Raw genomic sequence first — 56,509 nt, forward strand, 5'->3', positions numbered from 1 at the left:
AGCCGCCCATGCCGACACCCCCATGGGTCAGGCCGCGACGGAACTCTACCGCAGCTTCGTCGAGGACGAGGACGGGCGCGGGCGCGACTTCTCGGCCATGCTGCCCCGGTTCGAGGCCCGCACGCGCGGCGACTGACCGCCGATCACATCCGCCGCTCGGCGCCGACCCGCCGAGCGGCAAAGCACTTATGGAAGAGCCCCACGGTGCGGATCATCTAAGACCCAGACCGCAAAGGAAAGGGACTCACATGATCCGCCTCCTCACCGCAGCCGCCGTTGCTGCGGCCCTGACCAGCCCGATGATGGCAACCGCCGCAGGCAACGGCCACGGCCCCGCCGCGCACCAGCCCAACGGCTGCCCGCCGGGTCTTGCAAAGAAAAGCCCGGCCTGCGTGCCGCCCGGCCAAACCAACTCCGGACGGGCCAACAAAACCGCGCCCCAGGACACGACCTTCATCTACGCTCCCGGCGACCGCATCACCCGGAACTACATCGTGCTGGACAACCCCGCGCACTACGGCCTGAACCCCGACGGCGCGTACTACCGGGTCGGCGATCAGGTCTACCAGATCGACCGCCACACAAAGGAAGTGCTGGACGTCATCGGCGCCATCGCCGCCCTTGCCAACTGATCGGGCCAACAGATCGGGCCAACTGACCCCAAAGGGCGCCCACTTCGGGCGCCCTTTCCGCACCATCACTGTGCAGGACCTTTAAATACAGATTTGATCCAAATCATATTCCAATTACTGTACCTGAGAGTAAGGTTTCTCCAATGACACCTTACATTCGGGGAAATGACATGACCAAGAACATGGGCCAAGCCGACCGCATCATCCGCGCCATCCTGGGCGTTGTCCTGCTGATCGTCGCCTTCACCGCCGTCACCGGCACACTAGCATGGATCGCCGGGATCATCGGCGTGGTGATGCTGGGCACCGCCGCCATGGGCTTTTGCCCGCCCTATGCCCTCCTCGGCATCAAGACCTGCAAGATGAAATAAGCTGACCCGAGCGGCGGCGCTCTGCCGCCGCTTTCCCGGCGACCGGGCACCCTAACGGAACGCAACCGTCCAGCCGGACGTTGTTTTTCCAAAGAAAGGTGTCTGACATGAACAAGCTTATTATCGGTGGCGCCGTGGCGATGGCCATGAGCACCACCTCCCTCTCTGCATCCCCCCTGCTGAACCCGTTCGCGGATCACGCAGCGCAACCGGCCCAGGTCTGGCTCGCGAAAAGCGACAAGGCGAATGGCAACGGGAACGGGAACGGGAACGGGAACGGCGGCCAGAAGATCCTGAAACGCGGCAACGGCAATGCCGGAAACGCCCATGCGGCAAAGGACAACCGTGGCAACGGCAACGCTGACAAAGGCAACTCTGGCAAAGGTAATTCTGGCAAGGGCAAACCCGACCACGCCGGCGGTGCGCAGAACGGCAACGCCAGCAAGGCGAACGCTCAGGCCGCCAACGAAAAACCGGGCAAGGGCAATGCCGCCACCCCGCCCGGACAGGCTCGCAAGACCTATACCGAGGCCGAACGCACCGAGACCGTGACCCGCCTGATGTCCACGCCCGCCCCGGACGGGCGCAACATGGTGGCCATCATCGGTGCCACGGCGCTGGCTCTGGCGGCTCCTGACCTCGTGGTCTCCGACGTCCCGACCGAAGAGCTGATTACGTACCGCAACTGCCCGCCGGGCCTTGCCAAGAAGGACCCGCCCTGCGTGCCGCCCGGTCTGGCGAAACAGGGTGTCACCTTCGACGAATGGGCCGCCTACGACGCCGACCGCTACGAAACCATCTGGCTGGATCGCCGCGCCGACTTCCTGCAGTCCGAGGTCGAGATCACCCCGAATCCCGACCTGCTGCTGCTCCGGTCAGACCAGATCCAGACGCTCTTCGACCTCGCCCCGCCTGCCGAAGGCTACCGCTACGGGCTGATCGACGGACTCCCGGTCCTGCTGGACGAAGAGGACTACGCCTCCCTGCAACTGGTGAACCAGCTGGCGCAGGTCGCTGATCTTGCAGGCATTCCCATTGCGCCCACCGCAGCCCTGACGCAGCCGGAACTGGTGCAACTGTACCGCCTTCCGACGCTTGAGGACGGTCAGAACTACGCGGTCGTGAACGGCCAGATCGTGCAGATGGACGACTCGAACTACGAGCTTCTGCAGATGATCCGCGTCGCCCGCGCGATCCTGTAAGCACATCCGCAAAACGCCAAAGGGACGCCAACCGGCGTCCCTTTCTCATTTTCTGACACGGGTCGCGGAAAGTTATTCCGCCGCCACCCGCTTTGCCTCCAGCATGGGTTTCAGGTAGCGCCCGGTGTGACTGCGCTCGACCTCCGCCACATGCTCCGGCGTGCCTTCCGCGACGATCTCGCCGCCGCCGTCGCCGCCCTCCGGGCCAATGTCAATCAGCCAGTCGGCGGTCTTGATGACGTCGAGGTTGTGCTCGATCACCACGACCGAGTTCCCCTGATCCACCAATTCGTGCAGCACCTCCAGCAGCTTGCGCACGTCCTCGAAATGCAGACCCGTGGTCGGTTCGTCGAGGATGTACAGCGTCCGCCCCGTGGACCGTTTCGCCAGTTCCTTCGACAGCTTCACCCGCTGCGCCTCGCCACCCGAAAGCGTCGTCGCCTGCTGGCCCACCTTGATGTAGCCCAGCCCCACGCGCATCAGGGCATCCATCTTGTCGCGGATGCTCGGCACCGCCTGAAAGAACCCCTGCGCGTCTTCGACCGTCATATCAAGAACGTCAGCGATGCTCTTGCCTTTGAACAGAATTTCCAGGGTCTCGCGGTTGTAGCGCTTGCCCTTGCAGGTCTCGCATGTGACGTAAACGTCGGGCAGAAAGTGCATCTCGATCTTGATAACACCATCGCCCTGACAGGCCTCACAGCGCCCGCCCTTGACGTTGAACGAGAACCGACCGGGCTTGTACCCGCGCGCCTTCGCCTCGGGCAGCCCGGCGAACCAGTCGCGGATCGGCGTGAACGCCCCGGTGTAGGTCGCCGGGTTCGAGCGCGGCGTGCGCCCGATGGGCCGCTGGTCGATGTCGATCACCTTGTCGAGATGCTCCAGCCCCTTGATCGTCTCGCAGGGCGCGGGCGTCTGGCGGGCACCGTTCAGCGCCATGGACGCGGTCTTGAACAGCGTCTCGATGGTCAGGGTCGATTTCCCGCCACCAGACACCCCCGTCACGCAGACGAACTTGCCCAGCGGAAACTCGGCCGTCACCTCCTTGAGGTTGTTGCCCGTGGCCTTCACCACCTTGATCTTCTTCTTGTTGCCCTTGCGGCGCTCCTGCGGCACCGCGATCTCGCGCGTGCCCGACAGGTATTGCCCGGTGATGCTGGCGGGGTCCGCCTGCACCTCGGCGGGCGTGCCATGGGCCACCACCTGCCCGCCATGCACACCGGCACCGGGGCCGATGTCGAACAGGTAATCCGCCTCACGGATCGCCTCTTCGTCGTGTTCGACGACCAGCACCGTGTTGCCCTGATCGCGCAGGTTCTTCAGCGTGTCCAGCAGGCGCGTGTTGTCCCGCTGGTGCAAACCGATGGACGGCTCGTCCAGCACGTACAGCACGCCCGTCAGCCCCGACCCGATCTGCGAGGCCAGCCTGATCCGCTGGCTCTCGCCACCCGACAGCGTCCCGGCATTGCGCGACAGCGTCAGGTACTCCAACCCCACGTTGTTCAGGAACCCGAGCCGTTCGCGGATTTCCTTCAGGATGGCCCGCGCGATCTCGTTCTTCTGCTTGGTCAGGTTGCCCGGCACCGTCTCGCACCAGTCAAAGGCCTGACGGATCGACATCTGCACCACCTGCCCCACGTGCAGCAGGTGCGCCTTGTCGGCGGAAGGCCCGATCTTCACCGCAAGCGCCTCTTCGCGCAGACGATAGCCGCCACAGGCCGCACAGGCGCGGTTGTTCTGGTAGCGCTCGAATTCCTCGCGGATCCAGCTGGAATCCGTCTCGCGGTAGCGGCGCTCCATGTTGGGGATCACCCCCTCGAACACCCGCTCCACCTGGTAGATGCGTCCGCCCTCGTCGTAGCGGAACTGGATCTCGTCCTCGCCCGAGCCATACAGGAACACCTGCTGCACATGCGCCGGAAGGTCCTTCCAGCGGGCGTTCTTGTCGAACTCGTAATGCTTGGCGAGCGATTCAATCGTTTGCAGAAAATACGGCGACTTCCCCTTGCGCCAGGGTGCCAGTGCACCGTCCTTGATCTTCAACGTCTGGTCCGGCACCACCAGCCGCTCGTCAAAGAACAGCTCGACGCCCAGACCGTCGCACTCCGGACAGGCCCCGAAAGGCGCGTTGAACGAGAACAGGCGCGGCTCGATCTCGGGGATGGTAAACCCGCTCACCGGGCAGGCGAAATTCTCGCTGAACGTGATGCGTTCGGGATCGCCCTCCTTCGGCGCGGTCTCGAGGATCGCAATCCCCTGCGCAAGGTCCAGCGCCGTGCGGAAGGAATCCGCCAGCCGCGTCTGCAAGCCGTCCTTCACCACCAGCCGGTCGACCACCACGTCGATGTCGTGGCGGAACTTCTTGTCCAGCGTCGGCGGCTCGTCCAGCTCGTAGAAGGTGCCGTCCACCTTCACCCGTTGAAAGCCCTGCTTGCGCAGCTCCAGCATTTCCTTGCGATACTCGCCCTTGCGGTCGCGCACGATTGGCGCGAGCAGGTAAGCGCGCGTGCCCTCCTCCATCGCCATGACACGGTCGACCATGTCCTGCACCTGCTGCGCCTCGATGGGCTGGCCGGTGGCGGGGCTGTACGGCGTCCCCACCCGCGCGAACAACAGGCGCAGGTAGTCGTAGATCTCGGTCACCGTGCCAACGGTAGAGCGCGGATTCTTCGACGTGGTCTTTTGCTCGATGGAAATCGCCGGGGACAGGCCACTGATATGGTCCACGTCCGGCTTTTCCATCATGTCGAGGAACTGCCGCGCATAGGCGCTCAGCGACTCGACATAGCGGCGCTGCCCCTCGGCATAGATCGTGTCGAACGCCAGCGAGGATTTGCCCGACCCCGACAGGCCGGTGATGACAACCAGTTGATCGCGCGGTATATCCACGTCGATGTTCTTCAGGTTGTGCTCGCGCGCGCCGCGCACTTCGATCATCTTCTGCTCAGGCATACTTATCCCCGGAAATCATGGCCCTATCGACCCGTCGCCACCGCAACAGCGCAAACATAGGTCAATTGCTGCGCTGCGCCAATGGCAAAACAGGAACGTTAAGCGAACATTCACCAATCTCCGTGCTGCGCCCCTTTACATTCCATTCACAGAATGTATATATGCTGCAAGCGCAAAAGGAGACGCGTACAATGTTCGCATTCATGCAAAAAGCCATGTCCACCGGCGGTATGTCTGCCGAAGAAGCCATCCAGAAACACACCGCCGGAGAGATCGTCGTCATCGACGTCCGCGATCCGTCGGAACTGGCATGGGGGTCCGCCAAGGGCGCCCTCAACATCCCCACCGCCGCGCTGATGATGCGGGCCGATCCCCGGTCGCCGGAATGCCTCGCCGAGCTGAAGGACGGCAAACCCATCGCGGTCTTCTGTGCCTCCGGCGCGCGCTCCTCCATGGCCAAGCAGATGCTGGAACGCATGGGCCATGCCGAGGTGCACAACATCGGCGGCTTTGCCCACTGGCAGCGCGCGGGCGGTGCCTGCAATTAAGGCGCCCGGCGTCACCACCTGCGGGAACGGATTTCCCCACGTGACACGTTAACCAATCCGTGGAACATCTGTCGGGATAGATTTTCTGATGGAGTGATTGCATGGACTTCCGGGTATTCCTCGGCGCGGCGGCCCTCGCCGCGTCTTCTACCGTGGCGCTGGCACAGGAGCGTCCCGATACTGTCATCGTGCTGGATGCCTCCGGTTCGATGTGGGGCCAGATCGACGGGGTGAACAAGATCACCATTGCCCGCGACGTGCTGGGCGACCTGCTGGCCGACATGCCCGACGACATGACCCTTGGCCTCACCACCTACGGCCACCGCCGCAAGGGCGACTGCGCCGACATCGAAACCCTCATCGCCCCGACCCCCGGCAGCCGCGACGCCATCCGTCAGGCCGTGGCCGGGCTGAACCCCAAGGGCAAGACCCCGCTGTCAAACGCCGTGATCGAGGCCGCCCGCGCCCTGCGCTCCTCGGAACAGGCAGCGACCGTGATCCTGATCTCCGACGGCCTGGAAACCTGCGACGCCGACCCCTGCGCCGTGGGCCGCGAACTCGAAGCCTCGGGCGTGAACTTCACCGCGCATGTGGTGGGATTCGACGTGGACAACGACGCCGTGGCCAAGGCGCAGCTTCAGTGCCTCGCCGATGCGACGGGCGGCAAGTACCTCGGCGCCAATGACGCGGGCCAGCTGAAGGACGCCCTGCAACAGGTCGCCACCGCCGCCCCCGCGCCCGCCGAGCCGCAACCGACCCCCGACCCCGCCGCGCCCCTGCGGCTGAGCTTCGCCGCCACCGAGCTGTTCGGCGAGGTCGCCCGCCCGGTGATGGTCCGCTGGACCGTGACCGATGCGGGCGGCGAGACCCTGCTGTCACAGGAAACCGACGGCGGCGAAGGCACCGACCTGCCCCCCGGCACGTATACCGTCACCGCCGAACGCCTCAGCGACGGCGCGCAGGAAACGCGTGAAATCACCCTCACCGATGCCGCCCAGACCGTCACCGTGACTTTTGCCGCGCCCCTGCCCCCCGCCACGCTGGAGGCCCCGACCACAGGCGCCGCCGGTGCTCCGGTCAACGTCACTTGGACCGGCCCGAACGGCGAAGGCGACTACCTCGACACCGCGACGCCCGACGCGCCCGGCCAGAAATACGAAACCTACGCCTACACCATGGACGGCAACCCCCTGGTCCTGCGCCTGCCCGCCCAGCCCGGCGACTACGTGATCCGCTACATCGAGGCCGGAACCTTCCAGGTCCTCGCCACGCAGGCGGTCACCGTTACCGCACAGGCCGAAGGGCTGACCGCGCCCGACACCGCCCCCATCGGCTCGACCATTCCGGTCGGCTGGCAAGGTGCGGGCTTTGCCGAAGACTACATCGACGTCTCCCGCCCCGGCTCGGAACCGCTGGACTACATCGGCTATTCCTACGTCAGCGACGGCAACCCGGTGAACCTGCGCCTGCCCACGACCCCCGGCACCTATGACATCCGCTACATCACCGGACAGGACAGCTCGGTCGCCTCGACCCGCACCATCACCGTGACAGATGTCCCGACGACCCTCTCCGCCACCGCGACCGTCAGCACCGGCGGCACTGTCGAGGTCACATGGACAGGTCCCAATAACCCCGGCGACTACCTGACCATCGCCACACCGGACGACGGTCCGCTCGGCTACACCACCTACGCCTACACCGAAGGTGGAAGCGTGCTGACCATGACCGCACCGGACACCCCCGGCAGCTACGAGATCCGCTACATCGGCGAAGGCCCCGACGCCCGGGTCCTGACCAGCGTGCCCCTGACGGTCAACTGACCACGATCGGCCCGGGGCGCGCAGCTTCCGGGCCGATCTCCTTTCTGTGCCGCGACGTCGGACATCCCGGCAACGCACGGTCCCACCGGCTTCCCCGGCGCAGGGCGACTCGGCCCGCCTTCACGGCGCGGGGCGCCTCGGTCCGCCTCTCCGGCGCGGGGCGCCCCGCGCGGCCGGACAGTCGCTCGACGCGCGTGCCATTACCGTTCCAGCGACCCGGCCCGCGCACCTTGCGCCGGATGCGCGACGACGACGGGATTGCTGTCCCGGTCGCGAAACACCTCGCAGCGGATCGCATAGACCGGATCGAGCGTCCCGCCCGTCAGGATCCTCTCGGGACTGTCCGTGGCATGAACCCTGCCGCCCTCGATCAGAACCAGCTGTTCGGCGAAGCGGCCCGCAAGGGTCAGGTCGTGCAGGGCGGCGATGACCAGCATCCCGCCCGAGAGGGTTTTCAGCAGCGACAGGACCTCAAGCTGATGATGCAGGTCCAGCGCGCTGGTGGGCTCATCGAGGATCAGCAGGCGCGGGTCGCGCAACAGGCGTTGGGCCAGCAGGACGCGCTGCTGCTGCCCGCCCGAAAGCCGGTCCATGCGTGCGTCCGAAAGCGGCGTCAGGTCCAGCATGGACAGCACCCGGCGCACCTCGGCGCGGTCGTGACCGGTGACGCGCCACCCCAGATGTTCACGCCGCCCCAAAAGGACACAGTCCGCCACGGACATGGCGGCGGAGACGGTGAAATCCTGCGGCAGAAAGGCGATCCGGCCCGCGTCCGGCCACGCGCCATCCAGCGTCTTTGTGCCGCCGTGCGAAACGACGCCCGCCAGCGCCTTGAGCAGCGTCGACTTCCCCGCGCCATTCGGCCCGATGATCCCGACGAAACCGGCGGCGGGCAGCACCAGCTCCGGGATCTCCAGCAGGGGACGCTTTCCGGCGCTCACGGTGAGGTCTTTCAGGATCAGGCTCATGTCCGCCCTTTCATCACGATGACCCCCAGCAACATCGGGATCCCCGCGAGCGCGGTGATGATGCCGACGGGGATGACCGCGCCCGGCGAGATCAGCTTGCCCGTGACAGAGGCCGCGACCAGCACCACCGCCCCCATGATCCCCGCCATCGGCAGGCCGAAACGGTGGTCCTCGCCCACCAGCGCACGCGCCACATGCGGCGCGATCAGCCCGACGAAACCGATCGTCCCGGTAAAGCTGACGGCCCCGGCGGTCAGCAGCGCCACCAGCAACAGCACGCGCCGACGCAGCGCCTCGACGTTCAGACCGAGGCTGACGGCGTTGCCGTCTCCCAGACGCAGGGCGGTCAGGTTCCAGACCTCGCGCAGGATCAGCGGAAGCGTCAGCACCAGCAGCGCCGACAGGACCTGCACGCTGGTCCATGTCGCCTTCAGCAGACTGCCGAAAAGCCAGAAAACGATCTGCTGCAGCACCTCCGGCGCCGCCATGAACTGCAGGGCCGATTGCAGCGACTGGAACAGGAACAGCACGGCGATCCCCGCCAGCACCAGCATCTCCGGCGACGCGCCGCGGTAGCGCGCCACGAGGTAAACCAGCCCCGCCGCGGTCAGGGTCGACGCGAACGCCGCCAGCGGAACGCCGATCCACATCGCCACCGGAAGGGCCGTCCCGAACAGGATCACAAGCGCCGCACCAAACCCGGCGGCGGCGGAAAACCCCAGCGTGAAGGGGCTGGCCAGCGGGTTGTTCAGGATCGTCTGCATCATCAGCCCGCAGATCCCCAGCGCAAAGCCCACCAGCCCCGCCATCATCGTCTGCGGCATCCTCAGGTGCCACAGGATCGTGGCAAGGCGGCGATCCGCGCCGCCCGGCCCCTCGCGCAACCCGTGCAGCACCTCCGACAGCGGCAGCCCGGCGGGGCCGGTCACGAGGTCCGCCACCATCAGCGCGCCCAGCAGGACGAGGGCGGCGCAAACCGCCGCCACCCGCGTCAGGTCGGCCCGGCCAGAGCCGGGTGCCTGGTCCAGGACAAGGCTCATTCGACCTGCATCACAAAGGTGCCCTCGGGCGTGATCGGCAGCCAGTCGGCGTAGAACTGCGCCAACTCGGCCTGCGGATCCACATCGGCAAAGGCCGCCGGGTGCAGCGCCTTTCCGAGGAAGCGGAAGTAGGCGAAATCCGACAGCGTGCGCGACCCGCCGTGATAGATGCCAAAGACCTTGCCCTGCGCCACGGTAGGCAGATCAGCCCATCCGGCGCGGCCCATGTAGGCGTGCATCCGTTCGTTGGCCAGCTTCGGATCCGCGCCGAACCCCAGCGGCACCGAGGCCGGTCGGTTCAGCCATTCCGATCCCGCCAGCAGGATCACGTCGGGCGCTTCCGCCAGCACGTATTCCGGCGACAGCGGTCCCCAGTTCTCGATCTGGCCATTGGCGATGTTGCGCCCCTTGAGACGGTCGATCACGCCCCCCCACATGCCGCTCGCGTAGGAATTGCCCACTTCGTCGGGGCCCTTCTGCGCCAGTTCGACGTAGACCTTCGGGTCTTCGGTCGATGCGGCGACACGCGCCGCCGTGTCCTCGGTCATCTCCTGGTACAGGGCCGCCAGCGCCTCGGCCCGCTCGCCCGCCCCCATGGCCTGCCCCAGCACGCGGGTCGAGGCGAGATGCGCCTCCAGCGTCTGCGCGTTGTAATCCAGCACCAGAACCGGCACACCCGCCGTGTCGAACTGCTGCACGCTTTCCCCCAGCGCGTCGTACTGCCAGCCCGCAAGGATCACGAGATCCGGACCCGTGGCCAGCGCCGCCTCGATCGAGAACGTGCTGCTCTCGGTATCGCCGACATCGGGCAGCTCGGCCAGTTGCGGGAAGGTCTGTGTATAGGCCGCCCACTGCCTTGGCCGCCACTCGGCCCAGGGACCGCGCGACAGGCCGACGATCCTGTCAACCGCGCCCTTTCCCGCCACGGCAAGGTAATCCTCGTAGTAAAAGCCGAGCAGCACGCGTTCGGCCGGTGCATCCAGCGTGACGGTGCGGTCGCGCAGATCGGTGATGGTGATCTCGGCGCGGGCCGCAGAGGTCAGGGCGATCACGCTGCAGCTCAGCGCAGCAAGGGTCAGGGTTTTCATGGTCTCTCCTCTGGTCATGAATGAAGCGGACGACGGGCGGATACATCGCCGGTCAGGTCTTGCAGCGCGCCCAGATCCAGCACGCGGACACGGGTCGGCAACGGCAGACGGATCACCCCCTGCCGCTCCAGCGCACGCATCTGCCGCGAAACGGTCTCAAGCGTCAGCCCGGACATCTGCCCCAGTTCGGCACGGCTGACCGGCAGGTGCATCTCGTCGGGGGCGCCTTGCCGACCGTGGAACCACGCCAGCATCGAGGCGATACGCTCGGACGCGGTCTTGCGGCCCAGCAGGATCTGCCAGCGATGCGCCTCTGCCAGTTGATCCTGAAACAGCCCCAGCAGGTTCACCCGCAGGCGCGGCACGGCATCGGCCAACCGGTCAAAGCCGTCCCGGTCGCAGGTCAGCAGCCGGGTCGTGCCGATGGCCGTCAGCCTGCCCCCCCGACAACGCGGCCCCAGCGGCGACAGGGTCTCCCCCGTGAAAGCAAGGGACAGCAGCCGCGTACCCCCCTCGGGGTCGCGCACATCCTCGCGCAGCGTGCCCTCCAGCAGCAGCGCCACGAAGGCCGCGTCATCCGCGTCGCGTGGCACGGGGTCACCGTCGCCGTACAGGTTTTCGCCAAAAGCTGCCTCCACGCGCCGCATATCGGCAGTCGTCAGGCCCCGGAACAGCGCCGGGCGGCTGAAGGGAAATACGGTCTGCAAAGATCGGGAACAGGGAGAGATCCCTGCCCGTTCGGGTGTCATCACGTTCATGGTGAACGGTCCTTGTCATCAAATTGAACAAGGGGCGCAGCGGCCCCGGCCTGTCGGATCAGGCCGGGATCGGAGGCGCGCGGACGCGATGGCGGTTCGGTGTCTGCTGAGCCGCAGCGGGCTGGCCTCCGGCAGAGGGCGGTGCCGTGGGCCAGCGCGGCAGGCGGATCAAGGCACCCGTCAGCGGCGGCAGGTCGGCGCCTGCCACGCTGACCTGCACGCAATGCGTCGGGTCGCGGTCCTCATGGTCGTCGACCGGAACCACGTCGCCCGCCTCGGTCAGCCAGACCTCCCGAGGACCATCCTCCATGCAAAGCACGATGCGCAGACCATCGGGCGCGGCGCTGCGCATGAAGCCATCCGGGACGGTCGCCGTCCCGAACAACGCCAGCAGCAGAAGCGCACGTATGATGAGGCCCGCACGGCTCATGTCAGTGGCCGAAGCGGTCCATGGCCGTCTGGCCCGCGCCTCTGGCCGGGACGATCACCTCCGCCGCCGATCCCGTGCCCGCGTCGAGCCAAATCAGCGGTGCAAGGATCATGTCACCCGGTCCGGCCCTATGCTCCGTTTGTGCAGTCAGCCCCGACAAGGCCGCACAGCCCATCCGCACGCCGCCCTCGGCGACAGTAGTGATTGCCACCGGCGGACAACCACGCACGGCATTCACTGGATGCCGCGCAGCGCCAGCCGCGAAAAGGATGCGTTTCATGGAAAATCTCCGATGTCCGAAGGCCCGACCCAGCGGCCGGGGGGCACGATGAGGGTCGTGTCAGACGGTCGGAGACGCCCTCGCAGCACGCGCGGCCTCGGCGGTCAGGCTGTGACGGACAGGCGGTTGCGGCGTCCAATCGGCGGGATCAAGCGACAGCTCCGCCAGGATCAGCGCGACTGCGGGTTCCGGCAGCACCATGGAGGCATGCAGGCGACACGCCTCGCAGTCCTTTTGCACGGATGTGCCATCCTCGTCGCCACAGATATCCTCTGCGGTCAGCCCAAAGGCCTGCGCGTAGACCTGCGCCGCCTGTTCATCAGGGCTGACGATACGATGCGCGAAACCCGAGGTCGCCAAGGCAACGACCAGAAGCACGACCAGCGCGCGCAGGGGAATGATCCGCATCAGGACTTTCATCGGGACAAAGCGATAACAGGCGACGAGATTTTCGCAAGTGTCCAAGCGCCGCAGGCTGCCCCCATGGCTTGCGCCGCTTCGGTCAACCGTGACCCGCCCCGTGCAAAGACTTGCGCGACCTTCCGGCAACATCCGGATGCGTCTACCTGTGACACGCCGGTCGGAAACAGCCCGCGTTCAGGCCGATCCGGCACCGGCCGACACCTGTCGCCAAAAACCCCTACCGATACAACAACGACTGCCCGTCCGCGAACAGATGCACCTTATCCGGCTCCGCCGTCAGCGACACAGCCTGCCCGCGCATCCCCGTGTGGATGCCCGGCAGCTTGGCAATCACCGGATGCGCACCGCCTTCAGGCTTGAAGTACAGCAGAGTCACCTCTCCCAGCGCCTCGGTGATGTCCACCGTGCCCGTGTAAACCGGAGCGCCGTCCGTCAGCATGAAATCCTCTGGCCGCACGCCCACGTTGACCTTGCGCCCGAGGTCCGCGTCGACGGTCGGGACAGAGGACACCACCTCGCCGCCCGCCAGCCGCACGCGCGTCTGCGCGCCCGTCGCCACCACCTCTCCCGGCAGCAGGTTCATCGACGGCGAGCCGATGAACTGCGCCACGAACTCGTTGCGCGGCCGCTCGTACAACTCCAGCGGCGCGCCCACCTGCGCGATGCCCTTGTTCGCCAGAACCACGATGCGGGTGGCGAGCGTCATCGCCTCCACCTGATCGTGCGTGACATAGATCATCGTCCGGTCGGGCATCGACTCCTTCAGCTGCGCGATCTCGATCCGGGTCGCGACGCGCAGCGCGGCGTCGAGGTTCGAGAGCGGCTCGTCGAACAGGTAGACCTTGGGGTCGCGCACGATGCTGCGCCCGATGGCCACCCGCTGCCGCTGCCCGCCCGACAGCGCCTTTGGCAGGCGATCCAGGTAGGGGTCGAGCTGCAGCATCTTCGCCGCCCGCGTCACCGCCGCGTCGATCTCGTCGGGCGACTTCTTGGCCAGCTTCAGGGCAAAGGCCATGTTCTCGCGCACCGTCATATGCGGATAAAGCGCGTAGGACTGGAACACCATGGCGATGCCGCGCTGCGCCGGGGGCACGTCGTTCACCACCTGCCCGTCGATCTCCAGCGTGCCGCCGGTGATCTTTTCCAGCCCCGCGATCATCCGCAGCAGGGTCGATTTCCCGCACCCCGACGGCCCGACAAAGACGATCAGTTCCCCCGCCTCGATGTCGAGGTTGATGTCCTTGAGGACATTCACCGCCCCCGCGTAGGTCTTTTCGACCCCTGTCAGCTTCAACCCTGCCATGGTCCCCTCCCTTATGCCTTCAGCGCCAGCGCGGGCTGCCACGGGCCCAGATGCAACCGCCCGTCCGGTCCGGTGCTGACGCTGCCCAGCTCCTCGCCGATATGGTGCCAGTCCCCTGCGGGCATGTCGATCGTGGCCGGATCCCCCGACAGGTTCACCGCGACAAAGACCACCTCGCCCTCGTGTTCACGCGTGAAATGCACGACCGAGCCGGTGGCCGTCACTTTGGAATGCGTGCCCTTCATCAGCGCCGGATGCGCATGACGGAAGGCAATCGCGCGGCGGTAATGATGCAGCAGCGCGCCCGGGTCGTTCTCTTGCTCCGACACCGCCAGCGGCAGATGCGCATGGCTGACCGGCAACCACGGCTTCTCGGCCGAGAAGCCCGCGTTCTGGTTGGACTTGTCCCAGGCCATCGGGGTCCGGCAGCCGTCGCGGCCCTTGAACTCGGGCCAGAACTCGATGCCGTAAGGGTCCTGCAATTCCTCGAAGGCCAGCTCTGCCTCGGGCAGGCCCAGCTCTTCGCCCTGGTAGATGCAGACCGACCCGCGCAGGCACATGATGAGCGTCGTCAGACCGCGACAGGCCGCAGGCGACAGCCCCCAACGCGACACGTGCCGCACGACGTCATGGTTCGAGAACGCCCAGCAGGCCCAGCCCTCGGGCGCCTTGTCGTCGACCATGGCCAGCACCTGCTCGACCCGCGCGGCGTCCGGCAGCTTGTTCGACAGGAACTCGAAGGAATAGCACATGTGGACGCGGTTATGGCCCTTGGTGTACTCGCCCATGATCTCCAGCCCGCGTTGCGCGTCGCCGACCTCGCCCACCGCCGTCGAGCCAGGGTATTCATCCAGCAGCGCCCGGAACCGTTCAAGGAACGCCAGGTTCTCCGGCTGGTTCTTGTCATACAGGTGCAGCTGGTGGTTGTACGGGTTGACCTTCGGCGCGATGGAATCGTCGCGCTCTTCCGGCGGCAGCGGCGGGTTGTTCCGCAACTGCTTGTCGTGGAAGTAGAAGTTGATCGTATCCAGCCGGAACCCGTCGACCCCACGATCCAGCCAGAAACGCACCACGTTCAACAGCGCGTCCTGCACCTCGGGGTTGTGCAGGTTCAGGTCTGGCTGCTCGACAAGGAAGTTGTGCTGGTAATACTGCTCGCGCCGCGCGTCCCACTGCCAGCCCGGCCCGCCAAAGATCGACAGCCAGTTCGTCGGCGGCGTGCCATCGGGCTTCGGATCGGCCCAGACGTACCAGTCGGCCTTGGGGTTGTCCTTCGACGCGCGGCTCTCGACGAACCACGGATGCTGGTCCGAGGTATGCGACAGCACGAGGTCGATCATCACCTTGATGCCGAACTGATGCGCCGTCGCGACCATCACATCGAAATCCGCGAGGCTCCCGAACATCGGGTCAACGTCGCAGTAATCGCTGACGTCATAGCCGAAATCCTTCATCGGCGAGGTGAAGAACGGCGAAATCCAGATCGCATCCACGCCGAGGCTTGCGATATGCGGCAGCCGTCCGGTGATGCCGTTGATGTCGCCGATGCCGTCGCCGTTGCTGTCCTGATAAGAGCGCGGGTAGATCTGGTAGATCACCGCGCCGCGCCACCAGTCCTTGTCGATGTGTTGCTCGGTCATTGTCGTTCTTTCCTGTTCATGGACACGTGTCCCGGCCCTCCGGCCCGGCGCACGCCGCGTTTTCCTGATCTCAACCTCAAGGGGTTACAGTGCCAACCCATTGATTCAGAATAGTTGCGGATTGCGGAACCAAATTGCCGGCTGACAATTTGCCCCCGCAATCCCGTTTCACTTCACCGACCCGGCCAACAGGCCCCGCACAAGGTAGCGTTGCATGGCAAAGAACACCGCCAAGGGCACGGCGATGCTGACAAAGGCCGCCGTGGCAAGGATTTCCCAGTTGCCCCCACGGGTGCCCAGCAGCTCGACGATCTGGTTTGTCATCACCGTGGTCTGCCCCGTGGCGTCGATCAGGAACACCTTGGCCACCAGCAGGTCGTTCCACGTCCACAGGAACTGGAAGATCGCAAAGGAGGCCAGCGCCGGGTACGACAGCGGCAGGATGATCTTGGTAAAGATCTGGAACTCCGTCGCGCCATCCACCCGCGCGTTCTCGATGATGTCGCGCGGCAGGCCCGCCATGTAGTTGCGCAGAAGGTAGATGGCGAGTGGCAGCCCGAAGCCGGTATGCGCCAGCCACGTCCCGAGGTAGCCCTTGCCGATGCCGATCTGCAAATGCAGCTTCAGCAGCGGGATCAGCGCCAGTTGCAGCGGCACCACCAGAAGCCCCACGACAAAGGCGATCAGCAGCGCCCGGCCCGGAAAATCCATCCACGCCAAGGCATAAGCGGCAAAGGCCGCCACCACGATGGGAATGATCGTCGCCGGGATCGTCACGGTCAGCGTGTTGAAAAACGCCTTCGCCATGCTGTCGGTGGAATTGCCCGAGAAGAGCACCTGTTCGTAGTTGGCGAGCGTGAACTCCGGCGGCACCTCGGCGGTGACAAAGACCCGCTGCCCACGCGACCCTTCCATCTGAACGGGCGCCTCCATGCGGTAATCGCCGTTCTCCTGCACGGTGATCCGCTCTCCGGCGCGGGTTTCGGCGGTCTCGCCAACCGCATAGGCCGACACATCGCGCGATGACGTGCCCCAGGTCGAGATCGGCGCGGGTTTGGCCCCCTCCTCCTCGAAGAGGTTCCCCTCGATGACCCAGAGATCGCCCTCCTGCACCTGCGTGTCCGGCGCGGCGGTGCGCAGCGTCAGGTTCTGCTCGGCGGCAAAGGGGGCCTTCCACCAGCCCGTCGTGGCGATCTGGTCCGCCGTCCGGAAGGACGACACGAACAGGCCCACGGTCGGGAACAGCCACAGCGCCACGATCAGAACGACCGAGATATTGACCGCCCAGCTCAGCGAGGACTTCGATCCTGCGATATTGTCCATGATACCCTCCCCAGGCTCAGCGCATCTCGCGGCGCGCCTGCACCACGTTCCAGACCAGGATCGGCGTCACCAGCACCATGATGATGATCGCCGAGGCCGATCCCACGCCCCAGTCACTGGCGCGGAACAGCTTGTCGAACATGTAGTTGGCCAGAACCTGCGTACCCCATTGGCCGTTGGTCATGGCGAAGACGATGTCGAAGACCTTGAGCACCACCAGCGTGATCGTCGTCCAGACCACCATGATGGTCGGGTAGATCTGCGGCACCTTGATCTTGAAGAAGATCTGGAACGGGTTCGCCCCGTCGACGATGGCCGCCTCGACGGTCTCCTCGGGGATGCCGCGCAGGGCCGCCGAGAGGATCACCATGGCAAAGCCGGTCTGGATCCAGATCAGCACCACCATGAGAAAGAAGTTGTTCCAGAAGGGCAGCGTCAGCCATTGCTGCGGCTCGGTGCCGCCGAACCAGACGTAAAGCGCGTTCAGCACGCCGATCTGCTCCGTGCCGGCCGGGCGGGCGTCATAGACCAGCTTCCAGATCACCGAGGCGCCCACGAACGAAATCGCCATGGGCATGAAGATCAGCGATTTCGCGATGTTGCCCCATTTCAGCCGGTCGGTCAGCTGGGCCACCAGCAACCCCAGCACCGTGGACATGGCCGGCACCACGATCAGCCAGAGCATGTTGTTGCGCATGGCCTCCCAGAACTTCGGCTCGGAGAACATCTGGGCATAGTTGGCCAGTCCGACAAAGGCACCGCCCTTGTCCCGGTCGGTCAGCGACAGGCGCAGCGTCTCGACCACCGGGTAAGCGAGATACAGCGACAGGGCAAAGAGCGCAGGAAAGAGGAACAGCCAGGGCCGCACCATGTTGGCGCGGTTGATGTTGCGCCCCGCGTTCGGCCCCTTGGCGGGGAACAACACGCGGTCGAGGAACTGGTTGGAAAAGTAGAAGTAGGCCACACAGGCCCCCACGCCGATCACGATGGTCAACAGACCCGCTATTGCCGGATGCATGGCCGCGTCCCCTCCCCGAGAATGTGCCTTGGGATGCGTATGGCCGCCGCCGTCGGGCCGTCCGGCCCCGTGTCAGCGGGGCGCACCGCGCGCCCCGGACCTGTTCCGGGGCCTCGGCGTCGAGGCCCCGAAGTCTGTCGCGAGGTCCCGGGACAAGCCCGGGACGCAAGGCTCTTACTTCAGCGCGTCCCAGGACGACTGGATCGCATCGCCGACCTCCTGCGCGGACTTGCCGCCCGCGTAGTCGACCATGCCGGTCCAGAAGGACCCCGCACCCACGCCGCCCGGCATGAGGTCCGACCCGTCAAAGCGGAAGGTCGTCGCGCCCAGCAGGATCTCGTTCATCTTGCGCAGGGTCGGGTCGCTGAAGGCATCCGCGTTCACACCCTTGTGCGGCGTGAGGAAGCCCTTCATCGCCATCCAGGTCTCGTGCGCCTCGGGGGTCTCCAGCCATGCAATCAGGTCATGCGCGGCGGGGCTGTCGTTGGTGATCGCCCAGAGCGTGCCCGCGCCCAGCACCGGCGAGCCGAGGTCCTTCTCGGCATAGGCCGGGAAGTAGAAGAAATCCGCATCCTCGCCCACCGAGGTGCCCTCGGGGAAGAAGGCCGGGATGAAGGACGCCTGGCGGTGCATGTAGCACTGCGGCGGCGCGGCAAAGAGGCCCTTGGGGCTGTCGCGGAAGTCGGTCGACGCCACCGCGCCCTTGCCGCCTGCGACGTATTGATCCTGGATGAACCAGCCGAATTCGTCGATCGCGGCCACGACCTTGGGATCGTTGAACTTCAGGTCGTTCTTGACCCATGCGTCATAGTCCTCGGGGGACTGGGTGCGCAGCATCATATCCTCGACCCAGTCGGTCGCGGGCCAGCCGGTCGCGCCGCCCGATCCCAGACCGATGCACCACGGCGTACCGCCATCCGCGACGATCTGGTCGGTCAGGGCCTTGAGCTCTTCCATGGTCTGCGGGATCTCGTAGCCGGCATCCTCGAAGTTCTCGGGCACGTACCAGACCAGCGATTTCAGGTCGACCTTGTAGAAGAAGCCATAGAGGTGATCCGCGCCATCCGCACCGGTGTAGGTGCCGAGGTCCACCCAGGACTGACCGGCGGCGTAGTTTTCCTTCACCCAGTCGGCGGTGCCCTCGGCCAGCGGCGTCAGGAAGCCGCGGCGCGCCATGTCGGCGGCCAGACCCGGCTGCGGGAAGACCGACACATTCGGCGCGCTGCCCGCCTCGGCGTCCACCACGATCTGCTGCTCGAAGCTGTCCGAACCCACGTAGGACACGTTGTGCCCCGAGGTTTCGGCGAACTTGGCCAGCACGGTCTCGACCATTTCCTGGTCGGCACCAAGCCACGGACCAAAGACCGTCAGGTCCTCTGCCTGCGCGGCCCCTGCCCCCAGCGCGACCAGCGCCACACCAGCATAAAGCGATTTCTTCATTCGTTGACCTCCCTGAAGCCCACCCCTCGGCGGACGTATCCCTGTCAATGGCGCATCGGGTGATTCCAAATCTCCCAAAGCGCTTTGAACGCCATCAACCTGAGGCAAAGCCTAGGGCGAGTCAACGTGGAGTCCAATCATTTGTTCAGAAATTCATGCTGCACCGCAGCTAGACCCAATGCTTCACAACACACGATACGACAGATCGAACCTTGACAAAGTCAAAGCGCTTTGAAGACATGGCGATATGAACCTTAAACAACTCTCCGAACACCTTGGGTTGTCCCAGACCACCGTCAGCCGCGCGTTGAACGGCTATCCCGAGGTGTCCGAAAAGACGCGCCTGCGGGTCCAGCAGGCGGCGCGACAACTCAACTACAGCCCCAACACCCGCGCCAAGAGCCTTGCGACGGGGCGGACCCATGCCATCGGTCACGTCCTGCCGATCTCGGCCAGCCACGAGATGGTGAACCCCGTGTTCGGCGACTTCATCGCCGGGGCCGGGGCGACCTATTCGGACCATGGCTACGAGATCGTCATCAGCCTGGTGAAGGATCAGGACGAGGCCGAAGCCTATCGCAGCCTGCATGCCCGTGGGTCGGTCGACGGAATCATCGTGCATGGCCCGCGCATGAGGGACCCGCGTATCCCGCTGCTGCGTGAACTTGGCCTGCCCTTCGTGGTCCATGGCCGCGCCTCGGATGAACCGGACCCCTACAGCTGGCTGGACATCAACAACCAGCGCGCCTTTGAACGGGCGACGGAGTTCCTGCTGGACCTCGGCCATCGCCGCATCGCGCTGGTGAACGGGCTTGAGTTCATGGATTTCGCCTACCGCCGCAGGCTTGGCTTTGAAAAGGCCCTGAGCGAGCGCGGCCTGCGCGCCGACCCGGCCCTGATGCGCTCCGAGGAGATGACGGAGATCTTCGGCTACCGTTCCGCGCGCGAGATGCTGGCCTCGGACCAGCCGCCCACGGCCTTCCTCGTGTCCTCGATGATTACGGCCATCGGCATCCGCCGCGCCATCCACGAGGCGGGCCTCGAGATGGGGCGCGACGTGTCGGTCATCACCCATGACGACGATCTGGGCTATCTCAAGAACGGCCATTCCGTGCCGATCTTCACCGCCACGCGGTCCTCCGTCCGGGTGGCGGGTGAACGCGCCGCCGCCATGCTGCTCGACTGTATCCGTGATCCCGGATGCGTCCCGAAAACCCAGCTGATGGAGGCCGAGCTGATCATCGGCGCCTCCACCGGCCCTGCCCTTTAGGACCCTCATGCGACACAAGCGATCCGATTTCCCCGAAGGCTTCCTTTTCGGGACCGCCACCTCGTCTTACCAGATCGAAGGCCACGCGCAGGGCGGCGCCGGCCGCAGCATCTGGGACGACTTCGCCGCGACGCCGGGCAATGTCGTGCGGGCCGAGAGCGGCGCGCGGGCCTGCGATCACTACACCCGCTACGAGGCCGACCTCGACCTTGTCGCGGCGGCGGGCTTCGACTGTTACCGCTTTTCGCTGAGCTGGGCGCGGGTGCTGCCCGAGGGGCGCGGCGCGGTGAACACCGAAGGGCTGGATTTCTACGACCGGCTGACCGACGCCATGCTGGAACGCGGATTGAAGCCTGCCGCAACATTATATCATTGGGAGCTGCCTTCGGCGCTTCAGGACATGGGCGGCTGGCGCAACCGCGATATCGCGTCGTGGTTCGCGGACTATTCGCAGGTCATCATGGAGCGCATCGGCGACCGCATGTGGTCGGTCGCCCCGATCAACGAGCCGTGGTGCGTCGCATGGCTGTCGCATTTCATGGGCCTGCATGCGCCGGGCGTGCGCGACATCCGCGCCGCCGCCCGCGCGATGCATCACGTGCTGCTGGCCCATGGCCGGGCGATCGAGGTGATGCGCGCATTGGGAATGGCGAACCTCGGCGCGGTGGTGAACATGGAATGGGCCATGCCCGCCGATGACACCCCCGAGGCCGCACAGGCCGCCGCCCGCTACGATGCGATCTACAACCGTTGGTTCCTGTCGGGCCTGTTCAAGGGCGCGTACCCGGCGCTGGCGCTGGAGGGGCTGGAGCCGCACATGCCAAAGGGCTGGCAGAACGATTTCCCGACCATCCAGGCGCCGCTGGATTGGTGCGGGCTGAACTACTACACGCGCAAGCTGTTGGCGGCGGATGCTGGGCCATGGCCCGCCGTGCGTGAGGTCGAGGGCCCGCTGCCCAAGACCCTGATGGATTGGGAAATCTTCCCCGAGGGGCTCTATCAGTTTCTCAAACGCACCGCGTCTGAATACACCGGCGATCTGCCGCTTTACGTGACCGAGAACGGCATGGCCTCGCGCGATGTCCTGCAGGACGGCCATGTCTACGACGAGGGTCGCGTGGCCTATATCGACAACCACCTCGAAGCGGTGCGGCGCGCGCAGGCAGAGGGCGTGCCGGTGGACGGCTACTTTGTCTGGTCGCTTCTGGACAATTACGAATGGGCGCTGGGGTATGAAAAGCGCTTCGGACTGGTGCATGTGGATTTCGACACGCTGGTGCGGACGCCGAAATCCTCCTACCATGCCCTGACCGCTGCCCTGAAAGCCTGAGGACCATGCAGAAGCCCGTTTCCATCTCCGTCGATATCGGCGGCACGAACACCCGCGTCGCGCTGTGCGAGGATGGCGAGGTGCTGACCGAGACGATCCAGCGTTACCGCAACGCCGAGCACCCGGCGCTGGAACCGATCCTCGACGCCTATCTGGCGAATTATCCCATGGTGGCCGCGATCTGCATCGACATGGCCGGCCCGGTGAAGGACGGCGTGGGCACGCTGACGAACCTCGACTGGACGATCGACGCGGGGGCCTTGTCGGCGCGCACCGGGGGCGCGCGGGTGGCGGTGCTGAACGATCTTCAGGCTCAGGGGCATTCCGTGGCGCACCTGTCCGCGGACAGCCTGCTGACGCTGCTGCCGGGCCAGCCCGCACCAGAGGCTTCGGTGCGGCTGGTGGTGAATGTCGGCACCGGGCTGAACGCCGTGCCGGTGCATACCTCGGGCGCGCTGACGCTGGTGCCCGCCGCAGAGGCCGGGCACATCACCTTGCAGGCGCGCGATGCGCTGGAACTGCGGTTGCTGGAGTGGCTCTGTGCCCGGATCCCATCGGCGGGGCTGGAGGAGGTGCTGTCGGGGCGCGGCCTGGAACACCTGCACGCCTTTGTCTGCGCCGATGAAGGCGCGGGAACACCGCTGGACGCCGCCGGGATCATGGCGGCCTTCACGGCGGGTGACGCACAGGCGGTCCGCGCCGCGCGGCTGTTCACCAGCTACCTCGGGCGCTATTGCGGCGACCTGTCGCTGACGAACCTGCCGTTCGGTGGCGTTTACCTGGTGGGCGGCGTGGCCAAACACCTTGGACCACACCTGATGAACCTGGGCTTTGCCGAAGCCTTCCGCGACAAGGGGCGCTTTGCGCAATTCATGGAACAATTCCCGGTACATCTGGTGACCGACGATTACGCCGCCCTGCGCGGCTGCGCGGCGCATCTGGCGGAACTGCAGCGCGCCGCCTGACGGGTTTCGCGGGCAATGCCCGCGACCCGCCGGGGGGCGTTGCCCCCGAACCCCCAAGGTATTTCAGTCAAGATGAAGGCAAGGAGCGCCGTGCCTGCTCTTCATCTTGATCCAAATATCCTCGGGGGGACGCTCCGCAGGAGCGTTGGGGGCAGAGCCCCCTGCCCGGCGCGACATTACATGCCGTCGTCATGTGTCTTGTCCTGCCCCACGAATCCGGTCATGAAGCGAGCATGACCCTGCGCGCCATTCTCCTCATGATCCTCTCCATGGCCCTGCTGGCCGGGTCGGATGCCTTCTACAAGCTGGCGACGCAAATCGCCCCGATCGGGCAAGTGATGACGCTGGTGTCGCTGGGGGGCACGGCGCTGTTCGTTGCCATGGCGGCGGTGATGGGTGTGCGGCTGGTCACGCGCGACGCGTTGCATCCGATGATCCTGCTGCGCAATGCCTTCGAGGTGATCGGTGCCATCGGGCTGGTGACGGGGATTGCGCATGTGTCGTTGCCGGTCTTTGCCGCGATCATCCAGACCGGGCCGCTGGTGGTGACGGTGGGTGCCGCGATCTTCCTCAAGGAAGAGATCGGCCCGCGCCGCTGGGCCGCCGTCGCCATCGGGCTGTTCGGGATGCTGCTGGTGATCCGGCCCTGGTCGGCCACCTTCACCGGGTGGGAGCTGTTTGCCGTCATGGGGATCGCGGGGCTGTCAGGGCGCGACCTGGTCACGCGGCTGTCGCCCTCGCATATCCCGGCGCTGGCGATTTCAACCTGGGGGTTCGGGATCACCATTCCGGCGGGGATGGTGCTTTGGCTGCTGGCCGAGACCCCGGCGGACTGGAGCGCGCCGACGCTGTGGTTTGTGCTGGGCGCGGTCGTGGTGACCACGACCGGATACCTCGCCATCACCACGGCGATGCGGCTTGCGCCTGCCTCCATCGTGGCCCCTTTCCGCTATACGCGGCTGATTTTTACCCCGGCGCTGGGGATGCTGATCTTTGGCGACCGGCCGGACCTGATGACCTATGTCGGCGCGGCGGTGATCTTTGCCGCCGGTCTCTATACCTTCGTGCGCGAGCGTGCCTTGGCCCGACAGGTCGCGCCCGTGGCCACAGGGGGCCTGCCCCCCGCGCGCGCCGCGAAATAATCGCGTTCAGAGGCCGGAGTTCGCCAAAGCCTGTTTGAAGTGCTGCACCCATTCATGGGACGTATCTTCGAGGCAATCGGCCACCGGCCAATGCGGCGAAGCTTCGATGCGGTGCAGCACGGTCCAGGCGAGTCCGTAGGCGGTTTCCCCTGAGGCCGGCAGGATCGCCACAAGCGCGCGGATCTCGTCAGCGGTCAGCGGTTCGGGATCGTCGTCCAGCTCTTTCAGGAGTTGCTCTGCCCGGACCAGGGCCTCGTAGGGCATGTCATCGAACAGCGCCGCGACCTCGTCACGCAATGCAACGCACACTTGTCTCATCAAACCCTCCTGCAACTACGTCGGCCCGGTGTGGCATCACCCTATGCCCTTCGGGCGGAATTGCCATGGCGTTAGCGCAACCTGTGTGCAACAGGCGCCGTTAGCGATAACACGACCGTTTACAAACCCATGCCGCGCGTGCAACACAGCCGCGAACGCCTTTTGACGCGTGCCAAAGGAGACCCCCATGAGCACCATCATCGACATCCACGCCCGCGAGATCCTCGACAGCCGCGGCAACCCCACCGTCGAAGTCGACGTCACCCTCGAAGACGGCACCTTTGGCCGCGCCGCCGTGCCCTCGGGTGCCTCGACCGGCGTGCACGAGGCCGTGGAAAAGCGCGACGGCGACAAGGCGCGCTACATGGGCAAGGGCGTGCTGGAGGCCGTGGCCTCGGTCAACGGCGAGATCGCCGAAACCATCGTCGGCTTTGACGCGCTGGAGCAGGTCGCCATCGACATGACGATGATCGAGCTCGACGGCACCGACAACAAGGGCCGCCTGGGCGCCAACGCCATCCTCGGCGTGTCGCTGGCCGTGGCCAAGGCCGCTGCCGATTTCTCGGGCCAGCCGCTGTTCCGCTACGTGGGCGGCACCTCGGCGCGCACCCTGCCCGTTCCGATGATGAACATCATCAACGGCGGCGAGCATGCCGACAACCCGATCGACATCCAGGAATTCATGATCATGCCGGTGAGCGCGGAGAACATCCGCGAGGCCGTGCGCATGGGTTCCGAAGTCTTCCACACGCTGAAGAAGGAGCTGTCCGCCGCTGGCCTGTCCACCGGCATCGGCGACGAGGGCGGCTTTGCCCCCAATATCGGCTCCTCCCGCCAAGCGCTGGATTTCATCCTGAACTCCATCGAGAAGGCCGGCTACAAGCCCGGCGACGACATCATGCTGGCGCTCGACGCGGCCTCGACCGAGTACTTCCGCGATGGCAAGTACGAGATGAAGGGCGAGGGCCTGTCGCTGACCCCGGCGGAAAACGTCGCCTACCTTGAGGCGCTGGTGAACGACTACCCGATCCTGTCGATCGAGGACGGCTGCGCCGAGGACGACTGGGAAGGCTGGAAGCTGCTGACCGACACGCTGGGCGACCGCGTGCAGCTGGTGGGTGACGATCTATTCGTGACCAACCCGGCGCGTCTGTCCATGGGCATCGAGCGCGGCTGCGCGAATTCCATGCTGGTGAAGGTCAACCAGATCGGCACCCTGACGGAGACGCTTCAGGCGGTGGAAATGGCGCATCGCGCGCGCATGACCAACGTCATGTCGCACCGCTCGGGCGAGACCGAGGACGCCACGATTGCCGACCTCGCCGTGGCCACCAACTGCGGCCAGATCAAGACCGGCTCGCTGGCGCGCTCGGACCGGCTTGCGAAGTACAACCAGCTGATCCGCATCGAGGAGATGCTTGAAGACACGGCGATCTATGCCGGGCGCTCCATCCTGCGCTGATAAACAAAATCCCTGTCAACCCTGGATTGACAAAACTATACGAAAGAGTCGCCCTGCGCGACTTGGCAGCAGAAACTCTTTCGGCGACTCTTGATGGGTTACAGGTGGGAATTGGCCTGTCGTTGACGCGACAGGCCATTTTCAGATTTAAGGATGATTTGGAATGTCGCGCGCTTCCTACGAGGACCGTTTGGAAGACATACGGAGAACTGAGTATGGTTCCCGTCTCGAGACATTCACGCGACACGCAGGCGTCCTGACCGGAGCCCTTGTTGTCTGGCTCGCCTTCGACCAGCCGGTCGCGATTGCCTGGGGCTTGCTGCATTCCCTCTTGCAGATCGTCTTTGCGCTGGTCCTGACCAACCGCATTCCGATGCCCGCGCGAGAACGCTACCGTGCTGCCATCGCGCTGTATACGCTGACGGGACTGAACTACGCCGCGTACCCGCTGCACCTGCTGGCCAGCGCCGCCCCCCTGCCGCTGATGATCGCCGCTGGCTGCGGTCTTTTCAGCCAAGGCATGTACATCCTGCAGCGGCGGCAGCTGGAATTCGGCATCGTGGTGATCGACGTGCTGCAAAGCACCGCCGTCACCATGATCTTCATCCTCGTGATGCTGCCACAGGTCTCGTCGCTCCGGGACAGTTTTGTCGTTTGCGCAGTTCCCTGCGTCCTGCTGACCTACCATCTGGTCGCCCTGTTCAGCGGCTTGCGCCAGCAACAACAGCTGCGCGAGACCCAGGCGCGCTACGCCGCCTCCCAGAAGGCCCGCGCCCTGAACCAGTTCGTCGGCGGCGTCGCGCATGACTTCAATAACCAGCTGACGGCGATCCTGGGCCACCTCGAACTTCATGATGTGCTGGACGATCCCGCGGAACGCCGCGACGCGCTCGACGAAAGCCGCCGTGCCGCGCGGCGCGCCGCACTGACCGTCCAGCAATTGCTGGCATCCTCCGGCCGGACGCGGCTGAACCCGCGCGCGGTGCCACTGGCGGACGTCCTGGCCAACCTGAAACTGGTGCTCGGGGACCTTCTGGGCCCGGGAATGCGCGTCACCGTGGTGCCCCCGCCCGACGCCGCGACGGCCTGGGTGGATGCCGACATGCTGGAAACCTGCCTGATCCAGCTGTGCCTGAACGCCCAGGACGCCACGCTGGGCCAGGGCAAAATCCGCCTGTGGGTCGAGGTCTCCGACGCTGTGCCTTCGCTGGATCCAGCCCCCGACGCGCAAGGCCCCTACGCCACACTGACGTGCGAAGACAACGGGCCCGGCGTCCCCAAGGAAGCGCTGCCGCTTCTGGCGGAACCCTTCTACACGACGAAAAACGCCCACGAGGGCGCGGGCCTTGGCCTCTCGGCGGTAGCGGGCTTTGCCCGGCAATCGGGCGGCGTGCTGTCGATCACCCAGGCACCGCTGGCAGGACTGCGCGTCGCCCTCATCCTGCCGGTCGAAAGGCCCGTCGCCCCGCCACCGCGTCCCAAGGTCACTCCGGCAGAAGGATCGTCAAGCCCCGAACCAACCCGGACCAGCACATCCAGACGACAGGCATCGCGTCGCTTCAGCGATCAGCTTTCCGGTTCCTGATAGACACCCTGCGCCTTCAGCGCATCCACCACTTCCTTCGGCATGTAGGTCTCGTCGTGCTTGGCGAGGATCTCGCTGGCCTCGAATACGCCGTTCACATACCGCCCGGTGCCAACCATGCCCTGGTTTTCCTTGAACAGATCCGGCAGCACCCCGGTAAAGACCACCGGCACAGTCGCCCCACCGTCGGTCACGGAAAAGCGCACCGTCTCGCCATCGCCCCGTACAAGCGTCCCCCCCTCGACCAAACCGCCGATCCGGAACACCTCGTTCGCGGCGGGCGGCTCCTCCATCACCTGGCTGGGCGAGCGAAAGAAATTGATCCCGTCGCGCATGGCATAGCCAATCAGGCCCGTCGATGCGATCAGGGCCACCGCCGCCAGCGCAACCACCTGGATACGCCGCTGCTTTTTCAGCGATTTCAAAGCCATCCCATTCCTCCCGCAACAGTCATGCAGAGCTATATATGCGATTCCACTTACCAAGGGGAGAGGTGCGGCGCTTTGACCATCGTCAAACGCCCTTCTCCTTCATCTTGATCCAAATACCCTCGGGGTCCGGGGCAGAGCCCCGGAACGGCCCCGGGGCTGCCGCAGGCAGGACCGGGGCTCACATGCGCGCGTCAGCGCACAATGTGCCAGATCACGGGAAGCACGGCGCCAGCATCAGACCGGCGGTTTCTTCCACGCCCAGCATCAGGTTGGCGTTCTGCAGCGCCTGACCCGAGGACCCCTTGCACAGGTTGTCCAGCGTCGCCACGACGATGGTCCGCCCCGAAATCCGGTCTGCCACCACGCCGATATGCACGAAGTTCGAGCCGCGCACGTGATGCGTCGAGGGCGTCTCGCCCATGGGCAGCACCTCGATGAAGGGTTCGTCGGCGTAGGCCGCCGCCAGCGTGTCGTGGACCGCCTGCGCCTCGCCCTTCACGTAGCCGGTGGCGAGGATGCCCCGGTTGAACGGGCCGAGGTGCGGCGTGAACTGGATCTTTACCTCGCGCCCGGCGATCCTGGAAAACTCCTGGTCGAACTCGCCCAGGTGCCGGTGCGTGCCGCCGACCGAATAGGCGTTGGTCCCCTCGGACAGTTCGGCATGCAGCAGGTTCTCCTTCAGCGACCGCCCGGCCCCGGAGACCCCGCATTGCAGGTCGAGGATGATGTCGTCGAGGTCGATCACGCCCTTGGCGATCAGCGGACGCAGGATGTACTGCCCCGTCGCCGCATTGCAGCCTGTGCCTGCCACCAGCCGCGCGCCCGCGATCTCGTCGCGGTAGAACTCGGTCAGGCCGTAGACGGCTTCCTTCTGCATCTCGACGGCGGCGTGGTCGTTGCCGTACCACTTCTTGTATTCCGCCGGATCGCGCAGCCGGAAATCCGCGCTGAGGTCGACGATCTTCACCGTGGTCGGCAGCTTGGAAATCACCTCCTGCGAGGTCTTGTGCGGCAGGGCGCAGAAACACAGGTCGATCTGGTCAAAGTCGATCTGCTCCCATGTCACCAGTTCCGGCAGGTCAAGGTGCCGCAGGTGCGGGAAGACCGCCGACAAGGGCTGACCCGCCTTGGAATTCGCGGCCAAAGCCTTGATTTCAAAAGACGGATGGGTGGCGATCAGCCGGATAAGCTCTGCGCCGGTATAGCCGGACGCACCAATGATGGCGATGGAATGGGTCATGGGACACCTATGTCGAGGAAAAGCAGAAAAGACGGCAGGGCAAACACAAGGGACGCGCCGCAAGCGGCACGTGTCGGTTTATCGTCGCAGCGAAAGGGCAAGAATGCCAGCCATGCAAAGTCTCCTTGTGCGCTTCAATATATCCCGCGCCGCGTGAAATCAATGGCCTCGGGTCCCCTGCCCGCTTGCGCGCCTTATGTGGACGCGCCATGGTCAAACCATGCCTGCACAGCCCACCGACAGCCCGGTTTCCTTTCTGCGCCTGTTCTGGCGCATGGGCGGCTGGCTGTCTCTGATCCCGTTGGTGATTACCCTTGGGCTGACGCTGGCCAGTCACCTGACGCTGGGTCTGGCGGACCGGTTCGACACCGAGGGACGCGAGACCGTCGGCACGGTGATCGACCGGGAGATCAGCATTTCGCGCGACAGCGACGGCGACGAGAGCCGGTCCTACCTGCTGACGATCCGCTTTGACACCAGCGCCGGGCGCGAGGTGGTCACACAGAAGAGCACCGGGTCGACCTTCTACCACGAACACGACATCGGGTCCGACCTGACCCTGTGGTATCTCGACTCCGATCCCGACCGGATCGAGCTGTCGCGCGGCGAGAACCGCACCGCATCCACGATCACCCAGCTTCTGGCGCTGGTCTTTGGGGTGCTTTGCCTCGTGGCGCTGTGGTTCCCCGCCCGCCGCGCGGTGGCGGCCCTGCGCGCGCGGATGTACGGCGCCGAGGAAACGGCCCGCGTGCTCGACATCCAGCGCAGCAATATCACGGTGAACAATCACCGCCTGTACCGTCTGAGTTGGCAGGAAAAGTCCGGGCGGCGTGGCCAATCCCTCGCCTACCGCCGCGAGATGCTGGAGCCGTGGCAGCCCGGCTCTGCGATCACCGTTTACCAGGGGATCAAGCGCGGCTGGTGGTCCGGTGACGTCGGCCTGCGCTGAACGCACGCCCCGCTTGCAATCGAGTTTCTCAACACACCTGCGAAAATTCAAAGAACCATATATTTGCTTCAACTTCTCCAGAAGATGAACGTCCAAGCAGATCTTTAAGATTTGAATGGAATCCTAGTCATCACCGGGGGCGAGACGAGGTGCGGCAGCAATGCCCCTCGGATCGAGGAGGATGACGCAGATGACAGTTTCCACCGGATCCAGTTCCAGCGGTTTCAAGGGCATGAACGTCGTGGATTTCGAGGCCGTCGGCCAGTCCGGCCCGGGCTCCGGTTCCGTCAAGAAATCCGGCCCCAGCGGCGACGAGATCTTTCGCGCCATCTACATCAGCCACACCCGCGTGCGCCTCGCCGACGAGCAACTCGACGCGATCATGAACGATCTCTACCGCCGCAATACCATCCAGAAGATTTCCGGGCTGCTGCTCTACAAATCGCGCAGCTTCTTCGAGGTGCTGGAGGGCCCGCAAGACATCATTCTCCCCGCGCTCGACCGGATCTTTCAGGACCGTCGCCACTTCAAGATGAAGGTGATGATGTACCAGCAAGTGAAGCAGCGCCGCTTCGAAGGCTGGTCCATGGGCTTCCGCCGCCTCGACGGGTCTGTGTCGCGTCAGCCCTGCTATTTCAACCTGACACGTCGCGATCTGGAACAGCGCTTCCCGCGCGGTGCCTCGCGCGAGATCCTGTTCTTCCTGCGTGGCTACCTGACCGCCCGCTTTCCCCCGGTCGAAGAGCCCGAGATCAACATCGAATGCAAGGTCAGCCAGAACCTGGGCCGCCTCGCGCCGCCGGTGGCGCACCGCAGCGCCGCGCGTCCGGCCCCAAGGCCCGCGGACCTCGGCGGGCCGGCTTACGGCAACCCGATGCTTACGCCTTTTCGAAACTGATCTGGCGCTTGAGGAAACTGGTGGCGTGGCGCGAGACCTTGGCCGGATCGCCCGTGGTCAGGAACTTCGACACCGTTCCGCGTCCCATCATGTCGGGATGGCGGGTCAGGTAGTCGGCAAGGCTTTCGGGGACCAGGTCCGCCTGGCTCAAAAGCTTGACCTCCGGCCCCAGCGCGTCTTGGAAGATGTCGAACATCAACGGGTAATGCGTGCAGCCGAGGATCGCCGCCTGCGGGTCGGGCATCTTGCGCTTCAGCGCGTCGACATGGCTACGCACCAGCGCTTCGGCCAGGATCATATCCCCCTCTTCGATCGCATCCACCAGACCGCCACAGGCCTGCGCCTCGACATCGACACCGATGGCACGGAAGGCCAGTTCCCGCTGGAACGCGCGCGAGCGCACCGTGGCGGGCGTGGCAAACAGGGCGACATGCTGCACGCTGACTTCGCGCGGCGGAGAGTTGTCGCCCCACTGGCGTTCGGTCAGCGCCTCGATCAGCGGAACGAAGACCCCCAGCACGCGCTTGTCACGGGGAATCCAGCTTTCCTGCATCCGCCGCAGCGCCGCCGCCGAGGCCGTGTTGCAGGCCAGAACCACAAGGTCACAGCCCTCGTCCCACAGCCGTTCGACAGCGGCGGTCGTCAGTTGGTAGATGTCCTCGGCATCACGCACGCCGTAGGGCGCATGGGCATTGTCGCCAAAGTAGACAAAGGGCACATCCGGCAGCCGTTTCACCGCCGCGTCCAGAACCGTCAGGCCGCCCAGGCCCGAATCGAACACCCCAACTGCCATCGCTCTCGCCCCTATGCCGCCCGGTTTTACTGCCGGGACCTGTGCTTCTCTTCGAACTCGAAGCCGTAGTCGTATGTCCGCATCGGCTCTGGCGACAACTCATAAGTGCTTCTGCGCAGGAAATCCATCATCGCGCGTGCGTCACCGGCGCGCGCGGCAAGCGCCTCGGCAGGGATCGGCTGCCCGATCACGACGCGCACCGGCGTATCGACCCGCTTGCGGAACTCCTTTATCAGAAGACCCATGCGCAGGTTGGTGTGCAGATGCGACGCCAGCTGGAACAGCCGCGAGGTATGACCATCGAAATAGATCGGCACCACGGTCGCGCCGCTCTTTGAAATCATCCTGGCCGTGAAGGTCCGCCAACCGGGATCCAGCGGCTGGCCAAAGGGCTTTGCCGCCGTCGCCACGGTGCCGCCCGGAAAGATGCCGATGCAGCCGCCCTGCCCCAGGTAACGCAGGCTTTCGCGGCGCGTCTCGAGGTTCAGCGCCACGGCCTCCTTCGTCTCGTCGAAGGAAATCGGCAGGATGATGCGGTTCAGCTCCTCCGCCTTGCGAAAGATGCGATGCGCGAGGATGCGGAAATCGCCCCGAACGACCGACAGGATATGCCCCAGCATCAACCCGTCGAGGATGCCGTAAGGGTGGTTGGCGATCACCACCAGCGGCCCGTCCTTCGGCAGGTTGTCCAGCGATCCGCCGACCACCTCCAGTTGCAAGCCATAGCGATCCACCATGACCTGCCAGAAATCGCGCCCGCCCGCGACCTCGTGCTCGTAGCCCGCCGCCCGCCGGATAAGCGACAGCCGGCCGGTGGCGTTTTCCATCAGGCGGATCAAGGCACGCCCGCCGCGCGACTGCGCCGAATGCGCGTAGGAGATATCCCGCGCCACGTCCCGCCGCTGCTCCATCATGCCAAACGCTCCCTGCTCTGTCGGCTCCCTAATCGGGTTCGCGCCTTCTGAACAGATCCTGTGACGGTTTAATGAAGGTATCGTGACGCGCCGGGCGGATCGGACGACACTGATAAACGGAGGCCGATCCTTGCACGCTCCAGCTTCTTTGGTTTCCCAAATACCTTGGGGGGTGTGGGGGGCAAAGCCCCCCGCCGTCGCGCGCAGCGCGACAAACTATAACCGGCTCTTGGGGGCAGCGCCCCCGCCGTCGCGCACAGCGCGACAGGCCATATTTAGGTCTGGGGGGCAAAGCCCCCCGGGCGGTCGTTCGAGCAACGCGCGGGCGACCTCGCGAGCGTGCGAAAGGCTACTCCGCCGCGGCCTTCAGCGGCGCACCACCAGCGCGCAAGACCGACAGTAATTCCTCGCGGCGCTTCTCGGCCTTCGCGGCATTCGCCAGCTTCACCGGACCAAAGCCCCGGATCGACAGTGGCAGCTCCGCCAGCGCCACCAGCGCGTCCATGACCTCGGGCGCGGCCTTCGGCAGCCATGCCGCCATATCCGCCTCGTATTGCGCGATCAGGGCGCGTTCCATGCGGCGCTCTTCGGTGCGGCCAAAGACGTCCAGTGCAGTCCCCCGCAGGCGTTTCATCCGCGCCAGCCAGCGAAAGCCCGTCAGCATCTTCGGCCCAAAGGTCTTTTTCATCGGACGCCCGTCCGCGCCCTCCTGGCTGATGAGCGGCGGTGCGAGGTGGAAGGTCATCTCGAAATCGCCGTCGAACACCGCCCGCGCCTTGGCCTCGGTCTCCAGATGCAGGCGGGCGACTTCGTATTCGTCCTTGTAGGCCAAGAGCTTGTGATAGCCCTTTGCCACGGCCTCCTTCAGGCGCGGATCGGGAATGTCGCGCAGCAGGCGACGGTACTTGGCGGCCAGCGCCTCGTCCTGGTACTTCACCAGATGGTCGGCGCGGAAGGCGATCTTTTCGTCCAGCGACTTGGGCTTCTCGACGACCGTCGACACCAGCAGCGCCGCTGCGTCCTTGGGGTGGGTGACGGCCCACCGCCCGATCTCGAAGGCGCGCAGGTTGCCCGCCACCGCCGCGCCGTTCAATTCGATGGCGTCGCGGATCGCCTCCAGCGACAGCGGCACCAGCCCCTGTTGCCAGGCCGCGCCGAGGATCATGACGTTAGAAAAGATCGAATCCCCAAGCGCAACCCGCGCCAGTTCGGAGGCATTGAAAAAGGCCACCCGGTCCTGCAGCCGCGCCTGAAGCGCGACCGTCAGACGGTCGCTGGGAAGCTGGAATTCCGTGTTCCGGGTGAATTCACCGGTGATGATTTCATGGCTGTTCACCACCGCCCCGGTACGTCCCGTGCGCGTCAGTCCCAGCGTCTTGGCCCCGGCAGAGACCACCAGATCGCCGCCGATCAGCGCATCGGCCTCGCCCGTCGCGACGCGCACCGCCGAAATGTCATCGGGTTTTTCCGCCAGCCGCAGGTGGATATGCACCGCGCCGCCCTTCTGCGCGAGGCCCGCCATCTCCATCATGGCCGCGCCCTTGCCGTCGATCTGCGCCGCCTGTGCCAGCACAGCGCCGATGGTCACGACGCCCGTACCGCCGACGCCGGTGACAACGATGTTCCATGTGCCCTGGATGGACGGCAATGCCGGGGCCGGCAAGTCTGGCAGGTCCAGGGTGCGTGTCTCGGCCTTCTTCACCCGCGCCCCTTCCAGCGTCACGAACGAGGGGCAAAACCCTTTCAGGCAAGAGAAATCCTTGTTGCAGGCCGATTGGTCGATCGCCCGCTTGCGGCCCAGTTCGGTTTCTTCGGGCACGATGGCGACGCAGTTCGACTGCACGCCACAATCGCCGCAGCCCTCGCAGACGTCGGTGTTGATAAAGACGCGGCGGTCCGGGTCGGGGAACTTGCCGCGTTTCCGCCTGCGGCGCTTCTCGGCGGCGCAGGTCTGGACGTACAGCAGCACCGAGACACCGGGATGCTGCGCCAGCCCCTTTTGCACGGTTTCCAGATCGGCGCGTTCGTGCATGGTGACGCCTTCGGGGAAGGCCGCGACCTCCTCCTTTTCATCCACCACCACGGCGACGCGCTCGACACCCATGGCCATGACCTCGGCGGCGATGCGCTGTGGTGTCAGGCCGCCTTCGTTCGACTGGCCGCCGGTCATGGCGACCGCGTCGTTGAAGAGGATCTTGTATGTCATGTTCGTGCCAGCAGCGAGCGCCGCGCGGATCGCTTGCACACCGCTGTGGTTGTAGGTTCCGTCGCCAAGGTTCTGAAAGACGTGCTCCCGCGTGGAGAACGGTGCCTCGCCGATCCAGTTCGCCCCTTCGGCCCCCATGTGGGTAAAGCCCTGTGTCGAGCGGTCCATCCATTGCACCATGTAGTGACAGCCGATCCCGGCATAGGCGCGCGACCCCTCGGGGACCTTTGTGGACGAGTTGTGCGGGCATCCGGCGCAGAACCACGGCGTGCGCTGCGCGATTTCCTCGGCATTGTCGGCGCGTGTGGCTTCCTCGATACGAGTCAGACCGGCCTTCACGCCCTCGGTGCCGCGCCCTTCCTCGACGAGGATCTCTCCCAGCTTGCGCGCAATCCACACCGGGTCCAGCGCGCCGCGCGTCGGGAACAGTTCCTCGCGGTGCATCGCGCCCGAGCCGCCCTTGTACCAGCCATAAACGCGCCGCCCGCGGCGGTCGTCAAAGATCGCCTCCTTGACCTGCACCTCGATCAGCTTGCGCTTTTCCTCGACGATCACGATCAGGTCGAGCCCTTCGGCCCAGTCGTGAAAGCCCTGCATGTCCAGCGGGAAGACCTGACCGACCTTGTAGGTGGTGATCCCCAGACGCTCGGCCTCTTGTTCATCAATGCCCAGCAAGGACATGGCGTGCAGCAGGTCGAGCCAATTCTTGCCCGCCGCGACAAAACCGACCTTGGCCCCCGGCTTGCCCCAGACGCGTTTGTCCATCCCGTTGGCACGGCTGAACGCCTCGGCGGCAAAGCGTTTGTAGTCGATCATGCGCGTTTCCTGCGCGTGGGGCGTATCCGCCAGCCGGATGTTCAGCCCGCCTTCGGGCATGACGAATTCCGGCTCGACCAATTGCACCCGGTCGATGCGGCCATCGACGACCGCCGTGGCCTCGACCGTGTCCTTCATGGTCTTGAGGCCGACCCAGACCCCGGCAAAGCGCGACAGCGCATAGCCATAAAGCCCATAGTCGATGATTTCCTGCACGCCCGCCGGGGAAACGACCGGCATGTAGGCATCCACCAGCGCCCATTCCGACTGGTGCAGCACGGTGGAGGACTCGCCTGTGTGGTCATCCCCCATGGCCATCAGCACGCCGCCGTGCTTCGACGTTCCGGCCATGTTGGCGTGGCGCATCGCGTCGCCGGAGCGGTCCACACCCGGTCCCTTGCCGTACCAAAGGCCAAAGACCCCGTCGAACTTGCCCTCGCCGCGCAATTCGGCCTGTTGCGCCCCCCAAAGCGCCGTGGCCGCGAGGTCCTCGTTCAGGCCTTCCTTGAACAGGATGTCGTTGGCTTTCAGCTGCTTCTCGGCGCGGTGCATCATCATGTCGACCGCCCCAAGCGGCGAGCCGCGATAGCCGGTACACAGCCCTGCCGTGTTCAACCCCGCCGCCCGGTCGCGCGCTTTCTGCGTCAGCATGAGGCGGACCAGCGCCTGCGTGCCGTTCAGCAGCACGGTGTCCTTGCTCAGATCGAAACGGTCGTTCAGGGTAATGCGATGCTTGCTCATGTCCTGCGCCTCCCAACGCGAAGATGTGGGCATTCTAGCAGCAGAATAGGTCAAAAACGCTGACCTTCATAGGCAAAATTTCGTTATATACCTGATGTTAAGTCAACTTGTTATTCAAATGACAGATTCTACCGTCTATGACAGCGCCAACAGTCGAAAGTGTTTGGTATGGATTGGGACAAGCTCAGAATATTTCACGCTGTGGCCGACGCCGGCAGCCTGACGCATGCCGGTGACGCGCTGCATCTGTCGCAATCCGCCGTCTCGCGGCAGATCCGCGCGCTGGAAGAGTCGCTGAACACCACCCTGTTCCACCGCCATGCGCGCGGGCTGATTCTCACCGAGCAGGGCGAACTGCTGTTTGACGCCACTTCGGCCATGAACAAGCGCATCGACAGCGCCACCGCCCGCATCCGTGACAGTGAGGAGGAAGTGTTCGGCGAGCTGCGCGTCACCACCACCCACGGGTTCGGCGCGCTCTGGCTGGCCCCGCGTCTGGCGAAGCTTTACGAGAAATATCCCGATCTGAAGATCGACCTGATGCTGGAAGAACGCGTGCTCGACCTGCCCATGCGCGAGGCTGACGTGGCCATTCGCATGAAGGAACCCAGCCAGGCCGACCTGATCCGCAAGCGGCTGATGGGCATCCGGATGCGCATGTATGCCTCGCCCGATTACCTGGCGGAGCATGGCGAGCCGACGAAGCTGGAGCAGTTGCACGATCACCGGCTGATCTGCCAGAAGCCGGGCGCGCCGCAGGTGCTGGCAGGTGAACAACTGGTGCAAAGCCTGTTTGCCCATGACGTGCAGACCAGCCTGACGGTGAACAACTACTTCGGCGTGTTGCAGGCCGTAATCGCGAACCTCGGGATCGGCGTCCTGCCCGACTACATCATCGAGGACTTCCCGACGATGGTCCGCGTCTTTCCGGAAATCGAAAGCGTCGAGGTGCCTGTTTTCTTGGCATACCCGGAAGAACTCCGGCAATCCAAGCGTGTGGCCGCGTTCCGCGATTTCGTCCAGGATGAAATTATCGCCCATCGCCGCCAGCGAAAAGCGATGGGAACGGACTAAGCACAACCCTGACCAGAGAATCACAGTGTGGTATGCACGTCACGCATAGCGGGAATGCTGCGTCTGCGACATGAATGCTCTTGATCGAGTCACATGCGGTGATTTAATCGGCAGGTGAAGGAGCGATGCATATGCAATGCACCTTCAACCTCCCTGTTGGACTACGGCCGAGCTTTTGCTCGGCCTTTTTTTTGGTCGCATGGCAAGGTTATCCACCCTCACCCCCTTTTAACCCGAGCGGGTCACACTACTGTCGCAGCATCTGTGCACCGACAGGTAAAGGAACCGTCAATGCCGTCACACCGCCTCGCACGCCCTGTCTGGGTCGCGGCCGGCAGCGTCGCGCTGGCATTGGGCGTAATCGGCATCGCGCTGCCGATCCTTCCCACGACTCCCTTCCTGCTGCTCGCGGGGCTCTGCTACGGCAAGGGGTCGCCGCGTCTGCGACTGTGGCTGGAAACACATCCTCGGTTTGGCCCGCCGATCCTCGCGTGGGAGCGGTCGGGCGCCATCGCGCGCCCGCACAAGCGCCTCGCCGTCACCATGATGGCCGCCGCCTTCGTGCTCAGCCTTGCCATGGGCCTGCCCGCCTATGCCTTGGCGCTTCAGGCCGCCTGCCTGATCGGGGCAGGCACCTTTGTCTGGACGCGGCCCGACGCCTGAAGCCAGACGCCGGAACGGAGCCTGACCAAAAAACCTGCGCGCCGCAGGCGCACCGTTGGATCACCGCTCCCACTCTTGCAGCGTCCCGTATTTCCGTTACGCTTCGCACGACTTTTCCCGACATCAGTTTTCCAATGGACCTTTCATGAGAACCACGCAACATCTCTCCTGTTCCTGCGGCAAGACCAACTGGTCGCTGTCCGCGCAGGCCCCGGGGCGCCACATCGTCTGCTATTGCAAGGACTGTCAGGCCTTCGCCCGCCACACAGGCCACCCCGAGATCCTCGCCCCGCACGGTGGCACCCATATCTGGCAGACCACGCCCGACGGGCTGCATTTCACCTCTGGCGCTGACCTGAACTGCCTGCGCCTGTCGCCCAGGGGATTGTTGCGCTGGTACGCCGCCTGCTGTGGTTCCCCCATCGCCAACACCCTGCCGAAACCCACGATCCCCTTCATCGGCGCGATTGTCCCGGCCCCCGCCGAATGCCTCGGCCCGCCAAAGGGCCGCGTGAACACCGACAGCACGCGCGGCGCGGTCAAGGAAAAGGGATTCGAAGCGGCAGGCGCCACCCTGATCGGCCGCGCCATTGGCGCCTTCTTTCGGCAAAAGACCCAAAGCCCCTTCTTCACCGAAGAGGGCACACCGATGCGCGACCCCAAGGTGCTGACCCTCGCCGAACGCAACGCCGCCAGCACCGGACCGGCCTGAACGCCCATGGCCCCCTTCCCCCTGCCGCGCCCTTGCCTTAAAGGGGGCGGCAAACGCGTCACCCAGGGGAAGACTCATGCAGGAACCGGCCATCACCGAAGAGCTCATCGCATCCCACGGCATCAAGCCCGATGAATACGCCGAGATCCTCCGCATCCTGAACCGCGAGCCGACCTTCACCGAGTTGGGCATCTTCTCGGCCATGTGGAACGAGCACTGTTCCTACAAGTCGTCGAAAATCCACCTGAAGAAGCTGCCGACCACCGGCCCGCAGGTCATCTGCGGCCCGGGCGAGAACGCGGGCGTGGTGGACATCGGTGACGGGCAGGCCGTGGTCTTCAAGATGGAAAGCCACAACCACCCCTCCTACATCGAACCCTATCAGGGCGCGGCCACCGGCGTGGGCGGCATCCTGCGCGACGTGTTTACCATGGGCGCGCGCCCCATCGCGGCGATGAACGCGCTGTCGTTTGGCGTGCCCGAGCATCCGAAGACCCGCCAGCTGGTTCATGGCGTCGTCGAGGGCGTCGGCGGCTACGGCAACGCGTTCGGCGTGCCGACCGTGGGCGGCGAGGTCCGCTTTCACTCTGCCTACAACGGCAACTGCCTGGTGAACGCCTTTGCCGCCGGTTTGGCGGACGCAGACAAGATCTTCTACTCGGCGGCCTCCGGCGTGGGCCGTCCGGTGGTGTATCTGGGTGCAAAGACGGGTCGTGACGGTGTCGGCGGCGCCACCATGGCCTCGGCCGAATTCGACGAGACCATCGAGGAAAAGCGCCCCACCGTGCAGGTCGGCGACCCCTTCACCGAGAAGCGCCTGATGGAGGCCTGCCTCGAGCTGATGCAGACCGGCGCGGTGATTTCCATTCAGGACATGGGGGCTGCGGGCCTCACATGCTCGGCGGTGGAAATGGGCGACAAGGGCGGCCTTGGCGTGCGCCTCGACCTGGAAAACGTCCCCCAGCGCGAAGCGAACATGACCGCCTACGAGATGATGCTCTCGGAATCGCAGGAGCGGATGTTGATGGTGCTCGACCCCGCGAAGGAGGCCGAGGCCAAGGCGGTCTTTGACAAGTGGGACCTCGATTTCGCCATCGTGGGCGAGACCATCGCCGAGGACCGCTTCCTCATCATGCACAACGGCGTCTGCATGGCCGACCTGCCGCTGTCCAAACTTTCGTCGTCGGCCCCGGAATACGACCGCCCGCATGTGGCCACCCCCGCCGCTGCCCCGCTGGCCGACGTGCCGCAAATCGACGGTATCGACGGGCTGAAGGCGCTGCTGGGCTCGCCCAACTACTGCTCGAAATCCTGGGTCTACGACCAGTACGACAGCCAGGTGATGGCCGACACCATGCGCACCCCGGGCTTTGGCGCGGGCGTGATCCGCGTGCATGGCACCGACAAGAAACTCGCCTTCACCTCGGACGTGACCCCGCGCTACGTAAAGGCGAACCCGGTCGAAGGCGGCAAGCAGGCGGTGGCCGAGGCCTATCGCAACCTGACCGCCGTGGGCGCGCTGCCCCTGGCCACCACCGACAACCTGAACTTCGGCAACCCCGAAAAGCCCGAGATCATGGGGCAGTTCGTGGGCGCGCTGGACGGCATCGGGCAGGCTTGTGCCGCGCTCGACATGCCGATCGTCTCCGGCAACGTGTCGCTTTATAACGAGACCGACGGCAAAGGCATCCTGCCGACGCCGACGATCGGTGCCGTGGGCCTGATCGCCGCTGACGAGGCCCCGATCCTCGACACCCCGCGCGAAGGCCATGTGGCCCTGCTGCTGGGCGGCGCGGGCACGCATCTGGGCCAGTCGGCCCTGCTGGCCGAGGTCTTCAACCGCGAAGACGGCGATGCACCGCATGTGGACCTCGCCGCCGAAAAGGCTGCCGGTGACTTCGTCCGCGCCAACCGCGACTGGATCAAGTCCTGCACCGACCTCGCCGATGGGGGCCTCGCACTGGCCGCCTTCGAGATGGCGCAGGCTGGCGGCGTTGGCATCATGCTCGACACCGTCGACACGGCGGAACTGTTTGGCGAGGATCAGGGCCGCTACCTGATCGCCTGCAACTTCGACCAGGCGGAGGCGCTGATGCTGGCCGCCGCGCAGGCCGATGTGACGCTGACCTCTGTCGGCAAGTTCGTGGGCGACACGGTGAAGTTCGGGTCGTCCGAGGCGCCGCTGGCTGACCTCGTTGCACTGAACAAATCGACCTTCGAACGCCTTTTCGGCTGATACCATCGCAATTTCCAAAAAACGCCCGCCCCTCCCGGCGGGCGTTTTCCTTTGCCCCGAAAGCATACGCAACGGGTCCTATCGTTGGCCGCGATTTTCCCTTGGAAAAATCGCCCTTCCCCATCGCCGAACCGCACCCCATATTCCCCCCATGCTGAAGTTCACGCCCCTCCTCCTCGCCATCCTCTACGCGCTCGCCATGTACCACTTCTCGGCCTGGCGCACCCGGCGCGAGCTGGACGCACGTTCCACTGAACTGGCCGACCCTACGCTGAAAACCCTCACGGACCGCATGGCCAAGGCGCTCGACCTGCCGCGCATCCGCGTGAACATCTACGAGATCGACCCGGTCAATGGTCTCGCCGCCCCGGACGGACGTATCTTCATCACCCGAGGCTTTTTCCGCAAATACCAGCAAGGCGAGGTCACCGCCGAAGAACTGGCCTCCGTCATCGCCCACGAGCTGGGTCACGTCGCGCTGGGGCATTCGCGCCGCCGCATGATCGACTTCTCCGGCCAGAACGCCATTCGCGTGGCGCTGGCCACGGTGCTTGGCCGCTTCCTGCCCGGCATCGGCGTCTGGCTCGCGAACATGCTGACCTCGATGCTCGCCGCGCACCTGTCACGCTCGGACGAATACGAGGCGGACGCCTATGCCTCTGCCCTGCTGCACAAATCCGGCATCGGAATCGCGCCGCAGAAATCGCTGTTCGAGAAGCTCGAGGCGCTGACGCGGTCGCGTGCAGGGGCCGTCCCCGCTTGGCTCATGTCCCACCCCAAGACGGCGGACCGGATCAAGGCCATCGAAGCGCTGGAAAACCGCTGGACCCCTCAGGACGCGTAGGTCGGGGTTTACCCCGACTCCCTCAGGTCAAAGCCGCCCTCGGCCACATCCTCGCCGTTCACCTGTACCACGATCCCATGCCAGCCCGGGTGCAGCCGATAGGTCGTGGCATCGCCCTTCAGGACGTGCCGCTTCTCCAGCCGCAGCCCCTGTGTTCCCACGACCCCGGCCTTCAGCTTGAACACCTTTTCCGCCGTTCCGGTTGGCCGCGCAAACCGCAGCCGATAATCCACCATGACCGGCCGCCCCGCCTCGCCCTCGATGTCCACGACAAAGCGCAGCGCGCCGCCGATCTCCACCTCTGGCGTCAGCACCTGCAATCGCGCCGTGACATCCCCGGCCCGATAGCCCAGCAAGGCCAGCGACCCCGGCTCGCCACGCTTCACCGCCGTCCGTAGGGCATGGCGCGTGATCCAGTCCATCTCGCGCGCCTCCTGCCGCCCTTCGTCCCGCCAGCGCGCCAGCCGCGCCACCACTTCATCGGGCATCACCTTGGACAAGTCGTTCATGTGGTTCGCCACCGAGCGCGTGACGAACCGCGCCTCGTCGCCATGCAAGGTCTCGAGGAACTCCAACGGCACCGCCGGGTCGATCTCGATGTTCTTCGCCCAGGGCAACCGGGGTCGCGTCCCTTCCGAGACCAGCCGCCGCACATGGTAATTCCCGTCATGCTGCCAGTCGCGCAACCGCGCCAGCACCGCCTCGGGCCAGCGGTTCAGGAAAGGCCGCACGTAAAATTCCATGGAGAACCGCCGCGTCGCCGCGTGCAGCAGGTCCAGCGCGCGTTCCGGTTCCTCCATCCCGTGCCGTACGGCCAGAACCCCGTGCACCGCATGGATGAACCGCCCGAAATCATCGTCCTTCCGCGAAGGGTCCAGTTCCGGGGGCAAGGCCGCCTCCAGCGCCTCTGCCATCGCGCCGAACCGCGCGGGCAACTGCGCCTCCAGCCCGTCCGCGATCCACTCCAGCCGCTCCAGCAGCCCACGCCCCGCCAGCCCCGGCACGACCGTGTCGATGAACCGCCCCGCATCGAACCTAGGCACAACCGAAAAATCGGCGGCGAGGTCCGCCACCGAGTCCCGGTTGAACAGCTGATCGGCCAACGAGAACCCGGCCCCGCCGCCCTTCCCGTCCGGCCCCCGCGCCATGGGTTACATCGTCGACAGCGTCTGGCCGCCGTCCATCAGGATGTTTTGCCCGACAATAAAGCCCGCGTGCTGCGAGCACAGGAAGGCGCACATCTTGCCGAAATCCGCCGGATCGCCATAGCGCCGCGCCGGAATGGTCGCCTCGCGCTGCGCCTTGGCCTCTTCCATGCTGATGCCCTGCGCCTTGGTCACGCCGGTATCCAGCGACACCGCCCGGTCCGTGGCGTGAATGCCCGGCAGCAGGTTGTTCACCATGACCCCATTCGGTGCCACCTGCCGCGACACGCCCGCAACATACCCCGTCAGCCCGGTGCGCGCCGTGTTCGACAGGCCCAGCACCGCGATGGGCGCCTTCACCGATTGCGAGGTGATGTTCACCACCCGGCCCCAGCCCTTTTCGACCATCCCCGGCATCAGCGCCTGCATCAGCAGGATCGGCGTCAACATGTTGCTTTCGATGGCTTTCTGGAAATCCTCGCGCTGCCAGTCCGTCCACATCCCCGGCGGCGGGCCACCGGCGTTGGTCACGAGGATATCCACCGCCCCTGCGGCCTCCAGCACCTTCGCACGGCCCTCGTCGGACACGATATCCGCCGCAACCGTCGCCACTTGGACGTTATAACGGTCACGGATCTCCTGCGCCGTCTGCTCCAGCGCCTCTACCCCGCGTGCGTTCATCACAAGGTCGACACCCGCCTCTGCCAGCGCCTCGGCACAGCCGCGCCCCAATCCCTTGCTCGACGCACACACCAGCGCGCGTTTTTCCCGAATGCCCAGATCCATGGCACCCTCCCTGTTGTCGTTTCCGCAACGTCGGCAAAAGGCCGACCTCATACCTATTTGATGACACAATTCTTCCGCATACAATGGCAGGACGCCATACTGCCGACAGAAGCTGTCAGCGCATACGCAAGGACTCGCATGAAGCCCACGACTGCCCTCGATGTCTACCCCGCATCCGCGTTGCGCGTGATCAACGGGGCGAACCTCGGCGACGCCCTGTCCTGGGCCGATGACCTCGTGCATGACGACATCTATCGCCTGTCCCCTGTGTCCATGCTGAAACCCCTGGCAGTGCGCAGCGCGGCCACACCGCCGTTCCGCATCTCCGAAGCGTCCGAGCTGGGAACCCCCGGCCACGATGTGCACCTCGACTGCTGCGTGACCTTCATGTCCGGATCGGGCGAGACGACGGAATGCCTCGTGCTGGTGGAGACCGATGCCGAGGGCAACGCCGCCGCCGTCTACGCCATGCCGCTGGCCGAGATGACGTCGAAGGCCGATTACGTCCTCGTCGGCGTGTCCGAGGATGGCGCGCTGGCCCGCTACGCCCAGACCGCCTGCACCTCTTTCACCGCCGGAACGCTGATAACCATGGCCACCGGGGCGCAGAAACCGGTGGAGGATCTGAAGGCAGGCGACCGCGTGCTGACCCGCGACGACGGCCCGCAGGAGATCCGCTGGATCGGCCACCACACCGCCCGCGCCACCGGAAGCTTTGCCCCTATCAAGATCGACGCAGGCGCGCTGAACAATTCCCGCGACCTCTACGTTTCGCCCGACCACCGGCTGTTCATCTACCAGCGCCGCGACGAGATCGGCGCAGGCCGTGCCGAACTGCTGGTCCGCGCCCGCCACCTGGTGAACGGCACGACGGTGACCACCGCGCCGGGCGGATTTGTCGACTACTACCAGATGCTCTTCGACGGCCACCAGATCATCTACGCCGAGGGCATCGCTGCCGAATCCATGCTGGTGAATTCCCAGACCCAGGCCGCCCTGCCCGAGGCCATGGCCGACAAGCTTTCGACCCTGATCCCCGGCCACCGCAAGACCGACATCTCCGACCTCGAAATCGGCGAAGCCCTGCTGAGCCGCCCCGACGTCGCCTCTCTCCTGCGCAAATCGTCGGGCGGTTGACCTTCGCGACGCCCGCTCAGTGGCTCCGAAGCGCCTCGATCAACTCGGACTTGTCCATCTTCGACCGTCCGTCGATCCCGATCTCCTGCGCGCGCTCGTACAATTCGTCCTTGGTCCATTCCTCGTAAGGACTGGCCGCGCCGCCGGTCTTCGATGGTTCATCGCCGCGCGCCTTGGCATTGGCGATCCGCGCCGCCTTCTCCTTTGACATGCCCTGATCGCGCAGGTCCTCGTACAGCTTGTCGTCCTTGATGGACGGTCCGTGATCCTTGGTCATGAGGTGCTCCCGTGAAGTGTCCCTGACCAAACGTTCGGTTTGCCCGCGCGTTCCAATGAAATGCACCCACTCGGGGCTTCTTCCTGGCGCAAATACTCGCTTTGCCGACGCCCGATGCTGCACATGCGATATGCATGGTTTGCGCATACGTTGTGCATGGATTGTGCATCGCCCGATTCCGCTGTAATTGCCGCGCATGCAGCACACCAACCGCCCCTCCCTTCCGCCCGAAATCGCCCGCCGCCGGACGTTTGCGATCATCTCGCACCCCGACGCGGGCAAGACGACGCTGACCGAAAAATTCCTCCTGTACGGGGGTGCCATCCAGATGGCCGGACAGGTGCGGGCCAAGGGCGAGGCCCGGCGCACGCGGTCGGACTTCATGCAGATGGAAAAGGATCGCGGGATTTCCGTGTCCGCCTCGGCGATGTCCTTCGATTTTGCTGCAAAATCGAACAGCTACCGCTTCAACCTCGTGGACACGCCCGGCCACTCGGACTTCTCCGAGGACACCTACCGCACCCTCACGGCGGTGGATGCGGCGGTCATGGTGATCGACGGCGCGAAGGGGGTCGAAAGCCAGACGCAGAAGCTGTTCGAAGTCTGCCGCCTGCGTGACCTGCCGATCCTGACGTTCTGCAACAAGATGGACCGCGAGGCGCGCGACACCTTCGAGATCATCGACGAAATCCAGGAGAACCTCGCGATCGACGTGACGCCCGCGTCCTGGCCCATCGGCATGGGCCGCGATTTCCTCGGCTGTTACGACATGATAAACGACCGGCTCGAACTGATGGACCGCGCCGACCGCAACAAGGTCGCCGAGTCGATCAAGCTGGAGGGTCTCGACGATCCGAAGCTCGCCGATCACATCCCTGCGGACCTTCTGGAAAAGCTGCGCGAAGAGGTTGAAATGGCGCGGGAATTGCTGCCCGCGCTGAACCACCAGTCGGTGCTCGAAGGGCATATGACCCCGATCTGGTTCGGCTCCGCCATTAACTCGTTCGGCGTCAAGGAACTGATGAACGGCATCGGCACCTACGGGCCGGAACCGCAGGTGCAGCGCGCCGAGCCGCGCGAGATTTCCCCGGAAGAACCGAAGGTGACCGGCTTCGTCTTCAAGGTGCAGGCCAACATGGACCCCAAGCACCGCGACCGCGTCGCCTTTGTCCGGCTGGCGTCGGGGCATTTCGAGCGTGGCATGAAGCTGACCCATGTCCGTACCAAGAAACCCATGGCGATCACCAACCCGGTGCTCTTCCTCGCCGCCGACCGTGAGCTGGCCGAGGAAGCCTGGGCGGGCGACATCATCGGTATCCCCAACCACGGCCAGCTGCGTATCGGCGACACGCTGACCGAGGGCGAGATGCTGCGCGTGACGGGCATTCCCTCGTTTGCGCCGGAACTGCTGCAAGGCGTGCGCGCGGGCGACCCGATGAAGGCCAAGCACCTCGAAAAGGCGCTGATGCAATTCGCCGAGGAAGGCGCGGCCAAGGTGTTCAAGCCGATGATCGGCTCGGGCTTCATCGTCGGCGTCGTGGGTGCGCTGCAGTTCGAGGTTCTGGGCAGCCGGATCGAGCTGGAATACGGCCTGCCCGTGCGCTTTGACTCGTCGCAGTTCACCTCCGCCCGCTGGGTGCATGGCCCGAAGGACGCGGTCGAGAACTTCGTGCAGGCCAACAAGCAGCACATCAGCTACGACCATGACGGCGACGTTGTCTACCTGACGCGCCTGCAATGGGACATCGACCGGGTCGAACGCGACTACCCCGATGTCAAGCTGAGCGCGACAAAGGAAATGATGGCCTGACAGTCGACGGCGCGCGAAGGTCTCGCGCGCCGTGTGCCTTAGAAGGTGACGCCGCTGGGCTGCACGATCTCGAAGGCCTTGCATTTGCCGCCGTCGCCAGTGAAGCCCTTGCACTTGATGAGCGCCGCGCAGAACGGCCCGCCTCCGCCGTGCTCGAAGTTTCCGCAGGACATGCCGTCACACAGCACCGCGCAAAGCGTGATGTCCCCGGACATCGGCCTGCAATGAGACTGCGCCTGCACCGCCTGCATCTGCTGCAACTCCTTGAATTCCAAGGTCGACAGTTCTTGTTTGATGCGGTCCAGTTCCTTGGACAGTCGTTCGCCTTTCATCGTGCCAACTCCTTTAGCTGCGTGGTCCGATCCTGAATTGCGTGGCCCGCGTCCAGATCCATCTCGGACGCCTTGCGCTGCAGGACATCCGTCAGGCAATGCTTGATGGGCGGGCACATCTTGAAGTCGAAGTTCCGGCGCATCTCCCGCAGTTTCGGGCAGGCCCCCATGCACAGGGGCAGCACCGGGCAGGACATGCATTCGTCATCGTCGAAAGGGTCGCGGTCCTCGAAACTGCTCAGCACCGGTTCGGGCCATGTGCTTTCGTCACACAGGTGCGCCACGACCTGCGGGCGGTTGCGCAATTCGGCCCAGCATTTCATCAGGCTGCCGTCGCTGTCGACGACGAAGGCGTTCACGTTGTCCACCTGGCAGACGCCTTGCAGGCTGGTCGAGACGCCCTCGTCAGAGCAGGGATAGCCGTGATCGGTGCAGAAGCGCAGAAACCGCTGCTGTACCCCGGCGAATTCGCGGTTCGACAGCACGGTGGCGGTCTCGGCCAGGTCGGGCCGGTCGTAGTTCTCGACATTGGCAAGGTAGAGACTGGTGCCCGGTCGCCTGAGGACGCCGTTCTCCCACAGTTGATGGGCCAGTTGCTCCAGTTCCGTAGCATTGCGCCGGTCGACATTGACCCGGATCGACACCTCGTAGGGTTCAGGCAGGGCGACGATGTTGCCGCAGATCGTGTCGAAGGTCGCCTTGCGCCCCGCCTTGAGCACGCGGCGCACGTCGTGGATCTCACGCGGGCCGTCGATGGTGATCTGAAAGCCGGAGATCCTGCGGCCTTCGAGCCGTTTCACGGTCTTGGGCGTCAGAAGGTGGCCGTTGGTAATCATGAAGGCCGACCAGTCCGACAGCACCCCCTGTTCCACAAGACGGTCGAAGCGGTCCGACAGGTCCAGGATCGCCGACAAGCCCATCAAGGGCTCGCCCCCGAACCAGGTGACATGCAGCGGATAGGCCGCCTGTGCCGCCAGTTGGGCGGTGATGAACTTCTCCAGCTGGGTGCGGACCTCTGCGGACATGATCCCCGGTTCGTGGCTTTCAAAGCAATAATCGCAGCCAAAGTTGCAGTTCATCGTCGGCGCAATCGTCAGGGTCGGCGCCCGATCAGAGGTGACCGCCTCGTACCAGCGGGCCTTCAGCATCAGGGCCTCGCGGGCCTCGTCCGGCATCACGAAGCCGCCCTGCCGCAGCGCGGTGAAGGCCTCTGGCGGCTCGGCATCCCCTGCCAGCGGAAAGGGTTGGTCCAGCCAGTCGAGTTGCTGTTCGGTCGGTTTGACGAAGGAGCCGGAGACCGTGTTGAACACGGCACCACCCGGCAGATGAACGTTATAGGCGGACGGTTTGTACAGCATGAAATACCCCCGAAAAGGGTGTGAAAAGGGTCGGTGAGAAATGGCGTTATTCAATCTATGGGTGATGCTAAGCGCTCGGACCGCGATCTGTCAACGCTCAACCTTTTGGTGTGTCCGGTCCTCGTTGGGAGTGTCATAGTGCTGCAAAGCGAGCAAGCTGCTTGATCGAACTCCCAAGGCATCGCAGGTTTGATGTCCCTGCCATGAGGACCATGAGATGCGCCCTTTCACCTTTATCCTGTCGCTGGTCGCCGCTTTGGTCGCCGGCGGGGCCAAGGGAGACGGGCTGTCCTGTGCAGCGGGGCGTGTCATGATCGACGCCCCGAACAAAACCTTGGCGGATCAAGCCTGCCGCGCGGTGATGACCAGCCTTGCTGCCTTTGAAACTTGCGGGCTGCCGCCCCCTCCGCCCCTGCAATTGACCGTGACCCCGACATTGAATGCGGATTGTCTTGGCCTGTTCCACTGCGGCGAGAACCAAATCGAGGTCCTGACCCCGGACGCACTGAACGCGGCACGCCCCGGGCTGACGGTCTTTGGGCACATCCCCGGCGACCGCCTTTTCGCCAGCGTCATCCATCACGAGCTGGCCCACGCAGTGATCGACGCCACCCCCTGCCCCTACGGAGACTGCGTCGCGACGAGCGAGTATTTCGCCTACACCCAGCAGATTGCCGCCTTGTCCGACGAGGACCGCGCAAGGATCGAAGCGCGCATCCCGCTTGATGCCCCGCCGAACCGTGACAGCATAAACCCCTTCATGCTGTACATGGCACCCGAGCGGTTCATTCTCACCGCCTTGGCGCATTTCCGCACGCGACCGGACGCCTGCGCCACATGGCAGGGTATCGCCGAAGGCATCATCCTGTTCGACAAGTTGCATCCTTAGCGCCCGCCGCCTCTGGTATCGCCGCTGCCGCGCGCATATCTTTGACGGGTCGTTACGGAGGTCCCATGCGTCTCGCCATAATCCTTGCTGCCGTCAGCCTTGCCTCACCTCTGCTTGCAGCGGAACCATGGGAGCTCATCACCTCCATCGGCTACGAGGAATCCGAGGCCGATGGCGAATGGAAGGTCACAAAGACCATCCCCGACGCGTTGCGTACACAGGCGGACAGCTTCACCATCACCGGCTATTACGTCCCGGTCGAAGCGCAGGCCTACGTCAGCCAGTTCCTGATCGTGCCGGACCCGGCGGATTGCCCCTTTTGCGGGTCCAACGGCTATGGCCCGACGCTCGAAGTCCACGTGACCACCCCGATGCCCGACCTTGCCGAGGCCTCCGAGGTCACGGTCACCGGGAAGCTGAATTTCGACGAAAGCACAGAGACATACCGCGCCGTCTACCTGACGGATGCGACATTGTTGGGCACAAATTGACGTTACAACCATCTACGTCAGGTTGTTAGGCTGTTCCCGGAACGACCGGTAAAGCCTTATGTTTGATGAAATTGATGTGATGGCGCCTGTAGGCGCCACCCTCCGTGCCGGGAAAGTCATTGGACGAATTCGACCGGACTTCCGAGATGGTTCGCCCAAACAGGAGTAGATGGACCGCTTTCCGGGCTGACGTATCGGGAGAATTCTGCCGGAGACCGTAGGGACGGCCTCCAATCGGCATGACAAAGGCGGGCCTGCGAGAGGCCCGCCTTTTCGATTGCTCTTAGGCCGATCAGTTGGACTGCAACAGCGGCGTGATGCGACGCACCGAGGCGCGGCGGTTGGCGCGTTCGGCCTGCGTGGTCGGCACCACGAGGTCGGATTCGCCGTAGCCCTGAAGCACCATGTTCTCCGGCGGCACGTTGAAATACTCGGTCAGGGCCAGCGCCACTGACTCTGCACGGCGGTCAGACAGCGCGAGATTGTAGGCGTAGTTGCCGACCGCATCCGTGTGACCTTCGACAAGGAAAACCTCGCTCGGGTTCTGACGGATCATGTCACGCATGGCATTGCCAAGGGCGGACAGTTCCTCTGCCTCGACCGGACGGATCGCGGCGCTTGCCGTTTCAAAGTTGATGGCGTCGACCGTGATTTCCGGTACGAGATGGCGCACGGCTTCGATGTTGCGCACCTGGTTCAGAGAGAACGTGCGTCCCACCTGCACCTGCTCCGACGCAGCCAGCGCGCGGGCCAGAGCATCAGCATCGTTGGTGTCGCGGTAGACCACGCGTTCCTGGTTGCCACGGCTGGACACCTGCGGCAGGTCACCGACCACGACGGTCTGGGCCTTCTGCGTGTCGTCGAACAGCACGACCTGCGTGCCGTCAGACAGCGTGCGCGCGCGGCGCAGAACACGGCCATCGGCGGCGCGGATGGTTTCCACGGTGGTGCCGTCCTCGTAGGCCACGACATTGCGGGTCGAGCCGTCGTTGTACTGATACGTGGTCACATCGGCACCCGGACGACGCAGGAGCACGTCATCGTTGCGCAGTACGCGGAAGTTGCCGTTGTTCTCGACCACCACGCGGTCGCCGGAGTTCGACACCACCTTGTCATTGTTCGACAGGATCTCGTTCAGCGCCACGGCACCCAGACCCAGCAGAGCGGCACCGGCCACGGTGCGGGCGCGTTCGGCGTCACGACCGGCGTCGCGGGCGTCCTGCTTGGCCTGATCCAGCGCGGCCTGATCCGGATTGGCGGTCGGCTGCGCCTGCGCCTCAGGTGCGGCGTTCACGGTGGTCTGGAAGTCCTCCGACGAGGTGCGGACCTGATCCGCCGTCACCGTTTCCTCGATCTTCTGCGGCTCTTCGGCACCGTCCTGCATGGCGGCAACTGCGTCGGAAGCCTGTGCATCCTGCTCGGCAACGGCATCGGCCTGTGCCTGCGCGTTCGCCTCGGCCTGAGCCTGCATCTCAGTATCGCCCGCTGCGGCCTGTTCAGCGGCCTGCGCCTCTGCCTGCGCCTGCGCTTCGGCTGCGGCAAGGGCGTCGGCCAGTGCGGCGCTGTCGGCCTGAGTATCGACCTGAGTGTCGACCTGAGTGTCGACCTGTGCCTCAGCTTGGGTTTCGGTCTGGGGCTCGGTCGTCTGCGCCTGTTCGACGGGCTCCGCCTGCGGTGCGGCCTGCGCTTCCGCCGTGGCCGCGGCCTCCGCCTGCGGCTCTGCCGAAGCCACGTCCGGCTCGGACGCCACGTCGGCCTCGGATGCGACATTCGGTTCAGCCCCAACCTGCGCGTCAGAGGCAACACCGGCCTCGGCAGCCGGGTCCTGCTGGGCGGCGAGAGCATCGGCCAGCGCCTTGGCGTCTTCGCTCACCTGATCCGTCGCTTGCTCGGCGGCCTGATCCGCAGCCTGTTCGGCCTGCTCTGCTGCCTGCTGCGTTTGCTCAACAGCCTGCTCTGCCTGCTCAGTCGCCTGCTCCGTCACTTGCGGCAGCGGTGCCGCCTCTGCGGGCGCGGCCTCGGCCTGCGTCTCGACCTCCGCCGGGGCGGCTTCTGCTTCTGCCTGCACGCCCGCCCCCGGGACGACCATGTCCTCGGTCACGAGGCCCTGATCCAGTGCCTCGACCAGTTGCTGTTCCGGCGGCGTATCCATGCCCGGCAGAACGACACCATCCTGCACAAGGTCCTGCGCCATCAGCAGCACATCGTCCTGCAAGGTGGCGTCGGCCTCGGCCTGGACCACCAGCCCGCAATCCAGCTTTTCGGGGATGCTCTCGCCCGTCGCGCAGATCTCGTTCAGCGACTCCATCAGGTTTTTCATCTGCCCCGGGGGCACGATGCCGGAATTGCCCGCGATCCCCGCCTGCTGGGCCTGCGCGGTGCCGGATATCGCCAGCGCCAGCATGGCCGTCGAAGCGGTCAGGAAATTGCGTGTCTTCATGGTATTCTCCTCTCGGTGCCCATGACGGGCTTGCGCACTTAACGCATCGAGCGGGAGATGGGTTGCATGGGTTCTGTCATGCAATAACAGTCAGGCGTTATCCTTCTGCCTCAACGGGTTGGATGCCGCAGAGCAGAGAGGGCCGCAGCCCGCGCGGTCAGAGCAGCGCCATCAGGCGTGCCTTTTCCCCGGCGTCATCGGGGCGCGAGATCGCCTCGGCCAGCTGTTCCAGCGACTGGATCGAATGCCCCGCGCGAAAGCTGTCCACATGCGGCAGCATGGTGCGGATGCCGGTGGCCTTGGGTGCGAAGCCGTCCCAGCGCAGCAGCGGGTTCAGCCAGATCAGACGCTTCGACGACAGGTGCAGCCGCTCCATTTCCTTTTCCAGCGCGGCGGGGTCGTCGCGGTCCAGACCGTCGGTGATGAGCAGCACCACCGCGCCCTGCCCCATGACGCGCCGCGTCCAGTGGTGGTTGAAGTCGTGCAGGCATTGCCCGATGCGCGTTCCGCCCTGCCAGTCCTGCGCTTCGGCCCCGGCGGCCTTCAGCGAAGCATCGACGTCGCGGGTCGCCAGGTGGCGGGTGATGTTGGTCAGCCGGGTGCCAAAGGTGAAAGCGTGGACCTTGGCCCAGCCCTGCCCCTTTTCATTCGCGACGGCGTGCAGGAAGTGCAGCACCATGCGGCTGTATTGGCTCATCGAGCCGGAAATGTCGCAGAGCACCACGAGGTTCGGCCAGCGCAGGCGCGGTTTCGCATGGGCGATGGAGCGGATCTCGCCGCCCTTGCGCAGGGCGTCGCGGATGGTGCGGCGGTAGTCGGTCCGCTTGCCCATGCTTGAGGCCTGCGAGCGGCGGCTTTCGATGGGTTTGACCGGCAGTGTCAGGCGGGAGAGCATCTTCTTGGCCTGCGCGATCTCGTCCAGCGACATCTGTTCGAAATCCAGCGTCTTGAGCTTTTCCTCGGTCGAGATGGTAAAGGACGCATCCACCTCGATCTGTGTGCCGTCCTCCTGCTCTTCCTCCTGCTCGGGGATATCGGGCATCTCGTCGCCCAACAGCGCCTGCGCGGCGCGTTTTTCAGCGGATTGTGCGGCCTTGTTCTCCTGCACGCCACGAACGGCGGGCAGCATGAGCGACATCATGTGTTCGAGGTAGCGCGGATCGCGCCAGTACAGGCGAAAGATCTGGGCAAAGACGATGCGATGCTCGGGCTTGTTCACGAAACAGGCGTGCAGCGTCCAGTAGAAGTCCATCCGATTGGTGAACCCTGCCGCCTCGACCGCGCGGATGGCGTCGATCACCCGACCCGGACCAACGGGCAGACCAGCACGGCGCAGGGCGCGCGCAAAGTGGATGATGTTCTGCGCCAGACGGGGATTATCCGGGAGTTCAAGCGGGATGTATTCTGCCATTGCAGCCTTTCTCGGAGCGGCCCGAGGGTGGAGGGTGCGGGACGGGGGCGCTGCCCCCAGAAACGGACCATGCCCCCGAGGGTATTTGTAAAACCAAAGAAGCAGAGGCGCGGTGCCCTGCCCTGAGGGTCAGGCGGGTTCGAGCGCCTTCTTTGCCTCGTCGAGGATGCGCTTTGCCTCGCCGCCGCCGATCTTGGCGATGTCGTCCTGGTATTTCAGGATCGCGCCCAGCGTGTCCGAGATGACCGCCGGGGACAGGTCCACAACATCCAGTGCCAGCAGGCATTTCGCCCAGTCGATGGTTTCGGCCACGCCCGGTTTCTTGAAGATGTCCTCGGTCCTGAGCGCCTGCACGAAGGCGATGATCTGCCGCGACAGGGTTTCCGAAACTTCGGGCGCGCGGGAGTTCAGGATCTCCACCTCGCGGTCGAAATCGGGGTAGTCGACCCAGTGATACAGGCAGCGGCGTTTCAGCGCGTCATGCACCTCGCGCGTGCGGTTCGAGGTCAGCACGACGATGGGGGCCTCGGGTGCGGCGATGGTGCCAATCTCGGGGATGGTGACCTGGAAATCCGACAGCGCTTCGAGCAGGAAGGCCTCGAAGGGTTCATCGGTGCGGTCGAGTTCGTCGATCAGCAGCACCGGCGCGCCGTTCTCATCGGGCCGCATGGCCTGCAGCAAGGGCCGTTCGATCAGGTAATCGGGGCCGAACAGTTCCTCTTGCAGCGCGGTGCGGTCGCGTCCGCCGGAGGCCTCGGCGGTGCGGATGGCGATCATCTGCGCCGGGAAGTTCCATTCGTAGACGGCGCTCGACGCATCCAGCCCCTCGTAACATTGCAGGCGGATCAGGCGGCGGTTCAGGCATTTCGCCAGCGCCTTGGCGATCTCGGTCTTGCCGACACCGGCCTCGCCTTCGAGGAACAGCGGGCGGCCAAGCTTCAGCGACAGGAAAACAACCGTGGCCAGCGCGCGTCCGCAGACATAGCCGGTCTCGGAAAGGCGGCTTTGCACCTCGTCGATCGAATTGGGAATGGTCATGTCTCTCTCCTTGCGGCCAAGGTGTCCCAGCCCCGCCGCCCGGGGTCAATAGCGCCAAGGTCGCACATGGCCGCAACGGGCACCGTTGACGGGAGTCCACAGGGATGCCATGATTCAGATATAAGATCACCGGGCAAATCCGGGGCAGAATACGGGCAGACGAGCAGCATGCCATTCAACGACGCGGGGCGCCCATGCGCATAACCGCCGTAACCTGTGTGAAGAACGAGGGCCCGTTCCTGTTGGAATGGATCGCCTTCAATCGCCTGTTGGGCGTGACCGATCACCTGCTCTATTCCAACGACTGTTCCGACGGCACAGATACGATGCTGGATGCGCTGGCCGCGCGCGACGATCTGGGCGCGCTGGTGGGCAATGTCGTGCACCTGCCGAACCCCGCCAAGGGCCGCAACTACCAGATGGAGGCGCTGAAGGATTCCGCGCATCAGAAGGTGGTCAAGCAGGCCGACTGGGTCTGGGTGGCGGACGTGGACGAGTTCCTGAACATTCACGTCGGCGACCACACGATCCCCGCGTTGATCGCCGCCTGCGGCAATCCGCAGACGATTTCGGTGACGTTCCAGTTCTTCGCCAACTGCGGTGTGACGGATTACGTCGACCGCCCCGTGATCGAACAGTTCGACCGTTCGCACAATCCCGACCTCTGGTGTGGCGAGACCGCGATCGAGGTCAAATCCTTGGTGCGCAAGGATTTTCCATTGCAGTATTACGGCGCGCACCGGCCGTTCTTCAAAAAGGAGCTGTCCGCGGACAAGCGCCCGAGCTGGACAGACGGCTCGGGGCGTGGCGTGCCGCACAAGTTCCACGTCGCCGCCAACCCGCGCCGCATCCGCAAGTTTCCGTCCACCGGCGCGCGTGAATTCGCGACACTGAACCACTATGCTTTGCGCTCGCTCGACAGCTATTTGGTGAAGAACGACCGCGGCGACGTGAACCGCGAGAACCGCGCCTTTGACGACACCTATTGGCGCGAGCGCAACGATCCCTCGTATCAGGACACCTCGATCCACCGCTACCTGCCTGCCCTGACCGCAGCGCTGGACACGCTGAAGGCGGATGCGCAGATCGGCGCGCTTCACGCGGCCAGTGTCGCGGCGCACAAGGCAAAGCGTGATGACCTCATGGCGCAGCCCGCCTATGCCGAGATGTACCGCCACCTGAACGCCCTGCCGACCTACCCGCCCGGCGAATACGAGCTGATGATGGAACTGGGGCTGGTATGACAGTCAAGCTGGTCAACCTCGGTCTGCCGAAAACCGGCACCACCACCCTTGCCCACGCGCTGGACAAGGCGGGCTGGACCGTGGCGGATCATAAGGTCCGCCGCATCCACACCCGCGAGGTGGGCCTTGGCGGCACCTTCATCGGACGGCAGCTCTACAACGGCTATTTCGAGACCGGCGATCCCTTCGTCCATCTCGACCCGATCTACGACGCCCTGACCGAGATCAGCGTGCTGAACGGCGACACCTCGGTCTGGCCGCAATGCGACTACGCGATGTTGAAGGCGATGCGCATGGCCCGCCCGGACATGCTGTTCGTGGCG

52 protein-coding genes (2 of these 52 only partly in view) are annotated in these 56,509 nt (G+C 65.0%); 25 read left to right on the plus strand and 27 right to left on the minus strand.

The features are described from left to right. The 4 genes from mmsB to ACP16H_RS03650 all read left to right on the plus strand — a co-directional run. On the plus strand, positions 1–136 hold the 3' end of the coding sequence (mmsB, locus tag ACP16H_RS03635; protein ID WP_425071126.1) for a 3-hydroxyisobutyrate dehydrogenase. 740 nt of this gene lie to the left of the window's left edge; the window shows 136 of its 876 coding nt (coding positions 741–876); its start codon lies beyond the left edge, outside the window; the stop codon is at positions 134–136. 112 nt (positions 137–248) lie between these two features. Continuing rightward, positions 249–632, plus strand: a complete 384-nt coding sequence (locus ACP16H_RS03640; protein WP_425070891.1) for an excinuclease ABC subunit A — start codon at positions 249–251, stop codon at positions 630–632. Between the two features lie 170 nt (positions 633–802). After that, positions 803–1,003 carry a YgaP family membrane protein gene (locus ACP16H_RS03645; RefSeq protein ID WP_425070892.1) on the plus strand — a complete coding sequence of 67 codons (201 nt, stop codon included), beginning with the start codon at positions 803–805 and terminating at the stop codon, positions 1,001–1,003. Between the two features lie 107 nt (positions 1,004–1,110). Beyond that, complete coding sequence (locus tag ACP16H_RS03650; RefSeq protein WP_425070893.1) at positions 1,111–2,205, plus strand: pentapeptide repeat-containing protein; 1,095 nt, start codon at positions 1,111–1,113, stop codon at positions 2,203–2,205. 72 nt (positions 2,206–2,277) lie between these two features. Here the strand turns inward: ACP16H_RS03650 and uvrA are convergent, their stop codons facing one another. Continuing rightward, entirely contained in the window at positions 2,278–5,157 is a 2,880-nt protein-coding gene (uvrA, locus tag ACP16H_RS03655; RefSeq protein WP_425070894.1) for an excinuclease ABC subunit UvrA, read from the minus strand. Between the two features lie 191 nt (positions 5,158–5,348). Here uvrA and ACP16H_RS03660 point away from each other — a divergent pair, with 191 nt between their 5' ends. Both ACP16H_RS03660 and ACP16H_RS03665 read left to right on the plus strand, forming a co-directional pair. Next, the gene (locus ACP16H_RS03660) at positions 5,349–5,705 is read left to right on the plus strand and encodes a rhodanese-like domain-containing protein (RefSeq protein WP_425070895.1); all 357 of its coding nucleotides are present in this window, start codon (positions 5,349–5,351) and stop codon (positions 5,703–5,705) included. A 101-nt stretch (positions 5,706–5,806) separates the two neighbouring features. Further along, a complete protein-coding gene (locus tag ACP16H_RS03665; protein ID WP_425070896.1) occupies positions 5,807–7,528 on the plus strand; it encodes a VWA domain-containing protein in 1,722 nt (573 codons plus the stop codon). A gap of 200 nt (positions 7,529–7,728) precedes the next feature. Here the strand turns inward: ACP16H_RS03665 and ACP16H_RS03670 are convergent, their stop codons facing one another. The 12 genes from ACP16H_RS03670 to ACP16H_RS03725 all read right to left on the minus strand — a co-directional run bounded on the left by ACP16H_RS03670 (position 7,729) and on the right by ACP16H_RS03725 (position 19,239). Continuing rightward, positions 7,729–8,496, minus strand: a complete 768-nt coding sequence (locus ACP16H_RS03670; RefSeq protein ID WP_425070897.1) for an ABC transporter ATP-binding protein — start codon at positions 8,494–8,496, stop codon at positions 7,729–7,731. Then, a complete protein-coding gene (locus ACP16H_RS03675; RefSeq protein WP_425070898.1) occupies positions 8,493–9,536 on the minus strand; it encodes a FecCD family ABC transporter permease in 1,044 nt (347 codons plus the stop codon). The genes ACP16H_RS03670 and ACP16H_RS03675 overlap by 4 nt, the downstream gene beginning before the upstream one ends. Further along, entirely contained in the window at positions 9,533–10,624 is a 1,092-nt protein-coding gene (locus ACP16H_RS03680) for an ABC transporter substrate-binding protein (protein ID WP_425070899.1), read from the minus strand. Before ACP16H_RS03680 ends, ACP16H_RS03675 begins: the two co-directional genes overlap by 4 nt. 14 nt (positions 10,625–10,638) lie before the next feature. Next, positions 10,639–11,382, minus strand: coding sequence for a Crp/Fnr family transcriptional regulator (locus ACP16H_RS03685; protein ID WP_425070900.1), 744 nt, complete (start codon positions 11,380–11,382; stop codon positions 10,639–10,641). A 58-nt stretch (positions 11,383–11,440) separates the two neighbouring features. Beyond that, the gene (locus tag ACP16H_RS03690; RefSeq protein WP_425070901.1) at positions 11,441–11,812 is read right to left on the minus strand and encodes a hypothetical protein; all 372 of its coding nucleotides are present in this window, start codon (positions 11,810–11,812) and stop codon (positions 11,441–11,443) included. 1 nt (position 11,813) lies between these two features. Then, a complete protein-coding gene (locus ACP16H_RS03695; RefSeq protein WP_425070902.1) occupies positions 11,814–12,092 on the minus strand; it encodes a hypothetical protein in 279 nt (92 codons plus the stop codon). 60 nt (positions 12,093–12,152) lie between these two features. Next, positions 12,153–12,500, minus strand: a complete 348-nt coding sequence (locus ACP16H_RS03700) for a polyketide synthase (RefSeq protein ID WP_425070903.1) — start codon at positions 12,498–12,500, stop codon at positions 12,153–12,155. Positions 12,501–12,732: 232 nt separating this feature from the next. Beyond that, positions 12,733–13,818 (minus strand): ABC transporter ATP-binding protein, encoded by a 1,086-nt coding sequence (locus tag ACP16H_RS03705; protein ID WP_425070904.1) that lies wholly within the window; start codon positions 13,816–13,818, stop codon positions 12,733–12,735. An 11-nt stretch (positions 13,819–13,829) separates the two neighbouring features. Continuing rightward, positions 13,830–15,458 carry an alpha-amylase family glycosyl hydrolase gene (locus ACP16H_RS03710; protein ID WP_425070905.1) on the minus strand — a complete coding sequence of 543 codons (1,629 nt, stop codon included), beginning with the start codon at positions 15,456–15,458 and terminating at the stop codon, positions 13,830–13,832. Positions 15,459–15,626: 168 nt separating this feature from the next. After that, complete coding sequence (locus ACP16H_RS03715; RefSeq protein ID WP_425070906.1) at positions 15,627–16,781, minus strand: carbohydrate ABC transporter permease; 1,155 nt, start codon at positions 16,779–16,781, stop codon at positions 15,627–15,629. A gap of 16 nt (positions 16,782–16,797) precedes the next feature. Beyond that, positions 16,798–17,799 carry a carbohydrate ABC transporter permease gene (locus ACP16H_RS03720; protein WP_425070907.1) on the minus strand — a complete coding sequence of 334 codons (1,002 nt, stop codon included), beginning with the start codon at positions 17,797–17,799 and terminating at the stop codon, positions 16,798–16,800. A 174-nt stretch (positions 17,800–17,973) separates the two neighbouring features. Continuing rightward, positions 17,974–19,239, minus strand: coding sequence for an ABC transporter substrate-binding protein (locus tag ACP16H_RS03725; protein WP_425070908.1), 1,266 nt, complete (start codon positions 19,237–19,239; stop codon positions 17,974–17,976). Between the two features lie 247 nt (positions 19,240–19,486). Here ACP16H_RS03725 and ACP16H_RS03730 point away from each other — a divergent pair, with 247 nt between their 5' ends. From ACP16H_RS03730 to ACP16H_RS03745, 4 genes are all read left to right on the plus strand, one after another. Further along, a complete protein-coding gene (locus tag ACP16H_RS03730) occupies positions 19,487–20,509 on the plus strand; it encodes a LacI family DNA-binding transcriptional regulator (RefSeq protein ID WP_425070909.1) in 1,023 nt (340 codons plus the stop codon). Between the two features lie 7 nt (positions 20,510–20,516). Continuing rightward, entirely contained in the window at positions 20,517–21,839 is a 1,323-nt protein-coding gene (locus tag ACP16H_RS03735; protein ID WP_425070910.1) for a GH1 family beta-glucosidase, read from the plus strand. A 5-nt stretch (positions 21,840–21,844) separates the two neighbouring features. Beyond that, positions 21,845–22,804, plus strand: a complete 960-nt coding sequence (locus ACP16H_RS03740) for an ROK family protein (protein ID WP_425070911.1) — start codon at positions 21,845–21,847, stop codon at positions 22,802–22,804. A 233-nt stretch (positions 22,805–23,037) separates the two neighbouring features. Then, a complete protein-coding gene (locus ACP16H_RS03745) occupies positions 23,038–23,946 on the plus strand; it encodes a DMT family transporter (protein WP_425070912.1) in 909 nt (302 codons plus the stop codon). A 6-nt stretch (positions 23,947–23,952) separates the two neighbouring features. Here ACP16H_RS03745 and ACP16H_RS03750 read toward each other — a convergent pair whose 3' ends face one another. After that, complete coding sequence (locus tag ACP16H_RS03750; protein ID WP_425070913.1) at positions 23,953–24,264, minus strand: hypothetical protein; 312 nt, start codon at positions 24,262–24,264, stop codon at positions 23,953–23,955. Positions 24,265–24,451: 187 nt separating this feature from the next. Here ACP16H_RS03750 and eno point away from each other — a divergent pair, with 187 nt between their 5' ends. Together eno and ACP16H_RS03760 are read left to right on the plus strand one after the other, a co-directional pair. Continuing rightward, positions 24,452–25,726, plus strand: a complete 1,275-nt coding sequence (gene eno / locus ACP16H_RS03755; protein WP_425070914.1) for a phosphopyruvate hydratase — start codon at positions 24,452–24,454, stop codon at positions 25,724–25,726. Positions 25,727–25,889: 163 nt separating this feature from the next. Then, positions 25,890–27,311, plus strand: a complete 1,422-nt coding sequence (locus ACP16H_RS03760) for a sensor histidine kinase (protein ID WP_425070915.1) — start codon at positions 25,890–25,892, stop codon at positions 27,309–27,311. Here ACP16H_RS03760 and ccmE read toward each other — a convergent pair. After that, entirely contained in the window at positions 27,293–27,742 is a 450-nt protein-coding gene (gene ccmE, locus ACP16H_RS03765) for a cytochrome c maturation protein CcmE (protein ID WP_425070916.1), read from the minus strand. The genes ACP16H_RS03760 and ccmE overlap by 19 nt on opposite strands. 211 nt (positions 27,743–27,953) lie before the next feature. Beyond that, the gene (argC, locus tag ACP16H_RS03770) at positions 27,954–28,982 is read right to left on the minus strand and encodes an N-acetyl-gamma-glutamyl-phosphate reductase (protein ID WP_425070917.1); all 1,029 of its coding nucleotides are present in this window, start codon (positions 28,980–28,982) and stop codon (positions 27,954–27,956) included. Positions 28,983–29,202: 220 nt separating this feature from the next. Here argC and ACP16H_RS03775 point away from each other — a divergent pair, with 220 nt between their 5' ends. Both ACP16H_RS03775 and ACP16H_RS03780 read left to right on the plus strand, forming a co-directional pair. Next, the gene (locus ACP16H_RS03775; RefSeq protein WP_425070918.1) at positions 29,203–29,931 is read left to right on the plus strand and encodes a DUF3592 domain-containing protein; all 729 of its coding nucleotides are present in this window, start codon (positions 29,203–29,205) and stop codon (positions 29,929–29,931) included. Between the two features lie 190 nt (positions 29,932–30,121). Then, positions 30,122–30,829, plus strand: coding sequence for a BLUF domain-containing protein (locus tag ACP16H_RS03780; protein ID WP_425070919.1), 708 nt, complete (start codon positions 30,122–30,124; stop codon positions 30,827–30,829). On the opposite strand, the gene murI is transcribed toward ACP16H_RS03780, so the two are convergent. The 3 genes from murI to ACP16H_RS03795 form a co-directional block, all read right to left on the minus strand. Further along, entirely contained in the window at positions 30,810–31,622 is an 813-nt protein-coding gene (gene murI / locus ACP16H_RS03785; RefSeq protein WP_425070920.1) for a glutamate racemase, read from the minus strand. The genes ACP16H_RS03780 and murI overlap by 20 nt on opposite strands. Before the next feature lie 26 nt (positions 31,623–31,648). Further along, positions 31,649–32,533, minus strand: coding sequence for a lysophospholipid acyltransferase family protein (locus ACP16H_RS03790; RefSeq protein WP_425071127.1), 885 nt, complete (start codon positions 32,531–32,533; stop codon positions 31,649–31,651). A 352-nt stretch (positions 32,534–32,885) separates the two neighbouring features. After that, a complete protein-coding gene (locus tag ACP16H_RS03795) occupies positions 32,886–36,299 on the minus strand; it encodes an indolepyruvate ferredoxin oxidoreductase family protein (RefSeq protein ID WP_425070921.1) in 3,414 nt (1,137 codons plus the stop codon). A 168-nt stretch (positions 36,300–36,467) separates the two neighbouring features. Between ACP16H_RS03795 and ACP16H_RS03800 the strand changes: the two genes are divergently transcribed. The 5 genes from ACP16H_RS03800 (at position 36,468) to ACP16H_RS03820 (ending at position 41,828) form a co-directional block, all read left to right on the plus strand. Then, complete coding sequence (locus tag ACP16H_RS03800; protein ID WP_425070922.1) at positions 36,468–37,373, plus strand: LysR family transcriptional regulator; 906 nt, start codon at positions 36,468–36,470, stop codon at positions 37,371–37,373. 291 nt (positions 37,374–37,664) lie between these two features. Next, positions 37,665–38,036 carry a YbaN family protein gene (locus ACP16H_RS03805; protein WP_425070923.1) on the plus strand — a complete coding sequence of 124 codons (372 nt, stop codon included), beginning with the start codon at positions 37,665–37,667 and terminating at the stop codon, positions 38,034–38,036. A gap of 145 nt (positions 38,037–38,181) precedes the next feature. Next, complete coding sequence (locus ACP16H_RS03810) at positions 38,182–38,748, plus strand: DUF6151 family protein (protein ID WP_425070924.1); 567 nt, start codon at positions 38,182–38,184, stop codon at positions 38,746–38,748. 76 nt (positions 38,749–38,824) lie between these two features. Beyond that, the gene (gene purL, locus ACP16H_RS03815) at positions 38,825–40,984 is read left to right on the plus strand and encodes a phosphoribosylformylglycinamidine synthase subunit PurL (protein ID WP_425070925.1); all 2,160 of its coding nucleotides are present in this window, start codon (positions 38,825–38,827) and stop codon (positions 40,982–40,984) included. Positions 40,985–41,135: 151 nt separating this feature from the next. Further along, complete coding sequence (locus ACP16H_RS03820; protein ID WP_425070926.1) at positions 41,136–41,828, plus strand: M48 family metallopeptidase; 693 nt, start codon at positions 41,136–41,138, stop codon at positions 41,826–41,828. Positions 41,829–41,836: 8 nt separating this feature from the next. Here ACP16H_RS03820 and ACP16H_RS03825 read toward each other — a convergent pair whose 3' ends face one another. Together ACP16H_RS03825 and ACP16H_RS03830 are read right to left on the minus strand one after the other, a co-directional pair. Beyond that, the gene (locus ACP16H_RS03825) at positions 41,837–42,976 is read right to left on the minus strand and encodes a hypothetical protein (protein ID WP_425070927.1); all 1,140 of its coding nucleotides are present in this window, start codon (positions 42,974–42,976) and stop codon (positions 41,837–41,839) included. Positions 42,977–42,979: 3 nt separating this feature from the next. Further along, a complete protein-coding gene (locus ACP16H_RS03830) occupies positions 42,980–43,759 on the minus strand; it encodes an SDR family oxidoreductase (protein WP_425070928.1) in 780 nt (259 codons plus the stop codon). A gap of 138 nt (positions 43,760–43,897) precedes the next feature. Between ACP16H_RS03830 and ACP16H_RS03835 the strand changes: the two genes are divergently transcribed. Further along, complete coding sequence (locus ACP16H_RS03835) at positions 43,898–44,896, plus strand: Hint domain-containing protein (protein WP_425070929.1); 999 nt, start codon at positions 43,898–43,900, stop codon at positions 44,894–44,896. A gap of 16 nt (positions 44,897–44,912) precedes the next feature. On the opposite strand, the gene ACP16H_RS03840 is transcribed toward ACP16H_RS03835, so the two are convergent. Then, positions 44,913–45,173, minus strand: coding sequence for a DUF7218 family protein (locus ACP16H_RS03840; RefSeq protein ID WP_425070930.1), 261 nt, complete (start codon positions 45,171–45,173; stop codon positions 44,913–44,915). A gap of 196 nt (positions 45,174–45,369) precedes the next feature. On the opposite strand from ACP16H_RS03840, the gene ACP16H_RS03845 reads away from it, so the two are divergent. Further along, positions 45,370–46,983 (plus strand): peptide chain release factor 3, encoded by a 1,614-nt coding sequence (locus tag ACP16H_RS03845; protein WP_425070931.1) that lies wholly within the window; start codon positions 45,370–45,372, stop codon positions 46,981–46,983. 38 nt (positions 46,984–47,021) lie between these two features. On the opposite strand, the gene ACP16H_RS03850 is transcribed toward ACP16H_RS03845, so the two are convergent. Beyond that, a complete protein-coding gene (locus ACP16H_RS03850; RefSeq protein WP_425070932.1) occupies positions 47,022–47,315 on the minus strand; it encodes a hypothetical protein in 294 nt (97 codons plus the stop codon). Beyond that, a complete protein-coding gene (locus ACP16H_RS03855) occupies positions 47,312–48,673 on the minus strand; it encodes an SPASM domain-containing protein (RefSeq protein ID WP_425070933.1) in 1,362 nt (453 codons plus the stop codon). The genes ACP16H_RS03850 and ACP16H_RS03855 overlap by 4 nt, the downstream gene beginning before the upstream one ends. A 217-nt stretch (positions 48,674–48,890) precedes the next feature. Here ACP16H_RS03855 and ACP16H_RS03860 point away from each other — a divergent pair, with 217 nt between their 5' ends. Beyond that, positions 48,891–49,562, plus strand: coding sequence for a DUF6639 family protein (locus tag ACP16H_RS03860; protein WP_425070934.1), 672 nt, complete (start codon positions 48,891–48,893; stop codon positions 49,560–49,562). Between the two features lie 65 nt (positions 49,563–49,627). Beyond that, positions 49,628–50,053: a hypothetical protein gene (locus tag ACP16H_RS03865; protein ID WP_425070935.1), complete on the plus strand. Its 426-nt coding sequence runs from the start codon at positions 49,628–49,630 to the stop codon at positions 50,051–50,053. A gap of 292 nt (positions 50,054–50,345) precedes the next feature. Here the strand turns inward: ACP16H_RS03865 and ACP16H_RS03870 are convergent, their stop codons facing one another. The 3 genes from ACP16H_RS03870 to ACP16H_RS03880 form a co-directional block, all read right to left on the minus strand. Beyond that, positions 50,346–52,493 carry an OmpA family protein gene (locus tag ACP16H_RS03870; protein WP_425070936.1) on the minus strand — a complete coding sequence of 716 codons (2,148 nt, stop codon included), beginning with the start codon at positions 52,491–52,493 and terminating at the stop codon, positions 50,346–50,348. A 157-nt stretch (positions 52,494–52,650) separates the two neighbouring features. After that, positions 52,651–53,904: a vWA domain-containing protein gene (locus ACP16H_RS03875; RefSeq protein WP_425070937.1), complete on the minus strand. Its 1,254-nt coding sequence runs from the start codon at positions 53,902–53,904 to the stop codon at positions 52,651–52,653. 129 nt (positions 53,905–54,033) lie between these two features. Next, on the minus strand, positions 54,034–54,942 hold the full coding sequence (locus ACP16H_RS03880) for an AAA family ATPase (protein WP_425070938.1): 909 nt from the start codon (positions 54,940–54,942) through the stop codon (positions 54,034–54,036). Positions 54,943–55,136: 194 nt separating this feature from the next. Between ACP16H_RS03880 and ACP16H_RS03885 the strand changes: the two genes are divergently transcribed. Further along, positions 55,137–56,186: a glycosyltransferase family 2 protein gene (locus ACP16H_RS03885; protein ID WP_425070939.1), complete on the plus strand. Its 1,050-nt coding sequence runs from the start codon at positions 55,137–55,139 to the stop codon at positions 56,184–56,186. Further along, a protein-coding gene (locus tag ACP16H_RS03890; RefSeq protein ID WP_425070940.1) for a hypothetical protein crosses the window boundary here: on the plus strand, positions 56,183–56,509 show its 5' portion. The gene runs 315 nt beyond the window's last position; only the first 327 of its 642 coding nucleotides appear in the window; it begins with the start codon at positions 56,183–56,185; its stop codon lies beyond the right edge, outside the window. The genes ACP16H_RS03885 and ACP16H_RS03890 overlap by 4 nt, the downstream gene beginning before the upstream one ends.

Origin of the sequence: Sagittula sp. S175 (assembly GCF_049800975.1) — a bacterium.
Taxonomy (GTDB): domain Bacteria; phylum Pseudomonadota; class Alphaproteobacteria; order Rhodobacterales; family Rhodobacteraceae; genus Sagittula.

Coding starts and splice junctions, on each gene's coding strand:
- ACP16H_RS03640 (WP_425070891.1), top strand. CDS start 249: ATGATCCGCCTCCTCACCGCAGCCGCCGTTGCTGCGGCCCTGACCAGC.
- ACP16H_RS03645 (WP_425070892.1), top strand. CDS start 803: ATGACCAAGAACATGGGCCAAGCCGACCGCATCATCCGCGCCATCCTG.
- ACP16H_RS03650 (WP_425070893.1), top strand. CDS start 1,111: ATGAACAAGCTTATTATCGGTGGCGCCGTGGCGATGGCCATGAGCACC.
- uvrA (WP_425070894.1), bottom strand. CDS start 5,157: ATGCCTGAGCAGAAGATGATCGAAGTGCGCGGCGCGCGCGAGCACAAC.
- ACP16H_RS03660 (WP_425070895.1), top strand. CDS start 5,349: ATGTTCGCATTCATGCAAAAAGCCATGTCCACCGGCGGTATGTCTGCC.
- ACP16H_RS03665 (WP_425070896.1), top strand. CDS start 5,807: ATGGACTTCCGGGTATTCCTCGGCGCGGCGGCCCTCGCCGCGTCTTCT.
- ACP16H_RS03670 (WP_425070897.1), bottom strand. CDS start 8,496: ATGAGCCTGATCCTGAAAGACCTCACCGTGAGCGCCGGAAAGCGTCCC.
- ACP16H_RS03675 (WP_425070898.1), bottom strand. CDS start 9,536: ATGAGCCTTGTCCTGGACCAGGCACCCGGCTCTGGCCGGGCCGACCTG.
- ACP16H_RS03680 (WP_425070899.1), bottom strand. CDS start 10,624: ATGAAAACCCTGACCCTTGCTGCGCTGAGCTGCAGCGTGATCGCCCTG.
- ACP16H_RS03685 (WP_425070900.1), bottom strand. CDS start 11,382: ATGAACGTGATGACACCCGAACGGGCAGGGATCTCTCCCTGTTCCCGA.
- ACP16H_RS03690 (WP_425070901.1), bottom strand. CDS start 11,812: ATGAGCCGTGCGGGCCTCATCATACGTGCGCTTCTGCTGCTGGCGTTG.
- ACP16H_RS03695 (WP_425070902.1), bottom strand. CDS start 12,092: ATGAAACGCATCCTTTTCGCGGCTGGCGCTGCGCGGCATCCAGTGAAT.
- ACP16H_RS03700 (WP_425070903.1), bottom strand. CDS start 12,500: ATGCGGATCATTCCCCTGCGCGCGCTGGTCGTGCTTCTGGTCGTTGCC.
- ACP16H_RS03705 (WP_425070904.1), bottom strand. CDS start 13,818: ATGGCAGGGTTGAAGCTGACAGGGGTCGAAAAGACCTACGCGGGGGCG.
- ACP16H_RS03710 (WP_425070905.1), bottom strand. CDS start 15,458: ATGACCGAGCAACACATCGACAAGGACTGGTGGCGCGGCGCGGTGATC.
- ACP16H_RS03715 (WP_425070906.1), bottom strand. CDS start 16,781: ATGGACAATATCGCAGGATCGAAGTCCTCGCTGAGCTGGGCGGTCAAT.
- ACP16H_RS03720 (WP_425070907.1), bottom strand. CDS start 17,799: ATGCATCCGGCAATAGCGGGTCTGTTGACCATCGTGATCGGCGTGGGG.
- ACP16H_RS03725 (WP_425070908.1), bottom strand. CDS start 19,239: ATGAAGAAATCGCTTTATGCTGGTGTGGCGCTGGTCGCGCTGGGGGCA.
- ACP16H_RS03730 (WP_425070909.1), top strand. CDS start 19,487: ATGAACCTTAAACAACTCTCCGAACACCTTGGGTTGTCCCAGACCACC.
- ACP16H_RS03735 (WP_425070910.1), top strand. CDS start 20,517: ATGCGACACAAGCGATCCGATTTCCCCGAAGGCTTCCTTTTCGGGACC.
- ACP16H_RS03740 (WP_425070911.1), top strand. CDS start 21,845: ATGCAGAAGCCCGTTTCCATCTCCGTCGATATCGGCGGCACGAACACC.
- ACP16H_RS03745 (WP_425070912.1), top strand. CDS start 23,038: ATGACCCTGCGCGCCATTCTCCTCATGATCCTCTCCATGGCCCTGCTG.
- ACP16H_RS03750 (WP_425070913.1), bottom strand. CDS start 24,264: ATGAGACAAGTGTGCGTTGCATTGCGTGACGAGGTCGCGGCGCTGTTC.
- eno (WP_425070914.1), top strand. CDS start 24,452: ATGAGCACCATCATCGACATCCACGCCCGCGAGATCCTCGACAGCCGC.
- ACP16H_RS03760 (WP_425070915.1), top strand. CDS start 25,890: ATGTCGCGCGCTTCCTACGAGGACCGTTTGGAAGACATACGGAGAACT.
- ccmE (WP_425070916.1), bottom strand. CDS start 27,742: ATGGCTTTGAAATCGCTGAAAAAGCAGCGGCGTATCCAGGTGGTTGCG.
- argC (WP_425070917.1), bottom strand. CDS start 28,982: ATGACCCATTCCATCGCCATCATTGGTGCGTCCGGCTATACCGGCGCA.
- ACP16H_RS03775 (WP_425070918.1), top strand. CDS start 29,203: ATGCCTGCACAGCCCACCGACAGCCCGGTTTCCTTTCTGCGCCTGTTC.
- ACP16H_RS03780 (WP_425070919.1), top strand. CDS start 30,122: ATGACAGTTTCCACCGGATCCAGTTCCAGCGGTTTCAAGGGCATGAAC.
- murI (WP_425070920.1), bottom strand. CDS start 31,622: ATGGCAGTTGGGGTGTTCGATTCGGGCCTGGGCGGCCTGACGGTTCTG.
- ACP16H_RS03790 (WP_425071127.1), bottom strand. CDS start 32,533: ATGGAGCAGCGGCGGGACGTGGCGCGGGATATCTCCTACGCGCATTCG.
- ACP16H_RS03795 (WP_425070921.1), bottom strand. CDS start 36,299: ATGAGCAAGCATCGCATTACCCTGAACGACCGTTTCGATCTGAGCAAG.
- ACP16H_RS03800 (WP_425070922.1), top strand. CDS start 36,468: ATGGATTGGGACAAGCTCAGAATATTTCACGCTGTGGCCGACGCCGGC.
- ACP16H_RS03805 (WP_425070923.1), top strand. CDS start 37,665: ATGCCGTCACACCGCCTCGCACGCCCTGTCTGGGTCGCGGCCGGCAGC.
- ACP16H_RS03810 (WP_425070924.1), top strand. CDS start 38,182: ATGAGAACCACGCAACATCTCTCCTGTTCCTGCGGCAAGACCAACTGG.
- purL (WP_425070925.1), top strand. CDS start 38,825: ATGCAGGAACCGGCCATCACCGAAGAGCTCATCGCATCCCACGGCATC.
- ACP16H_RS03820 (WP_425070926.1), top strand. CDS start 41,136: ATGCTGAAGTTCACGCCCCTCCTCCTCGCCATCCTCTACGCGCTCGCC.
- ACP16H_RS03825 (WP_425070927.1), bottom strand. CDS start 42,976: ATGGCGCGGGGGCCGGACGGGAAGGGCGGCGGGGCCGGGTTCTCGTTG.
- ACP16H_RS03830 (WP_425070928.1), bottom strand. CDS start 43,759: ATGGATCTGGGCATTCGGGAAAAACGCGCGCTGGTGTGTGCGTCGAGC.
- ACP16H_RS03835 (WP_425070929.1), top strand. CDS start 43,898: ATGAAGCCCACGACTGCCCTCGATGTCTACCCCGCATCCGCGTTGCGC.
- ACP16H_RS03840 (WP_425070930.1), bottom strand. CDS start 45,173: ATGACCAAGGATCACGGACCGTCCATCAAGGACGACAAGCTGTACGAG.
- ACP16H_RS03845 (WP_425070931.1), top strand. CDS start 45,370: ATGCAGCACACCAACCGCCCCTCCCTTCCGCCCGAAATCGCCCGCCGC.
- ACP16H_RS03850 (WP_425070932.1), bottom strand. CDS start 47,315: ATGAAAGGCGAACGACTGTCCAAGGAACTGGACCGCATCAAACAAGAA.
- ACP16H_RS03855 (WP_425070933.1), bottom strand. CDS start 48,673: ATGCTGTACAAACCGTCCGCCTATAACGTTCATCTGCCGGGTGGTGCC.
- ACP16H_RS03860 (WP_425070934.1), top strand. CDS start 48,891: ATGCGCCCTTTCACCTTTATCCTGTCGCTGGTCGCCGCTTTGGTCGCC.
- ACP16H_RS03865 (WP_425070935.1), top strand. CDS start 49,628: ATGCGTCTCGCCATAATCCTTGCTGCCGTCAGCCTTGCCTCACCTCTG.
- ACP16H_RS03870 (WP_425070936.1), bottom strand. CDS start 52,493: ATGAAGACACGCAATTTCCTGACCGCTTCGACGGCCATGCTGGCGCTG.
- ACP16H_RS03875 (WP_425070937.1), bottom strand. CDS start 53,904: ATGGCAGAATACATCCCGCTTGAACTCCCGGATAATCCCCGTCTGGCG.
- ACP16H_RS03880 (WP_425070938.1), bottom strand. CDS start 54,942: ATGACCATTCCCAATTCGATCGACGAGGTGCAAAGCCGCCTTTCCGAG.
- ACP16H_RS03885 (WP_425070939.1), top strand. CDS start 55,137: ATGCGCATAACCGCCGTAACCTGTGTGAAGAACGAGGGCCCGTTCCTG.